This window comes from Serratia sp. FDAARGOS_506 (assembly GCF_003812745.1).
Lineage (GTDB): Bacteria > Pseudomonadota > Gammaproteobacteria > Enterobacterales > Enterobacteriaceae > Serratia.
This window is the reverse complement of sequence record NZ_CP033831.1, coordinates 285,604-343,274: the sequence shown is the minus strand read 5'-3', so window position 1 is coordinate 343,274 and position 57,671 is coordinate 285,604. Positions and strand designations below refer to the sequence as shown.

The following is a 57,671-nucleotide window of genomic DNA, read 5'->3' as shown; positions in this document are numbered from 1 at the left end:
CCTCGTCGATGGCGTCCGGCCAGTCCGATGCCGATCTGGACTTCGCCTCGGTGCAGCGCGACAACCCGGAAATGGAGCGCCGCTGTCAGGAAGTGATCGACCGCTGCTGGCAGCTGGGTGATGAGAACCCGATTCTGTTTATTCATGACGTCGGCGCCGGCGGCCTGTCCAACGCCATGCCGGAACTGGTGAGCGACGGCGGCCGCGGCGGCCGTTTCGAGCTGCGCGATATCCTCAACGACGAGCCGGGCATGAGCCCGCTGGAAGTGTGGTGCAACGAATCGCAGGAACGTTACGTGATGGCGATTGCCCCGGCGCAGATGGCGCAGTTCGATGAGATCTGCCGCCGCGAGCGCGCGCCTTACGCGGTGATCGGCGAAGCGACCGAAGAGCAGCACCTGACGCTGAACGATCGCCACTTCGACAACCAGCCGATTGACATGCCGCTGGACGTGCTGCTCGGCAAGACGCCGAAAATGACCCGCGACGTTACCCGCCTGCAGGCGCATGGCGAGGCGGTGCAGCGTGAGAACATCACGCTGGCCGACGCGGTGAAACGCGTGCTGCACCTGCCGGCCGTTGCGGAGAAAACCTTCCTGATCACCATCGGCGATCGCACCGTTACCGGCATGGTGGCGCGCGACCAAATGGTCGGCCCGTGGCAGATCCCGGTGGCCGACTGCGCGGTGACCACCGCCAGCCTGGACAGCTACTACGGCGAAGCGATGTCGCTCGGCGAACGTGCGCCGGTAGCGCTGCTGGACTTCGCCGCCTCCGGCCGCCTGGCGGTCGGGGAAGCGCTGACCAACCTGGCTGCCACGGAAATCGGCAGCCTGAAACGCGTGAAGCTATCCGCCAACTGGATGGCCGCCGCCGGCCACCCGGGCGAAGATGCCGGCCTGTACGAAGCGGTGAAAGCGGTGGGCGAAGAGCTGTGTCCGGCGCTGGGCATCACCATTCCGGTGGGCAAGGACTCTATGTCGATGAAAACCCGCTGGCAGGAAGGCAACGAACAGCGCGAGATGACGTCGCCGCTGTCGCTGGTTATCACCGCCTTCGCCCGCGTGGAAGACGTGCGCCACACCGTGACGCCGCAATTGCGCACCGATAAGGGCGACAGCGCGCTGCTGTTGATCGACCTGGGCAACGGCCATAACGCACTGGGCGCTACCGCGCTGGCGCAGGTTTATCGCCAACTGGGCGACAAACCGGCCGATGTGCGAGATGTCGCGCAACTGGCGGGCTTCTTCAACGCCATGCAGCAGCTGGTGGCCGATCGCGCGCTGCTGGCTTATCACGACCGCGCCGACGGCGGCCTGCTGGTGACGCTGGCGGAGATGGCCTTCGCCGGTCACTGTGGTGTAGACGTCAATCTCGACGGCCTCGGCGACGACGCGCTGGCGGTGCTGTTCAACGAAGAGCTGGGCGCGGTGATCCAGGTGAGCGCCGAACGTCTCGACGGCGTGAAGCAGGCGTTCGCTCAGCACGGTTTGACCGACAACGTGCATCACATCGGCAGCGTGCAGGCCGGCGATCGTTTCGTCATCACCCAACACGGCAAAGCGCTGTACAGCGAAAGCCGCAATACGCTGCGCACCTGGTGGGCGGAAACTACCTGGCAGATGCAGCGTCTGCGCGACAACCCGGCGTGCGCCGATCAGGAACATCAGGCCAAGCAGGATGAACAAGATCCTGGTCTGAACGTGAAGCTGACCTTCGCACCGGAGGAAGACATCGCCGCGCCGTACATCGCCAAAGGGGCTCGCCCGAAAGTGGCGGTGCTGCGTGAGCAGGGGGTGAACTCCCACGTTGAAATGGCGGCAGCGTTCCACCGCGCCGGCTTTGACGCGGTGGACGTGCATATGAGCGATCTGCTGGCAGGGCGCCGCGATCTGCAGGACTTCCACACGCTGGTGGCCTGCGGCGGCTTCTCTTACGGCGACGTCCTGGGCGCCGGTGAAGGCTGGGCGAAGTCCATCCTGTTCAACGAGCGGGTGCGTGACGAGTTCGAAGCGTTCTTCCACCGTCCGCAGACGCTGGCGCTGGGCGTGTGCAACGGCTGCCAGATGATGTCCAACCTGCGTGAGTTGATCCCGGGCGCAGAACACTGGCCGCGCTTCGTGCGCAACCTGTCGGATCGCTTCGAGGCGCGCTTCAGCCTGGTGGAAGTGGCGGCCAGCCCGTCGCTGTTCCTGCAGGGCATGACCGGTTCGCGTATGCCGATCGCCGTTTCCCACGGTGAAGGGCATGTCGAAGTGCGTGATGCGGCGCATCTGGCGGCGCTGGAAAGCCACGGTTTGGTAGCGCTGCGTTTCGTCAACAACGCCGGCCAGGTAACGGAAGCTTACCCGGCTAACCCGAACGGTTCGCCGAACGGTATTACCGCCGTGACCAGCGCCAGCGGGCGCGCTACGGTAATGATGCCGCACCCGGAACGCGTGTTCCGCACCGTCAGCAACTCCTGGCACCCGGAAGAGTGGGGCGAGGACAGCCCGTGGATGCGCATGTTCCGCAACGCCCGTAAGCAACTGGGCTAAAAACGGCTACTGCCGTATAGAGGGCGCAAGCAATTGCGCCCTTTTTTATGGCCGGCGTTCGCCGTTTGGCGGCAGTGTCTGCATTTTGCGACAAGCGCCATTTTCCCTGTCGCTAAATAGAGACATTTAACTGATTGATTTTATTGATGGTAAACGGGTTTGGCTTTAGTTGTCTGCATTTGGCGACAGCACGGCGTTTTTTTCATCGCTCATCGGGGCGTGATGCGCAAAAAAATCTGCTGATGTAATTTTATTTTTTAATAAAATCATATGGTTATTATTTTTATTGCAAAGTTGGCACGTAAAGTGCATTATTCTCGTCGGTTGCTCATTCACCTTTTTATGACGGCGCCGTAATTAGACGGCAAATCGCCTCATAAGCCTCCGAATGATGCCAAAGAAATGGTGCCTATCGTCCAACCAAACCGATAACAGACCGTGCAAACGGCTTTATCAAGCATCGGGCGACACGTGGAGTGAGGCACCGCCTGTATCCAACTGTGATGAAGGGTTCATCAATCCTGGATACTTACGGATGCTATTCGTCCTGTTCGATGCCAGCCGCTGCGCTACATCACCCTGGGGACGAGACTTAAGGGCATCCACACTTTCCTTGCGGCGGGGCAAACTGCTTGCCCCGGCGTCAATTCTCAACGCTGCGCTTATCCCTGTTTCGTTGCCTATGCCCTCGAACGCAGACGCTATCCCCCCACTCTCGCTTTCGCACCGGTTTATGCTGCCGAGGCCGCATGCCGTCGGCAGGCCAGGCCTATGGGCGCGGGTAACCGAACCCGCGGCTTTTTCCTTGTGCGTTCAGGATTCTCCCTTGCCGGGCTTTTCTCTTTCCGGCGAGTCAGTTAGCATCGTGACAGAGCTGAGAGAATGAGATGATTTCGTTGAAAAAATGGCGTTTATTCCCCCGTTCGCTGCGGCAATTGGTGCTGCTGGCGTTCCTGTTGGTGCTGTTGCCGCTGCTGGTGCTGGCCTACCAGGCTTACCAGAGTCTGGATCACCTCAGTGCGCAGGCGGCGGACATCAACCGCACCACGCTGGTGGACGCGCGGCGCAGCGAGGCGATGACCAGCGTGGCGCTGGAAATGGAGCGCAGCTATCGTCAGTACTGCGTACTGGTCGATCCTACGCTGCAGAAGCTGTACCAGAACCAGCGCAAGCAGTATTCGCAGATGCTGGACGCCCACGCGCCGATCCTGCCGGACGAGCGCTACTACCAAACGCTGCGCCAGTTGCTGACTCAGCTGGCGGCGATCAAATGCCATAACAGCGGGCCGGACCAAGAGGCTTCCGCCTTGCTCGAGTCGTTCTCCCGTTCCAACGCCGAAATGGTGCAGGCCACGCGCGCGGTGGTGTTCTCGCGCGGCCAACAGCTGCAGCAGGCCATTGCTGAGCGCGGCCAGTTCTTCGGCTGGCAGGCGCTGCTGCTGTTCCTGGTCAGCGTGCTGCTGGTGGTGCTGTTCACCCGCATGATCATCGGGCCGGTCAAGGCCGTGGAACGAATGATCAACCGCCTGGGGGAAGGGCGCGCGCTGGGCAGCACCGCGTCGTTCAAAGGGCCGCGCGAGCTGCGTTCGCTGGCGCAACGCATCATCTGGTTGAGCGAGCGGTTGGCGTGGCTGGAGTCGCAGCGCCACGAATTCTTGCGCCATATTTCGCACGAGCTGAAAACGCCGCTGGCCAGCATGCGTGAAGGCACCGAGCTGCTGGCCGACGAGGTGGCGGGGCCGCTGACTTCCGATCAGAAAGAGGTGGTGGCGATCCTCGACAACAGCAGCCGCCATCTGCAGCAGCTAATTGAACAGCTGTTGGATTACAACCGCAAGCTGGCCGACGGCCCGGCGGAACACGAGAACGTTGAGCTGCGCGAAATGGTCGATTTGGTGGTCGCCGCGCACAGTTTGCCGGCGCGGGCGAAGATGATTTCCACCGAAATTACGCTGGAGGCGGAAATCTGCTGGGCAGAGCCTACGCTATTAATGCGCGTGCTGGATAATCTCTACTCCAATGCGGTGCACTACGGCAAGGAATCCGGTAACATTTGGATCCGCAGCCGTCAGGTTGGACAACGGGTGCAAATCGACGTCGCCAATACCGGCACGCCGATCCCCGAGGCTGAAAGAGCCATGATTTTCGAGCCTTTTTTCCAGGGTAGTCACCAGCGAAAAGGGGCGGTAAAAGGAAGCGGACTGGGGTTGAGCATCGCTCAGGACTGTATCCGTCGCATGCGCGGTGAGCTGCAACTGGCGACGGTCGCCGGTGCAGATGTCTGCTTCCGCATTGAACTGCCGTTAACCGCCGAGAATGAATAAATAATGTACACATGGTCTAAACGCCTTCGTCTTTCACAGACCGAACGTTCACCGCGTGCCACGCACAGAGCGCCGCTCGGCAAACGCCCGATCAGCTGGTTGGGCGCCGTCTTCTTTATGCCGCTGTTGCTGGCGGGCTGCGTCGATCGCGCCGTCAGCGGCGGCTTGAACCCTCAGCAGCAAGAGGCGATCCCGGATACCAAGGTGATCGATTACCGCACCGCGGCTTGCGATACCCTGTGGCAGTTGGACGATAAGGACGCGCTGGATAACTCGCTCTACTGGCTGCGCGCGATGGACTGCGCCGATCGCATCGGGTCGACCCAGGCGCGCGCGCTGGCGAAAACGGTGCCTGGCGACAGCTGGTCCGGCGTTTTTAAACAGAGCATCCTGCTGGGCAGCGCACAGCCGACCTCCGGCGAACGCCGTCAGATAATCGATCGAATCAACAGCTATCGAATGGAATTCCCCGGTTCACTGCGTCCGCTGACGCAGCTGTGGCGCCAGCAGCAACTGCTGCAGATCACGCTGTTCGATGAGAAAGCGCGCTATCAGCATTTGCAGGAGAGCAGCGACAGCCAGATCGATTCGCTGCGCCAGAGCCAGGCGCGTTTGCAATCGCAACTGCAGGACACCTCGCGCAAGCTGGAGAACCTGACCGATATCGAGCGCCAGCTCTCTTCGCGTAAGCAGCTGCAAGGGGAAATCCCGGAAAACAGCGCAGGCTCGCAGAAGGGCGAGGCCGCCGGTAAAAACGGCGCGGCTGCCAAAGGGGCCGAATCGCAGGACGAACCGGAAAAGGGCACCGCGCTGCCGGTAGAACCGGAAGACACCTATACGCCGCACCCAGCCAATAAGGAGTCCCACGCGCAATGACTGCACGCAAACCGGCCAATCTGCTCTTGGTTGACGACGATCCCAGCCTGCTGAAGCTGCTGGGCATGCGTCTGACCAGCGAAGGTTTTCACGTCACTACCGCCGAAAGCGGCCAGGAAGCGCTGCGCCTGCTGGCGCGCGAGCAGATCGATCTGGTGATCAGCGATCTGCGGATGGACGAGATGGACGGCATGGCGCTGTTCGCCGAGATCCAAAAGCATCAGCCGGGCATGCCGGTGATCATTCTTACCGCACACGGTTCGATTCCCGATGCGGTGGCCGCCACCCAGCAGGGGGTGTTCAGCTTCCTGACCAAACCGGTGGATCGCGATGCGCTGTACAAGGCCATCGACGAGGCGCTCGCGCTGTCGGCCACCCCGGCCGGCGACGAGGCCTGGCGCGAAGACATCGTCACCCGCAGCCCGCTGATGCTGCGCCTGTTGGAGCAGGTGAAAATGGTGGCTCAGTCCGACGTCAGCGTCTTGATCAACGGCCAGAGCGGCACCGGCAAAGAGGTGGTGGCGCAGGCGATCCACGCGGCCAGCCCGCGTGCCGGCAAGGCGTTCATCGCCATCAACTGCGGCGCGTTGCCGGAGCAGCTGCTGGAGTCCGAACTGTTCGGCCACGCCAAGGGCGCCTTCACCGGTGCGGTCAGCAGCCGCGAAGGGCTGTTCCAGGCGGCGGCGGGCGGCACCCTGTTCCTCGATGAGATCGGCGATATGCCGCTGTCGCTGCAGGTGAAGTTGCTGCGCGTGCTGCAGGAGCGCAAGGTGCGGCCGCTGGGCAGCAACCGCGATCTGGACATTGACGTACGCATTATTTCCGCCACCCACCGCGATCTGCAAAAGGCAATGGCCAAGAACGAGTTCCGTGAGGATCTCTACTATCGCCTCAACGTGGTGAACCTGAAGATCCCGGCGCTCAATGAACGCGCCGAAGATATCCCGCTGCTGGCCAACCACCTGTTGCGCGAAGCGGCCCAGCGGCACAAGCCGTTCGTGCGCAGCTTCTCGACCGACGCCATGAAGCGGCTGATGACCGCCAGCTGGCCGGGCAACGTGCGTCAGCTGGTCAACGTCATCGAGCAGTGCGTGGCGCTGACCTCGGCACCGGTGATTAGCGAAGCGCTGGTGGAGCAGGCGCTGGAAGGGGAAAACACCGCGCTGCCGACCTTTGCCGAAGCGCGCAACCAGTTCGAGTTGCACTACCTGCGCAAGCTGCTGCAGATCACCAAGGGCAACGTGACCCAGGCCGCACGTATGGCGGGCCGCAACCGCACCGAGTTTTACAAATTGCTGTCGCGCCACGAGCTGGACGCCAACGATTTTAAAGAATGACAGTTTCCCGCCGGTGCCTGCCACGCAGGTTCTCAACAAATCCGGCGGAATGATTTACACTCCGTTCTCTTTGCCGCGGCGCGCCCCGGCGTAGAGCACCATGGAACGTATTAAGCGGGATCGTACACAAATGAGCAGATCACTTTCCATCGCCCTGGCCCAGCTGAACCTGCTGGTCGGCGACATTGAAGGCAACACCGAACGCATGTTGCAAATCGTGCAGGAGCAGCAGAAGGCGGGAGCCGATCTGGTCATGTTCAGCGAACTGGCGCTGTCCGGCTACCCGCCGGAAGATCTGCTGTATCGCAATGACTTCTATCAGCGCTGCGACGCGCAGCTGCTGCGCCTGCAGCAGGCCTCTGCCGAGACGGCGATCCTGGTCGGCCACCCGTGGCGCGAAGGCGACAAGCTGTATAACGCGCTGTCGCTGTTTGCCGAAGGCCGCCTGCTGACCCGCTACTTCAAGCAGCAGTTGCCTAACTACGGCGTGTTCGATGAGAAGCGCTATTTCCACGCCGGCAACGACACCTGCGTGGTGGAGCTGAAAGGCTACCGTCTGGGGCTGCTGATTTGCGAAGATCTGTGGTTCCCTGAGCCGCTCGACGCCGCCAAGGCAGCCGGCGCGGAGATTATCCTGTCGATCAACGCCTCGCCGTATAACCGCGAAAAACCGTATATCCGCAAAACGCTGATGGCCGGCCACTGCCAGCGCACCCAGCTGCCGTTGGTGTATCTCAACCAGGTCGGCGGCCAGGATGAGCTGATCTTCGACGGCTGCTCCAAGGTATTCGACGCCGCCGGCACCATGACCCACCGTCTGGCGGCCTTCGACGAGCAGGTGACTCGCCTGGAATTCAACGAGCTGGATGTGGTGCCGATGGCCGATCCGGCCGCTGAGCTGCCGCAGCTGGCGCAGGTATACCAGGCGCTGGTGTTGGCGGTGCGCGACTACGTGACCAAAAACGGCTTTAAAGGCGCGGTGCTGGGCCTGTCCGGCGGCATCGACTCGGCGCTGACGCTGGCGATCGCCGTGGATGCGTTGGGCAAAGACAAGGTGCAGGCGCTGATGATGCCGTTCCGCTATACCGCGGATATCAGCATCGCCGACGCCAAGGAAGAGGCGGAAATCCTCGGCGTGGAGTTCGATATCGTCTCCATCGAACCGATGTTCGACGCCTTTATGGGCCAGCTGTCGCCGATGTTCGCCGGCACCGAGCGCGACACCACCGAAGAAAACCTGCAGGCGCGTTGCCGCGGGGTGGTGCTGATGGCGCTGTCCAACAAACGCCGCAGCATCGTGCTGACCACCGGCAACAAGAGCGAAATGGCGGTGGGTTACGCCACGCTGTACGGCGATATGGCCGGCGGTTTCGACGTGCTGAAGGACGTGCCGAAAACGCTGGTGTTCAAGCTGTCCGAATACCGTAACACCGTCTCCTACGTGATCCCGCAGCGGGTGATCGATCGTCCGCCGTCCGCCGAGCTGGCGCCGGATCAGGTCGATCAGGACAGCCTGCCGCCGTACGATATCCTGGACGCGATCCTGGAAGGCTACGTTGAGCGCGACAAGTCGGTTGCCGATCTGGTGGCCGAAGGGTTCGACGAAGCGATCGTGCGCAAGGTGATCCGCCTGGTGGATATCAACGAATACAAGCGGCGTCAGGCCGCCGTCGGGCCGCGTATCACCGCCCGTAACTTCGGCAAAGACCGCCGCTACCCCATCACATCCGGTTTTGGCCGCAAAAATTGGTAAAAGGAAAGAAGATGAAAAAGATCGACGCGATTATCAAGCCGTTCAAACTGGATGACGTCCGCGAAGCGCTGGCCGAAGTGGGCATCACCGGTATGACGGTCACCGAAGTGAAAGGCTTCGGCCGCCAGAAGGGCCACACCGAGCTGTACCGCGGCGCCGAGTACATGGTCGATTTTCTGCCTAAGGTGAAGATCGAGATCGTGGTTGCCGACGACATTGTCGACACCTGCGTGGAAACCATCATGCAAACGGCGCAGACCGGCAAGATCGGCGACGGCAAAATCTTCGTCTTCGACGTGGCGCGCGTGGTGCGTATCCGTACCGGCGAGCAGGACGAAGAAGCGATCTGATCCTCCGCAAGAACTTCGGCCATCAGGGCGCAGCGTGCTGCGCCCTTGTCATTTTTGTCCCCCACACATCGCACTTCTTCGCCACACTGTTCTCCCCATTTTTGCCTGTAGGCATTCTAAAAAAGCGAACGCTATCGCGTTTTTGATACTTTTCCCGATCGCTTTTCTCGCGGGATCTACAATCAATCTAACTATCTTGATTGAGGTGATCCCCAATGAATTTCAAGTTGCGGCTAGGCGGCAAGGGCGTGCATCCCCAGGAGCTTACTCAAGTAAGTGACTGGGGTAAGCGCACGCAGACAACAACGCAGCGGCTTGAAAGGCGATGGGGATGATGACGTTACGCCAAATCCGCCACTTCATCGCCGTGGCGGAAACCGGGTCGATCTCCGCCGGCGCCCAGGCGGTGTTTGTCTCCCAGTCTTCGCTGACGCTGGCGATCCAGCAGTTGGAAACCGAGATCGGCGTACGGCTGTTCGATCGCCATGCCAAGGGCATGACGCTGACCCATCAGGGGCATCAGTTCCTGCGCCAGTCGTATTTGATCCTGGCGACGGTGGACAACGCCAAGCGCAGCCTGCAGATCGGCACCGAAAGCCTGACCGGCAAGCTGACCGTCGGCGTCACCAGCCTGGTGGCCGGCTACTTTCTGGTGGAGCTGCTCACGCGCTTTAAATCGGCTTATCCCAACGTCACCGTGCAGGTGGTTGAGGACGAGCGCCCGTATATCGAGCATCTGCTGGTCAGCGGCGAGATCGACATCGGCGTGCTGATCCTGTCGAACATCGAAGACCGCGACGCGCTGCAGACCGAGGTGCTGATGCATTCGCCGTATCGCCTGTGGCTGCCGCCGCTGCACCCGCTGCTGGAACACGAGAGCATCAGCCTGGCGGACGTGGCCAAACAGCCGCTGATCCAGCTCAACGCCGATGAAATGGACGTGCACGCGCGGCGCATCTGGTCGCGCGCCGGGCTGAAGCCGGAGATCGCCATGAAGACCGCCTCGACCGAGGCGGTGCGCAGCCTGGTGGCGGCGGGGATGGGGGTCTCCATCCAACCGGACATGGCGTACCGCGCCTGGTCGCTTGAGGGCAACATGATTGAGGCGCGCAAGCTGGACGATCTGCTGGAGCCGCTGGATATCGGGTTGGCGTGGCGGCGCGGCAGCGCACGGCCTGAGCTGGTGACGCCGTTCCTTACCATCGCGCGCGAGAACGGCAGCAAACACGCCGCCGGGCTTAAGCATTCGATTTAATCGAACGCGGCGTTCAGTATTTAGAATTTGTTGCCCGCCAGAGGCTCGCTTAGGCTGATTAAAACTAACTTATTCACATTTAGTTAACGTTTTTGTCACTTAGGGGCGTCAGGCGATGGCAGATGTGCAGGTTCTCTCGGGTTTGTCCTGTCAGCAGTTCATTAACGGTCAGCTTATCGACGGCGAAGGCCAGCAGGAGTGCATCGTCAATCCGGCCAACGGTGAGACGCTGATCGCCCTTACCGAAGCCTCGTCGGCGCAGGTCGGCGGCGCGGTAAAAGCCGCGCAGCAGGCGTTCGGCCACTGGTCGCGCACCACGCCGGCCCAGCGCGCCGCTCTGTTGCTGCGCATCGCCGACGCCATTGAGCGGCAGGCGCCGCAGCTGGCACAGCTGGAAGCCCTCAACTGCGGTAAACCGCTGCATCAGGCGCTCAATGACGATCTGCCGGCGGCGGTCGACGTGTTCCGCTTCTTCGCCGGCGCGGTGCGCACGCAGCAAGGGCAGCTGGCCGGCGAGTATGTGCCGGGCCACACCTCGATGATCCGCCGCGATCCGATCGGCGTGGTGGCCTCGATCGCCCCCTGGAACTATCCGCTGATGATGGCGGCGTGGAAGATTGCGCCGGCGTTGGCGGCGGGCAATACCGTGGTGTTCAAACCGTCCGAGCATACGCCGCTGACCATTCTGGCGCTGGTGCCGGCGCTGCAGGAGATCCTGCCGCCGGGCGTGCTGAATATCGTCTACGGCGGCGGGGAAGGGGTCGGCAGCCAGCTGGTGGGGCACCCGCAGGTGCGGCTGGTGTCGGTCACCGGCGATATCGTCACCGGGCAAAAAATTCTTCAGGCGGCGGCCAAAAGCGTCAAGCGCACCCACCTGGAGCTGGGGGGCAAGGCGCCGGTGATCGTCTGCGACGACGCCGATCTCGACGAGGTGGTTAACGGCATTCGCACCTACGGTTATTACAACGCCGGCCAGGACTGCACCGCCGCCTGCCGTATCTACGCGCAGGCGGGCATCTACCCCAAACTGGTGGATGCGTTGGGTGAGGCGGTTGCCAGCCTGCGCTTCGCCCGCAAGCGCGATCAGGATAACGAGATCGGCCCGTTGATAAGTGCCCGCCAGCGCGATCGCGTCGCCAGCTTTGTCGAGCGGGCGCTCAGCCAACCGCATATCGAATTGATCACCGGCGCCGCGGCCCACTCCGGGCCTGGGTTTTACTACCAGCCGACCCTGCTGGCGGGCTGCCTGCAAAGCGACGAAATCGTGCAGCGCGAGGTGTTTGGCCCGGTGGTCAGCGTCACGCGCTTCGAGCAGTTGGAGCAGGCGGTTGAGTGGGCCAACGACTCGGAATACGGCCTGGCTTCGTCGGTGTGGACGCAAAATATCGACCGGGCGTTGCACATTGCTGCCCATCTGCAGTACGGCAGCACCTGGATCAACACCCATTTCACCTTGGCGAGCGAGATGCCGCACGGCGGCCTGAAACGCTCCGGCTACGGCAAGGATCTGTCCAGCGATTCGCTGCAGGATTACAGCGTTGTCAGGCACGTAATGGCGAAGTTCAAAGCCAGCTTCTAGCGGTTCTATAAAGCAAAATCAGGCGGCAGCCGTTCCCTGCCGCACACAGATACGCAACACAGGGGTAATTACGATGAGAAAAACTACCGCAGTCACCACCACCGTCTCCGCGCTCTGTCTCACCGTGCTGTGCGGCCTGGCCCAGGCGGCCGATCTGCCGCAGTCTCTGGGCAAAGGCGAGGGCCGGTTGGATATCATCGCCTGGCCCGGCTACATCGAACGCGGCCAGTCCGACAAAAACTACGACTGGGTCACCCAGTTTGAAAAGCAAACCGGCTGCGCGGTGAACGTGAAGACCGCCGCGACCTCCGATGAAATGGTCAGCCTGATGGCCAAGGGCGGCTACGATCTGGTGACCGCCTCCGGCGACGCCTCGCTGCGTTTGATCTTCGGCAAGCGGGTGCAGCCGATCAACACCGCGCTGATCCCTAACTGGAAGAACATCGATCCGCGCCTGCTGAACGGTGCCTGGTACACCGTGGACGGCAAAACCTACGGCACGCCGTACCAGTGGGGGCCGAACCTGCTGATGTACAACACCAAAACCTTCCCGACGCCGCCGGACAGCTGGGCGGTGATCTTCCAGCAGCAGAACCTGCCGGACGGCAAGAGTAACCAGGGCCGGGTGCAGGCTTACGACGGCCCGATCTACATCGCCGACGCGGCGCTGTTCTTGAAGGCCACCCAGCCGCAGCTCGGCATCAGCGATCCTTACCAGCTCAACGAAGAGCAGTATCAGGCGGCGCTGAAACTGCTGCGCAGCCAGCACGCGCTGATTCACCGCTACTGGCACGACACCTCGGTGCAGATGAGCGACTTCAAAAACGAAGGCGTGGTGGCCTCCAGCGCTTGGCCGTATCAGGCCAACGCCCTGAAGGGCGAGGGGCAGCCGATCGCCACCGTGTTCCCGAAAGAGGGCGTGACCGGCTGGGCGGACACCACCATGCTGCATACCGACGCCAAGCACCCGAGCTGCGCCTACCAGTGGATGAACTGGTCGCTGGAGCCGAAGGTGCAGGGCGACGTAGCGGCCTGGTTCGGATCGGTGCCGGCTTCACCGGCGGGCTGCAAGGCCAGCGCGCTGTTGGGTGAGAAGGGCTGCGAAACCAACGGTTTCAACCAGTTCGACAAAATCGCCTTCTGGAAAACGCCGCAGGCACAGGCCGGCAAGTTCGTGCCGTACAGCCGCTGGACCCAGGATTACATCGCCATCATGGGCGGCCGCTAAGCCGCGGGGCGCAGCCCGCTGCGCCCGAACTACATCAGTATGGAGCACAGAAAATGACCATTGCCGTGCAATTCATCGATGTTTCGCGGACTTTCGGCGATGTTCGCGCCGTGGATCGGGTATCCATCGACATTCAGGACGGGGAATTTTTCTCCATGCTCGGGCCATCCGGCTCGGGCAAAACCACCTGCCTGCGCCTGATCGCCGGCTTTGAACAGCTCACTTCCGGCTCGATTCGCATCCACGGCCAGGAAGCCGCCAACCTGCCACCGTATCAGCGTGACGTGAATACGGTGTTTCAGGATTACGCGCTGTTCCCGCACATGTCGGTGCTGGAAAACGTCGCCTACGGCCTGATGGTGAAGGGCGTCGCCAAGCGTGAGCGGCTGGCGCGGGCGCAAGAGGCGCTGGAGAGTGTGGCGCTCGGTTTCGTTGCCGAACGCAAGCCGGCGCATCTGTCGGGTGGCCAGCGTCAGCGCGTGGCGTTGGCGCGCGCGCTGGTCAATCGGCCACGGGTGCTGCTGCTGGACGAACCGCTCGGCGCGCTGGATCTCAAGCTGCGCGAGCAGATGCAGGGCGAGCTGAAGAAGCTGCAGCGCCAGTTGGGCATCACCTTTATCTTCGTCACCCACGATCAAAGCGAAGCGCTGTCGATGTCCGATCGGGTGGCGGTGTTCAATAACGGCCGCATAGAACAGGTGGATACGCCGCGCGAGCTTTACATGCGGCCGAAGACGCCGTTCGTCGCCGAGTTCGTCGGCACCTCCAACGTGGTGCGCAGCGAACTGGCGCAGCGTCTGCTCGGTGAAAGCCGGACCTTCTCGATCCGGCCGGAGCATATCCGCCTGTTGGAGCAGGGCGGCGCGGCGCAGGACGAGATCCAGGTGCAGGGCACGCTGCAGGAAATCCATTACCAGGGCGCGGCCACGCGTTATGAAATCGCGCTGAACGGCGGCGAAAAGCTGCTGGTCAGTCAGGCCAATCCGCAGTGGATCGCCGAAGGGCAACAGCGGCAGATCGGCCAGCCGATCGTCGCCTGCTGGCCGCGCGCGGCGATGGTACCGCTGCTGGAGGAGAGGTGAGATGGACATGAGCATCGATTCCCCCTCGACGCGCGGCGGTAGCGTGCGCGCGCTGTCGACCTGGCTCTATCGCCGGCCGACGCTGTATCTGCTTTTGCTGCTGGTGCCGCCGCTGCTGTGGTTCGGCGCGGTGTACCTCGGTTCGCTGCTGACGCTGTTGTGGCAAGGGTTTTACACCTTCGACGATTTCACCATGGCGGTGACGCCGGATCTGACCTTCGCCAACCTTGTGGCGCTGTTCAACCCGGCCAACTACGACATCATCCTGCGCACGCTGACCATGGCGGTGCTGGTGTCGCTGGCCAGCGCGGCGCTGGCGTTCCCGATCGCCTATTACATGGCGCGCTACACCAGCGGCCGCGTTAAAGCGTTCTTTTACATCGCCGTAATGATGCCGATGTGGGCCAGTTATATCGTCAAAGCCTATGCCTGGACCCTGCTGCTGGCGAAAGACGGCGTGGCGCAGTGGTTTCTGCAGCACCTGGGGCTGGAGTCGCTGTTGGCCTCGCTGCTGATGGTGCCAGGCGTGGGCGGCAACACGCTGTCGACCTCGGGACTGGGGCGTTTTTTGGTATTCGTCTATATCTGGCTGCCGTTCATGATCCTGCCGATCCAGGCGGCGCTGGAGCGCCTGCCGCCTTCGTTGCTGCATGCCTCGGCGGATCTGGGCGCGCGACCGGCGCAGACCTTCCGCCACGTCATTTTGCCGCTGGCGGTGCCGGGCATCGCCGCCGGGTCGATCTTCACCTTCTCGCTGACGCTGGGCGACTTTATTGTGCCGCAGCTGGTGGGGCCGCCGGGCTATTTCATCGGCAGCATGGTGTACGCCCAGCAGGGCGCGATCGGCAATATGCCGATGGCCGCGGCCTTTACGCTGGTGCCGATCGTCCTGATCGCCATCTATCTTTCCATCGTCAAACGTCTGGGGGCTTTCGATGCACTCTGAACGCGCGCCCTTAGGGCTGAAGCTGGCCGCCTGGGGCGGACTTGTCTTCCTGCATTTCCCGTTGGCGATCATCGCCATCTACGCCTTCAACACCGAGGATGCCGCCTTCAGCTTCCCGCCGAAGGGCTTCACGCTGCACTGGTTCAACGTCGCCGCCGGGCGGCAGGACATCATCGATGCGGTGCTGCTGTCGGCGCAGATCGCCTGCCTGGCGACCGCCATCGCGCTGGTGCTTGGCACCTTGGCTGCGGCGGCGCTGTATCGGCGCGATTTCTTCGGCAAGGACAGCATTTCTCTGCTGTTGCTGCTGCCGATCGCGCTGCCGGGGATCGTCACCGGTCTGGCGCTGCTGGCGGCGTTCAAGGCGCTGAACATCGAGCCGGGCATCCTGACTATCGTCGTCGGCCATGCGACGTTCTGCGTGGTGATCGTGTTCAACAACGTCATCGCCCGGTTCCGCCGCACCTCGTACAGCCTGATCGAAGCGTCGATGGATCTCGGCGCCGACGGCTGGCAAACCTTCCGTTACGTGATCTTGCCGAACCTCGGCTCGGCGCTGCTGGCCGGGGGCATGCTGGCGTTCGCGCTGTCGTTCGACGAAATCATCGTGACCACCTTTACCGCCGGCCACGAGCGCACGCTGCCGCTGTGGCTGCTGAACCAGCTCGGTCGCCCGCGCGACGTGCCGATCACCAACGTGGTGGCGCTGTCGGTGATGCTGCTGACCATGCTGCCGATACTCGGCGCTTACTACCTGACCAAAGGTGGGGAAAGCGTCGCCGGCAGCGGTAAATAATTTCCTTACCCGATCTCTGATAAAAGGATAACCCTATGCAAAGCCAACTGTTGATTGACGGCCAACTGGTGAACGGCCAGGGCGTGACCCAGCCGGTGTATAACCCGGCGACCGGCGAAGTGATCGCGCAGGTGGCGGAGGCCAGCCCGGAGCAGGTCGACCGCGCGGTGCTGGCGGCGGACGCCGCGTTTGCCGCCTGGGGGCAAACCACGCCGAAGGAGCGCGCCGAACATCTGCTCAAGCTGGCGGATCTGATCGACGAGCATGCCGAGACCTTCGCCAGGCTGGAGTCGCTCAACTGCGGCAAACCTTATCACTGCGTGTTGAACGACGAACTGCCGGCGGTGGCCGACGTGTTTCGCTTCTTCGCCGGGGCCAGCCGCTGCCTGACCGGCATGGCTGCCGGTGAGTATCTGGCCGGGCATACCTCGATGATCCGCCGCGATCCGCTCGGCGTGGTGGCCTCGATCGCGCCGTGGAACTACCCGCTGATGATGGCGGCCTGGAAACTGGCGCCGGCGCTGGCGGCAGGCAACTGCGTGGTGATCAAGCCTTCGGAGCAGACGCCGCTGACCACCTTTAAACTGGCCGAACTGGCTGCCGGACTGTTCCCGCCGGGCGTGCTCAACGTGCTGTTCGGCCGTGGCGCCAGCGTCGGCGATCGGTTGACCGGGCATGACAAGGTGCGCATGGTGTCGCTGACCGGCTCTATCGCCACCGGCGAGCACATCATCGCCCACACCGCCGCCGGCATTAAGCGCACTCATATGGAGCTGGGCGGCAAGGCGCCGGTGCTGGTGTTCGATGATGCCGACCTGCAGCAGGTGGTCGATGGCATTCGCGGCTTCGGTTTCTACAACGCCGGGCAGGATTGCACCGCCGCCTGTCGCATCTACGCGCAGAAAAACATTTATCCCGAGTTGGTGAAACGCCTGGGCGAGGCGGTGGCCAGCCTGAAGATCGGCGCGCCGGACGACGAGAGTACCGAGCTGGGGCCGTTGATTACCGCCCAGCATCTGGAGCGGGTCGCCGGTTTTGTCGAGCGCGCCAAAGCGTTGCCGCACGTGCAAGTGGTGACCGGCGGCGAGAAGGTAAAAGGGCCGGGTTACTATTTCCAGCCGACGCTGCTGGCCGGTGCGCGCCAGGAGGATGAGATCGTGCAGCGCGAAGTGTTCGGCCCGGTGGTGACGGTGACGGCGTTCGACGACGAAGAGCAGGTGCTGGCCTGGGCGAACGAATCCAACTACGGGCTGGCGTCGTCCGTGTGGACCCGCGACGTGGGCCGCGCGCATCGCTTAAGCGCCCGCCTGCAATACGGCTGCACCTGGGTGAACACCCACTTCATGCTGGTGAGCGAAATGCCGCACGGCGGCCAAAAACTGTCCGGCTACGGCAAGGATATGTCGATGTACGGGCTGGAGGATTACACCGCCATTCGTCATGTGATGTTCAAACATTGATTTTACAATAATTATCCGCACAATAGCGCGGCCTTCGGGCCGGCCTCGGCCGGCCGATGATAATAAAAAAGGAAGCCTATATGGGTATCACCAGACGCGATTTTCTCAACGGGGTGGCGATCACCATTGCCGCCGGGTTGACGCCGCTGCAAATCTTGCGCGCGTCGCCGCAAACCGCCAATCAAACCCTGTACTATCCGCCGGCGTTGACCGGGCTGCGGGGCAACCATCCGGGCTCGTTCGAGCATGCGCATCAACTGGGGCGCGACGGTAAAACCTTTGATTTCGGCAGCGTACCCGCCGTTGAAGAGTTCGATCTGGTGGTGGTCGGCGCCGGCATCAGCGGGCTGGCGGCCGCCTGTTTCTGGCAGCAGTTGAAAGGCGAGCAGCAGCGCATTTTGCTGATCGACAACCATGACGACTTCGGCGGCCACGCCAAGCGCAACGAATTCAACACCGACGACGGCATGCTGCTCGGCTACGGCGGCAGCGAATCGCTGCAGTCGCCGCGCTCCAACTTCAGCCCGGTGGCGATGGGGCTGCTGCGCAAGCTCGGCGTCGATATCGACCAACTGGAGCAGGCGTTTGACACCACCTTCTACCCGGATCTGAACCTGAGCCGCGGGGTTTACTTCGATCGCAAGAACTTCGGCGTCGACAAGGTGGTGAGCGGCGATCCGGGCCGCACGGTGGCGGACGACATTCCGCGCGATCGCCTCAACGGCCGCTCTTATGAAGCGTTCATCGGTGATTTTCCGCTGCCGGAAAGCGATCGCCAGGCGCTGATCGCGCTGCATACGGTGGAGAAAGATTATCTGCCGGAGATGACGCTGGAGCAGAAGGTCGAATGGCTCGATACCCACAGCTACACCCAGTTCCTGCGTGAAAAAGTGGGCCTGAGCGAGCTGGCTATCCGTTATTTCCAACAGACCACCAACGACTTCCAGGCGGTGGGCATCGACGGCACGTCGTGCAGCGATGCGCGCATCTGCGATCTGCCGGGCCTCGGCGGCATGAATCTGCCGCCGCTGGACGAAGAGTCGCAGGCGGATCTCGACGATCCTTACGTGTTCCACTTCCCGGACGGCAACGCCACGCTGACGCGCCTGATGGTGCGCAAGCTGATCCCGGCGGTGGCGCCAGCCGGCAAAGACATGAATGACGTGGTGCTGGCCAAATTCGACTACAGCCAGCTCGATCGGCCGGAATCGCCGGTGAAGCTGCGTTTGAACAGCACCGGGCTGCACGCGGCTAACGTCGGCGACAAGGTGGAAGTCACCTACATGACCGGCGAGAAGATGACCAAGGTGCGCGCCGGGCAGGTGGTCATGGCCGGCTACAACATGATGATCCCGTACCTGGTGCCGGAGATGTCGCACGAGCAGCAGGAGGCGCTCAAGCAGAACGTCAAGGCGCCGCTGGTGTACAGCAAGGTGGTGATCCGCAACTGGCAGCCATTCATCAAGCTGGGCGTGCACGAAATTTATTCGCCGGCCGCGCCGTACAGCCGCGTGAAGCTGGACTACCCGGTGAGCATGGGTGGGTATCAGCACCCGCGCGATCCGGAGCGGCCAATCGGCCTGCATATGGTCTATGTGCCGACGCTGCCGGGCAGCGGCCTCAGCCCGCGCGAGCAGTCGCGCAAAGGGCGCGCGCTGCTGCTGGGCACGCCGTTCGAGGTGCATGAGCAGATGATCCGCGAACAGCTGCAGGGCATGCTGGGCGAGGCGGGTTTCGACCATCAGCGCGATATTCAGGCGATCACTGTTAACCGCTGGTCGCACGGTTATTCCTACTTCCTCAACGGGCTGTTTGACGACGAAGAAGAAGCCAAGAAAATCATCGAAACGGCGCGGCAGCCGATCGGCAAGATCGTTATCGCCAACTCCGATTCCGACTGGAGCCCGTACGCCAACTCGGCGATCGATCAGGCGTGGCGTGCGGTGAACGAACTGGCCTACGGCAAGCTTGCCGCCAAGGAGGGAGCATGAGTTTGCGTTCGCTGTACCTGTTGAGCCTGTTGGCGGCCGCTGGTTCGGCCCAGGCGATGTCGGCCGGGGAATACGTCGCCAAAGCCGGCGACTGCACCGCCTGCCATACCGCGCCGGGCGGCGCTGAATTGGCGGGAGGCATGAAGTTCCCGACACCGCTCGGGGCTATCTACGCCACCAACATCACGCCCGACAAGCTGCACGGTATCGGCGCCTACTCGTTCGAGGAGTTTGACCGCGCCATGCGCCAGGGGGTGGCCAAAGACGGCCACCGGCTCTACCCGGCGATGCCGTACACCTCGTACGCCAAAATGAGCGCGGAAGACATGCGCGCGCTGTATGACTATCTGATGAATGAGGTGCCGGCGCAGAACGTCGCCAACCGTGACAGCGACATCAGCTGGCCGCTGTCGATGCGCTGGCCGCTGGCGGTGTGGAACCAGCTGTTCCACGACGACCAGCCGTATCAGGCGGATCCGCAGCAAAGCGCCGAGTGGAACCGCGGCGCCTACCTGGTTCAGGGCGCGGGCCATTGCGGCAGCTGCCACACGCCGCGCGGCTGGGCGATGCAGGAGAAGGGGCTGGACGGTAAGGAGCCGGTGTTCCTGAGCGGCGCCGAGCTGGACGGCTGGTACGCCTCCAATCTGCGCGGCCTGGCGCCGGAAGAGGTGACGGCGCTGCTGAAAACCGGCCGCAGCCGCCATGCGGCGGTCGCCGGGCCGATGAGCGAGGTGGTGACCCACAGCACGCAGTACCTCAGCGACGGCGATCTGAACGCCATCGCGGTGTACCTGCGCAGCCTGGCGCCGGACACCGCCGCCGTAGCCGCAGCGCCTGCCGTGCAGGCGAATAATCCGGGCGGCCAGGCGACCTATGCGATGTACTGCTCGACCTGCCACGGCAACAAGGGCGAAGGCACCGATTTCGCCATTCCGGCGCTGGCGGGCAATGCCACGGTAACGGCGGACAATCCGCTGACCGCGCTGCGGGTGGTGCTGGAAGGGGCGCATACTCCGGCCACGCAGCACGCTATGGCGTTCGATATGCCGGCTTATGGCTGGGCGTTGAACGATCGGCAAGCGGCGGATCTGATGAGTTATCTGCGGGGAAGCTGGGGCAACCAGGCGGCGCCGGTGACGGTGCAGCAGGTGCAGGACGCGCGCAAACTCCAGGAAAAATGAGTATGGAGCGCGGCTTGAGGGCCGCGCTCCGCAAGCATTACAGCACTTTATGCGGGCCGAAGCATTCGTAGTGGATGCGTTCGGCCTCTACGCCCATCTCCAACAGCTGTTTGCCCACGAACTGCATGAAGGCCACCGGGCCGCAGAAGTAATAGTGCATCTGCGGATCGGCCAGGCTGCCTTGCAGCGCGCTCAAATCCATCAATCCGCGGCTGTGGTAATCGCGGCCTTCCACATCATCGGCGCTTGGCTCGCGGTACCACACATGGCGGCTTAGATTCGGCATGCGTTCGGCAATATCCGCCACTTCACCGGCAAAGGCGTGCACGCTGCCGTTTTCTGCCGCGTGCAGCCAGTGGACCTGCGCCTGATGCTGGTTGTCGTGCAGGGTATTGAGCATGCCGAGCATCGGGGTTTGGCCGACGCCGGCGGAGATCAGCGCCACCGGCGTGGTCGGCGCCACGTCGAGGAAGAAGTCGCCGTGCGGCGGGGCGATGTAGATCACGTCGCCTTCCTGCGCCTGCTGGTGCAGGTAGTTGGACACTTTCCCCTGATCTTCACGCTTCACGGCGATACGGTAGAACTCGCCGTTCGGCGAAGTGGTCAGCGAGTACTGGCGAATTTCCTGATGTTCCAGGCTGTCGTGCTTGATGTAGACCGCCAGGTATTGCCCCGGTTTGAAGTCCGCTACCCGGCCGCCGTCCACCGGCGCCAGCACGAAGCTGCAGATCACGTCGCTCTGCGGCTGTTTCTTCAGAATGCGGAACGCGCGCAGATCGCGCCAGCCGCCGTTGTCGGTTTCACTCTGCTGATAAATCTGCTCTTCACGCTGGATAAATACGTTGGCCAGCACACCGTAGGCTTTGCCCCAGGCATCCAGGACTTCCTGGCCCGGGCTGAACATTTCGTCCAGCGTCGCCAGCAGGTGACCGCCGACGATTTGGTACTGCTCCGGCTGGATATTGAAGCTGGTGTGCTTCTGCGCGATGCGCTCCACCGCCGGCAGCAGCGCCGCCAGGTTCTCGATGTTGGCGGCATAGGCGCAGATGGCGTCGAACAACGCCTGACGCTGATCGCCGTTGCGCTGGTTGCTCATGTTGAAAATGTCTTTCAATTCCGGGTTGTGCGCGAACATGCGATCGTAAAAGTGGGCGGTCAGCTTCGGCCCGGTCGCAGCCAACAGGGGAATGGTAGATTTTACGGTGGCGATGGTTTGGCTATCCAGCATGGAAGCGCTCCTTGGGTTAGGCTCTTGACGAGAATTTTAATGATGTATTTTAAATGAATCTTATTGGGTTCTGCGTCGCTTGTAAATACCCTTGTTTTCGTTGCGGTGTTCTCCGGGCGTCGATCGGGTTCACAGAACATGAAAAAAGCGCGGGATTCGCATGAGGAAATGTCCGTTGATAAACGACAGCGTTTCGCGGATCAAAGCCTTGCGCCACCTTATGCCAATCGTTTGCGTAAAAACCTCTGTCAAGACCTATCTTCGGTAGGGCGAAACGGTTTACACTGTGACCCAGACCCCAAACGGGTAGTTATTTGGTGATTTTTTAGTTAGCTGATTTAAGTCAGGAGATGCCGGATGTTAAAGCGTGAAATGAACATTGCCGATTACGATGCGGAACTGTGGCGTGCCATGGAGCAGGAAGTGGTGCGTCAGGAAGAGCACATCGAGCTGATCGCGTCTGAGAACTACACCAGCCCGCGCGTAATGCAGGCTCAGGGTTCCCAGCTGACCAACAAATACGCTGAAGGCTATCCGGGCAAGCGTTACTACGGCGGCTGCGAATACGTGGATATCGTTGAGCAGCTGGCTATCGATCGTGCCAAAGAATTGTTCGGCGCCGATTACGCCAACGTGCAGCCGCACTCCGGCTCCCAGGCTAACTTCGCCGTGTACACCGCGCTGCTGCAGCCGGGCGACACCATTCTGGGCATGAACCTGGCGCACGGCGGCCACCTGACCCACGGTTCCCCGGTCAACCTGTCCGGCAAACTGTATAACGTAGTGCCTTACGGCATCGACGACAAAGGCCAAATCGACTATGACGATCTGGCCAAGCAGGCGCAAACCCACAAGCCGAAAATGATCATCGGCGGCTTCTCCGCTTACTCCGGCGTGGTTGACTGGGCCAAGATGCGCGAAATCGCCGACAGCATCGGCGCTTACCTGTTTGTCGACATGGCGCACGTGGCCGGCCTGATCGCCGCCGGCGTGTACCCGAACCCGGTACCGCACGCACATATCGTCACCACCACCACCCACAAAACCCTGGCGGGCCCGCGCGGCGGCCTGATCCTGGCGAAGGGCGGCGACGAAGAGCTGTACAAAAAACTGAATTCCGCCGTATTCCCTGGCGGCCAGGGCGGCCCGCTGATGCACGTGATCGCCGGCAAGGCGGTGGCGCTGAAAGAAGCGATGGAGCCTGAGTTCAAGGTTTACCAGCAGCAAGTGGCGGTCAACGCCAAGGCGATGGTGGAAGTGTTCCTGCAGCGCGGCTACAAAGTGGTCTCCGGCGGCACCCATAACCACCTGTTCCTGCTGGATCTGGTCGACAAAAATCTGACCGGTAAAGAAGCGGACGCTGCCCTGGGCCGCGCCAACATCACCGTCAACAAAAACAGCGTGCCGAACGATCCGAAGAGCCCGTTCGTCACCTCCGGCGTGCGTATCGGCACCCCGGCCGTGACCCGTCGCGGCTTCAAAGAGGCCGACGTGCGCGAACTGGCCGGTTGGATCTGCGATGTGCTGGACAACATCAACGATGAAGCCACCATCGAACGCACCAAGAAGAAAGTGCTGGATATCTGCGCCCGCCTGCCGGTTTACGCATAATCCCGCTTTTGCCCGACAAAACCCGCTGCGGCGGGTTTTTTTATGCCTGCCAGCAGTAAACTGTGAACTGTCTGGCACTCTAACGCATTGAAGTGGAATGACGATTGCGGGGCGGTGTGAGCTCTGTCAAAGTATTGCCCTCACTCCGGAGGGATCATGGTTCTGCAATCAACGCGTTGGCTCGCTCTCAGTTATTTCACCTACTTCTTTTCCTATGGCATCTTCTTACCGTTCTGGGGCGTGTGGCTGAAAGGCGAGGGCATCGCGCCCGAAACGATCGGCATGTTGCTCGGCGCCGGCTTGGTGGCCCGTTTCCTCGGCAGTTTACTGATTGCACCCCGCGTTAAAGATCCCTCTCATTTAGTCTCCGCCCTGCGCCTGCTGGCGCTGCTGACCCTGGCCTTCGCGGTTGGCTTTTGCTTCGGCAACGGCTGGGGCTGGCTGATGCTGGTGATAGCGGGTTTCAACCTGTTCTTCTCGCCGCTGGTGCCGTTGACCGACGCGCTGGCCGCCACCTGGCAAAAGCAGATCCGCATGGACTACGGCCGGGTGCGGCTGTGGGGCTCGCTGGCGTTCGTCATCGGCTCAGCGCTGACCGGGCAGCTGGTGGCGGTGTGGGGCCATAATGCCATCCTCTACAGCCTGATCTTCAGCGTGCTGGCGATGCTGCTGGGCATGTTGCTGAAGCCGAGCGTCATGCCGCAGGGGGAAGCGCGCACGCGCAGCGATACCGAGCGTTCGCTGTGGGCACTGCTGAAAGAAGGGCCGGTCTGGCGCTTCCTGCTGTGCGTCACGTTGCTGCAGGGCGCGCACGCCGGGTACTACAGCTTCGGTTCCATTTACTGGCAGGAGGCCGGCTATTCGGCCTCGACCATCGGTTATCTGTGGTCGCTGGGCGTGGTGGCGGAAGTGATTATCTTCGCCAGCAGCAACGTGCTGTTCCGCCGCTGGAATGCGCGCAACCTGCTGTTGCTCTCCGCCTGCTGCGGCGTGCTGCGCTGGAGCCTGATGGCCTATAGCACCGAGCTGGGCTGGCTGCTGCTGATCCAGATCCTGCACTGCGGCACCTTCACCGTCTGCCATCTGGCCGCGATGCGCTTTATCGCCGCGCGCCAGGGGCAAGAAGTGATCCGGCTGCAGGCGGTGTATTCGGCGCTGGCGATGGGCGGCGGCATCGCCGTCATGACGGTCATTGCCGGGTTCCTGTTCGAACATTGGCAGGGTGGGGTATTCTGGGTGATGGCGGCGGTCGCGGTGCCGGCCTTGTTCATCCGGCCGCCGGCGGTCAGTGTCAGCCGCTGATTAAGGTGCTTCCAGCAGCGCGCGGATGGCTTGGCGCTGCCGGGGTTCCAGCGGCAGTTCGGTATAGATCAGCGGCGGGTGCGGATCGCTGTGCACCGCCGGATAAGGGGTGATCACCAGCATGACGCCCTGCGGCGCGCCGCCGCGCAGATAGTCGCTCAGCGGCAGGTATTTGATGTTCAGCGGCAAGAGCGTGAGCTCGCGGATCTGATATTCCACTTCCTCTTCCAACTGCGGGTTGTCCAGCGTCAGCAGCAGCACCTGTTTTTCCTGCAGCGCATTGTCCTGCATCAGCCAGGCGCCGAAGCTGATGGCCACCAGGCCCGCCTCCTCGTTGGAAAAATGCACGCCGTACTCCTGCTCCAGCGGTTTCAGCGCCTCCTGCGTGGTGCGCATCAGCCGCGGGTATTTACGCACCACTTCTTCCAGCAGCATATTGTCGATGCCGATGGCGAAACGGCAGCGCTCCAGCGCCGGCGCAAGGTGGGCGAACAGCTGGCTGACCAACTCGGCCTTACTGCTGAAGGCCATGCCGGAAAGTTGCTGGAAGCGCTCAACCATGCTGTCGATAGCCGCCATCAGCCGCTGTTCCTGCGCGGAGTCGTTGCTGTGATAGCTGTGATTTTTCAACATGGTAAACGTCAGCGCCAAAAAATCGCGTTCGTCTGCCTGCGGCGGCTGGTTAAACAGCCGGTTGCAGGCCTGATGCAGCCAGGCGGCGGCTTGCTGCTCCGGTTTTTGCCGCAACCAGTCGCGCTGAACGGTGTCGAAATGCGGATGCTGCTGCAGGCGATTTTGCCAGGCGCAGTAGAGCAGATAATGCTGCAGGAATTGGCGGTCGCGCGCATCGAAGCGGCGGTTAAGCAGCGGCTCGCAGGCATCGATCGCCTCCGCCAGCGCAGACGCCGGAGCGGCATCGGCCGCCAACGCTTGGCGCAGGCGCGGCGCGAAATCGCCTTCGACGAACTGTGGGCTGCAGCGCAGGGCTCGCCGTAGCCAATGGAGCAGGCACAGGCGTTGGTTGAGCGCGCTGCCTCGCAGCTGGTAACCACGATCGGGATCGACGGCGATCTCCAGGTGGTGGAAACGCTGGATTTCACTGGCCACCTCGGCTATATCTTGCCGGGCTATCGGGGGGGGAACGCCATTGATTCGGCTTAGAGTCTCCAGCTGTAACTCGGGCTCCGGCGTGTACAGCATCAGCAGCAGATGGCAGCGCCGTTGTTGTCCGGAGAGCTCAGGCACGGGAGAGGTGTCCAGGCTCATATCACCTTCCGGCATAAAAGGTTGCGATTATGCCTAAGCATAGCAAAAGGCTTTGTGACGGCAGGGTTACCGCGCGGCTTTTACTTCGGCTTACAACTTTCGTCACAAATATCGCCGGGATAGGCGGGCCGTCCGACGCTTATTTGTGTTACGTTATAACAAATGCAGGTATGACAGGATAATGATGAAGTTACGTCGTCTTTTGGCTGCCTTCGGCGTCGTGTTCAGCGCCGGTGCGCTCGCTCATCCGCACAGCTTTATCGACATGAACACCACCTTCGTCGCCAAAGACCAGCGGCTGGTCGGTCTGAAAATGGTGTGGGTGATGGATGAAATCACCTCGGCGGATCTGCTCTACGATGCGAAAAATGCCAAGAGCGATTCGGAAGTGTGGAAAAAGCTGGCGGCGGAAGTGATGGCCAACGTGTTGGGGCAGCACTATTTCACCGATCTTTACCGCGACGGCAAGCCGGTGAAATACCTGAACTTGCCCAGCGAATATCACCTGTCGCGCCAGGGCAATCAGGCGGTGTTGGAGTTCGTGCTGCCGTTGGCCGAACCGCAGCCGCTGGCGGGCAAGCCGTTCGAACTTTCTACTTACGATCCGACTTATTTCGTGGATATGACCTATAAAGACCAAAATGCGCTGCATCTGCCGCCGGAGATGGCGCAGCTGTGCAGCTACAAGCTGATGACGCCGAAGCCGAATGCGTCGCTGCAGGCCTATGCGCTGTCGCTCGACAAGAACGACTCGCCTGGCGAAGACCTGGCGCTGGGGCAACAGTTCGCCCAGCGGGTGACGCTGCAATGTCGTTAAATCTCTCACAACCGACGACGAGCCGGCGCCACTGGGCCTTCGGCCTGTGGCCGCTGCTGCCGTTCACGCTGGCGCTGACGGCCGCCGCGCTGCTGGCGTGGCACTATTGGCCGCAGCTGCTGATGCAGAGCGTAGTATGGCAAAAAGCGCTGCATCAGCAGATGGCGGGGCTGTTGCAACAGGTGAAGGCCGCGCCGCAGCAGGCCGGGCTGGCGCTGATGTTGTTCAGCCTCGGTTATGGCGTTTTGCATGCGCTCGGCCCCGGCCACGGCAAAGTGGTGATCGCCACCTACCTGGCCACCCATCCGGCCCGGCTGAAAAGCAGCCTGAAGCTGACCTTCGCCGCCTCGCTGGTGCAGGGCGGGGTAGCGATCGCACTGGTCACGCTGATGCTGGTGGTATTGCAGCTCTCTTCGCGCCAGCTGCACCAAAGCAGCTTCTGGCTGGAGAAGGGCAGTTTTATTCTGGTGATGCTGCTTGGTGTGCTGCTGAGTTGGCGCGCGCTGAAACGCCTGTTTGCGGCGATCAAGGCGATGCGCCCGGCGCCGGCGCTGCGCATCAACAGCCTGACGCCGCTGGCGGCGGATCATGTGCACAGCGCCCACTGCGGCTGCGGCCACCGCCATCTGCCGAGCGACAGCGAGTTGCAGGCGGGAAGCGATTGGCGCACCCAGACCGCCATCGTGCTGGCTATGGGCATGCGCCCCTGTTCGGGGGCGATTTTGGTGTTGCTGTTCTCCAAGGTGATCGGCGTGTTCGGCTGGGGAGTGATCTCTGCGCTGGCGATGGCGTTCGGCACCTCGTTGACCATCTCGATGCTGGCGCTGCTGGTACATTACAGCCGCCGGTTGGCGGTGCGTCTCAGCCGTTCGCGCACGCCCGCCGCCTGGAGCGCGGTGGCTTGGGGGGCGTTGGCGCTGGCCGGCGGTCTGATCCTGTTGGCCGCCGGGCTGCTGCTGTACGCCAGCGCGCAGCCGGAATTCGGCGGCGGCATCCGCCCCTTCTCCCGCTAGCGGGCATAAAAAAAGCGCTGCATCGGCAGCGCTTTTTTTTCGATTCGCTTCTGGCGATTAACGCTTCAGCGCTTCGCTCAGTTCTTCACGCATGGTGGCCAGCATGGCTTTCACTACGCGCGGGTTGCCTGCAACCACGTTGCCGGAGCTGAAGTGGTTGTGACCACCGACGAAGTCGGTCACCAGGCCGCCGGCTTCACGCACCAGCAGTTCGCCCGCGGCGAAGTCCCACGGCTTCAGGCCGATTTCGAAGAACCCGTCCACGCGGCCGGCGGCCACATAGGCCAGATCCAGCGCTGCAGAACCGGTGCGGCGGAAGTCTGCGCACTGGGTGAACAGCTTGCCGACGATGTTGATGTAAGGCGTTGCGTGCTGCTTGACCTTGAACGGGAAGCCGGTCGCCAAGATGGTGCCATCCAGATCTTTGGCGTTGGTGCCGCGCAGGCGGTAGCCGTTGAGCTGTGCGCCCTGGCCGCGAGTGGCGGTGAACAGTTCGTTGCGCATCGGATCGTAGACCACGGCCACTTCAGTACGGCCTTTGATGCGTACGGCGATGGAAACGGAGAAATGAGGGAAACGTTTGATGAAGTTTGCAGTGCCATCCAGTGGATCGATCACCCATTGCACATCGCGATCTTCGCCGATCAGCTCACCGCGTTCTTCGCTCACGATACTGTGTTGCGGGTAAGACTTGCGGATGACGTCGATGATCAGATGCTCTGCATCGCGATCGACGTTGGTGACGAAGTCATTGGTCCCTTTCTGGCTCGCTTCTACAGCGTCCGGGGTTTCGTAGTTTTTGGCAATCAGGTTACCGGCCTTGCGCGCAGCGCGCACGGCGATAGTCAGCATCGGATGCATGGGTATCTTCCAACTAGGATGTTAAAGAACAGGAAACGGCGCGAAGTATAGCAGCTGTTCGGCAAATTGCCTACGGCTGTGTTAAGATGCTGCGATTTTCCGCCACGCTCAGAGTTTGTATGCTGCACAATATCCGCATTGTTCTGGTAGAGACTTCACATACCGGCAACATGGGCTCGACCGCCAGAGCCATGAAAACCATGGGTTTAACCAACCTTTATCTGGTTAATCCGCTGATCAAACCCGATTCTCAGGCCATCGCCCTGGCTGCCGGCGCCAGCGACGTGATCGGCAACGCCACTATCGTCGATACCCTCGACGACGCCATCGCCGGCTGTAGCCTGGTGGTGGGCACCAGCGCACGTTCCCGCACGTTGCCGTGGCCGATGCTGGAGCCGCGTGAATGCGGGGTGCGCGCGGTGCACGAAGGCGAACACGCGCCGGTGGCGCTGGTGTTCGGCCGCGAACGCGTCGGGCTGACCAACGATGAACTGCAGAAATGCCACTACCACGTCGCCATCCCTGCCAACCCGGACTACAGCTCGCTGAACCTGGCGATGGCGGTGCAGATCCTGGCGTACGAAGTGCGCGTGGCTTACCTCGATCGCCAACAGGCGGGCGCGCCGCAGCTGGAAGAGACGCCGTATCCGCTGGTGGACGACCTCGAGCGTTTCTATCAGCACCTGGAGCAGACGCTGCAGCGTACCGGCTTTATTCGCCCGTCCCATCCGGGCCAGGTGATGAGCCGCCTGCGCCGGCTGTTCACCCGCGCTCGCCCGGAAGGGCAGGAGCTGAATATCCTGCGCGGTATGCTGACGTCGATCGAGAAACAGGATAAACATCAAGGTAATTAATTGATGTGGCATAACGATGGACGACAATAGTATTAGTTATCCAAAGGTTATAACATGTATTTTATATACCTTTGTTCTTGCTAAGTTCAAAACGTGCTAATACTTGAGTTAATTACTGGGTTAAATAGTTGACTGTTTTACTCAGGAATGTCAGACTTTCGGCCATATTTGACCAACAGGTAACCATTGAGCTATGAGACTGACATCCAAAGGCCGTTATGCCGTAACCGCTATGCTCGACGTAGCGCTGCATTCCCAGGAAGGGCCGGTGCCACTGGCGGACATTTCCGAACGCCAGGGTATTTCGCTCTCTTATCTGGAACAATTATTCTCCCGTCTGCGCAAGAATGGCCTGGTGGCCAGCGTGCGTGGACCGGGCGGTGGTTATCTGCTGGGTAAAGACGCGGGTGAGATCGCCGTTGGCGCTGTCATCACTGCCGTCGATGAATCGGTAGATGCAACCCGTTGCCAGGGCAAAGAAGGCTGTCAGGGCGGCGATCGCTGCTTGACCCATGCCCTGTGGCGCGATCTGAGCGAGCGCATCAGCGGGTTCCTGAACAACATTACGCTGGCTGAACTGGTCAACAACCAGGAAGTGCTGATGGTCGCGGATCGTCAAAACAACGATACGCGCCGCACGGCCAACGGTCGTCCGCAAGAAACTATCAACGTTAATCTGCGCGCATAAGCAGCTGGCGAAATTATTTTAGTTTTTGGAAGTGATGTACGGAGCACAAGAGCAATGAAATTACCGATTTATCTGGATTACTCAGCAACGACGCCGGTTGACCCGCGCGTTGCTGAGAAGATGATGCAGTTTTTGACCTTGGACGGCACTTTCGGCAACCCGGCTTCCCGTTCCCACCGTTTCGGTTGGCAGGCGGAAGAGGCGGTAGACATCGCCCGTAACCAAATTGCCGAACTGGTGGGCGCCGATCCACGCGAAATCGTCTTCACCTCCGGGGCGACCGAATCCGACAACCTGGCGATCAAAGGCGCTGCCAATTTCTACCAGAAAAAAGGCAAGCACATCATCACCAGCAAAACCGAACACAAAGCCGTGCTGGACACTTGCCGTCAGCTGGAGCGCGAAGGGTTTGAAGTGACCTACCTGGCGCCGCAGAGCAACGGCATCATCAGCCTGCAGGATCTCGAAGCGGCGATGCGCGATGACACCATTCTGGTCTCCATCATGCACGTCAACAACGAAATCGGCGTGGTGCAGGATATCGAAGCGATCGGCGAAATGTGCCGCGCGCGCGGTATCATTTACCACGTTGACGCCACCCAGAGCGTGGGCAAACTGCCTATCGATCTGAGCAAGCTGAAAGTTGACCTGATGTCGTTCTCCGGCCACAAAATCTATGGCCCGAAAGGCATCGGCGCGCTGTACGTGCGCCGCAAGCCGCGTATCCGCATCGAAGCGCAGGTACACGGCGGCGGTCACGAGCGCGGCATGCGTTCCGGCACCCTGCCAGTCCACCAGATCGTCGGCATGGGCGAAGCTTACCGCATCGCCAAAGAAGAGATGACCGAAGAGATGGCACGTCTGCGCACCCTGCGCGATCGTCTGTGGAACGGCGTGAAAGATATGGAAGAAGTGTATCTGAACGGCGATCTGGAGCACGGCGCACCGAACATCCTGAACGTCAGCTTCAACTACGTTGAAGGCGAGTCGCTGATCATGGCGCTGAAAGACCTGGCCGTTTCCTCCGGTTCAGCCTGTACCTCCGCCAGCCTCGAGCCGTCCTACGTGCTGCGTGCGCTGGGCATGAGCGATGAACTGGCGCACAGCTCGATCCGTTTCTCCTTGGGGCGTTTCACCACGGAAGAAGAGATCGACTACACCATTCAGCTGGTGCGTAAATCCATCGGCCGTCTGCGCGATCTGTCCCCGCTGTGGGAGATGTTCAAGCAGGGCGTGGACATCAACAGCATCGAATGGGCGCATCATTAATTCTCAGGTTTCAGGAGCAAGGTCATGGCTTACAGCGAAAAAGTAATCGATCATTATGAAAACCCGCGTAATGTGGGTTCTTTCGACAACGAAGATCCTACCGTCGGCAGCGGCATGGTAGGGGCGCCGGCCTGCGGCGACGTCATGAAGCTGCAAATCAAGGTTAACGATGAAGGCATCATCGAAGACGCGCGCTTTAAAACCTACGGCTGCGGTTCTGCCATCGCCTCCAGCTCGCTGGTGACCGAATGGATGAAGGGTAAATCGCTGGATCAGGCAGAAGCGATCAAAAACACCCAGATCGCCGAAGAACTGGAATTGCCGCCGGTCAAAATTCACTGCTCGATCCTGGCTGAAGATGCCATCAAAGCAGCGATTGCCGACTATAAGAGCAAGCATAGCGCCAAGTAATTTGTCTGAGTCGGCCCGGCTGCGCCGGGCTTTGATTTGAAGTGTGAGGTTGTGATGTCTATTACCATGAGCGACAGCGCTGCGCAGCGTGTTCAGGCGTTTTTGACGAACCGCGGCAAAGGTCTCGGCCTGCGTCTGGGAGTGCGAACTTCCGGCTGCTCCGGGATGGCGTACGTGCTGGAATTTGTTGACGAAGCCAACGATGACGACATCGTGTTTGAAGACAAAGGCATCAAGGTGATCATCGACGGCAAGAGCCTGGTCTACCTTGACGGCACCGAGCTTGATTTCGTTAAGGAAGGCCTGAACGAAGGCTTCAAGTTCAACAACCCGAACGTCTCAAGCGAATGCGGCTGCGGCGAGAGTTTCAACGTCTGACAGTCCATCGTGCTCCCCCGTTTCGGCGGGGGAACTTCATCCGCTAACGCCCAGAGCACGCTATGGATTACTTTACTTTATTCGGGCTGCCAGTTCGCTACACCGTGGACGGCAGCCTGCTTGCGTCCCGCTTCCAGGATCTGCAGCGCCAATTCCACCCCGATCGTTTCGCCAACCAGCCGGAGCGCGAACGCCTGATGGCGTTGCAGCAGGCGGCGACCATCAATGAAGCCTACCAGGCGCTGAAGCACCCGTTAAAACGCGCGGAGTATATGCTATCTTTGCACGGCTTCGATCTGGGCAACGAACAGCATACGATGCGCGACACCGCGTTCCTGATGGAACAGCTGGAACTGCGCGAAGAGCTCGACGCCATTGAGCGCAAGCCGGAGGCGGAGCGCCTGCTGGCCGATTTCGGCGCGCGGCTGGCCGTCTCCATCAAACAGCGCAGTGCGCTGATGCTGCAGCAGCTGGATGGCGAGCAATGGGCGGACGCCGCCGACACCGTGCGCAAGCTGCGCTTTTTGGACAAACTCCAGCAACAGGTTGAACAACTCGAAGAAAAACTGCTGGGTTTTGAGTAACACCTTCTGATTCTGATTGTGGAAGCTTCAACATGGCCTTATTACAAATTAGTGAGCCTGGCCTCAGCGCCGCGCCGCACCAGCGACGTCTGGCCGCCGGCATCGATTTAGGCACCACCAACTCGCTGGTCGCCACGGTGCGCAGCGGGCAAGCGGAAACGCTGGCCGACGAACAGGGCCGCCATTTGCTGCCTTCGGTGGTGCATTATCAGGCGGACGCGCAGCGCGTCGGTTGGGAGGCGCGCCAACAGGCGGCGCAGGATCCGGCCAATACCGTCAGCTCCATCAAACGCATGATGGGCCGCTCGTTGGCGGACGTGCAGCAACGTTACCCGAACCTGCCTTATCAATTCCAGGCCAGCGACAACGGCCTGCCGCTGATCGTCACCGCCGCCGGCCCGGTTAACCCGGTCGGCGTCTCCGCCGATATCCTGCGGGCCCTGTCCGCGCGCGCGCAAGCGGCGCTGGAAGGCGATCTGGACGGCGTGGTGATCACCGTTCCCGCCTACTTTGACGACGCGCAGCGCCAGGGCACCAAAGACGCGGCGCGTCTGGCCGGCCTGCACGTCCTGCGCCTGCTGAACGAACCGACCGCGGCGGCGATCGCCTACGGGCTGGATTCCGGTCAGGAAGGGGTGATCGCGGTTTACGATCTGGGCGGCGGCACCTTTGATATCTCCATTCTGCGCCTCAGTCGCGGCGTGTTCGAAGTGCTGGCCACCGGCGGCGATTCTGCGCTGGGCGGCGACGACTTCGATCACCTGTTGGCCGACTGGCTGCGCGAGCAGGCCGGCGTGGCCGATCGCAGCGACCATGGCGTGCAGCGCCAACTGCTGGATGCCGCCATCGCCGCTAAAATCGCGTTGAGCGATGCCGACAGCGTACGCGTTGAAGTGGCCGGCTGGCAGGGCGAGGTGACCCGCGCCCAGTTTGAAGCGCTGATCGCTCCACTGGTGAAACGCACGCTGATGGCCTGCCGCCGTGCGCTGAAAGACGCTGGCGTCGCTGCCGACGAGGTGCTGGAAGCGGTGATGGTCGGCGGTTCTACCCGCGTGCCACTGGTGCGTGAGCAGGTGGGGGCCTTCTTCGGCCGCACGCCGCTGACGTCGATCGATCCGGATAAAGTGGTCGCCATCGGCGCCGCGATCCAGGCTGACATTCTGGTGGGCAACAAGCCGGACAGCGACATGCTGCTGCTGGACGTGATCCCGCTGTCGCTGGGTCTCGAAACCATGGGCGGCCTGGTGGAGAAAGTAATCCCGCGCAACACCACCATTCCGGTGGCGCGCGCGCAGGAGTTCACCACCTTTAAAGACGGCCAGAGCGCGATGATGATCCACGTGCTGCAGGGCGAGCGCGAGCTGGTGCAGGACTGCCGTTCGCTGGCGCGCTTCACGCTGCGCGGCCTGCCGCCACTGCCTGCCGGGGGAGCGCATATTCGCGTGACCTTCCAGGTGGATGCCGACGGTCTGCTGAGCGTCACCGCGATGGAGAAATCCACCGGCGTTGAAGCGTCGATCCAGGTCAAGCCGTCGTACGGTCTGTCGGACAGCGAAATCGCCGGCATGATCAAGGATTCGATGGCCAACGCGCAAAGCGACGTGGGCGCGCGCAAGCTGGCGGAGCAACGCGTGGAAGCCGCGCGGGTGCTGGAAAGCCTGCAGGGCGCGCTGGCCACCGACGCCGCGCTGCTGAGCGAGGCGGAAAGCCAGGCGATCGCCGCCGCGACCCAGGCGTTGCAGCAGGCGGTGCAGGGGGAAGATCCCGCCGCTATCGAAGACGCCATCAAAACATTAGATGCACAAACGCAAGATTTTGCCGCGCGCCGCATGGACGCTTCCATTCGCCGCGCGCTGGCTGGCCATTCTGTGGATGAGGTTTAACCATGCCTAAAATTGTTTTCCTGCCCCATCAAGATCTTTGCCCGGAAGGGGCGGTTCTGGAAGCCGAAAAAGGGGAGTCGATCCTCAACGTTGCGCTGCGTAACGGCATTGAAATCGAGCACGCCTGCGAGAAATCCTGCGCCTGCACCACCTGCCACTGCATCGTGCGTGAAGGTTTCGATTCGCTGGAAGAGAGCAGCGAGCTGGAAGACGACATGCTGGACAAAGCGTGGGGGCTGGAGCCGGAAAGCCGTCTGAGCTGCCAGGCGCTGGTCGCCGACGAAGATCTGGTGGTCGAAATGCCGCGCTACACCGTCAACCACGCGCGTGAGCATTAATTGTTAGCCGCAGCGCCAACCCGGAGATCATAATGGGACTGAAGTGGACCGACAGCCGAGAAATCGGCGAAGCCCTGTACGACCAATACCCGGACACCGATCCGAAAACCGTGCGTTTTACCGACATGCATCAGTGGATCTGCGATCTGGAAGAGTTCGACGACGATCCGCAGGCTTCCAACGAAAAAATACTGGAAGCGATCCTGCTGGTCTGGTTAGATGAAGCGGAGTAAATAGCGTAACGGGCTGCCATGGGCGGCCCGTTTATTTTGTATCCGACAAGATTAATAAAAGAATAATCCGGAGTAAGAAGGCTATGACAACAGAATTCATGCAGGTCACGCTGTCGCAACAACCTGCCGACGCCCGTTGGGGCGAAAAAGCGCTGCTCAGCACCAACGGCGAAGGGATGACCATCCACCTGACCGGCGCCGACAAACTGGGCGCGATCCAGCGTGCGGGCCGCAAAATTGACAGTCAGGGCATCAAAAACGTCAAACTCGCCGGCGACGGTTGGGACTTGGAAAACAGCTGGGCGTTCTGGCAGGGTTACCGCGGGCCGAAAGGGCAGCGCAACGTCGAATGGGCCGAGCTGCCGGAAGCCGCACGCCAGGAGCTGGATAAGCGCCTGAAGATCGTAGACTGGGTACGCGACACCATCAACATGCCGGCGGAAGAGCTGGGGCCAGAGCAACTGGCGACCCGCGCCGTCGATCTGATGTGCGACGTCGGCTGCGATGCCGTCAGCTACCGTATCACCAAGGGCGAAGATCTGCGCGAGCAGAACTATGCCGGCATCCACACCGTCGGCCGCGGCTCCGAACGTCCGCCGGTGCTGCTGGCATTGGACTTCAACCCGACCGGTAACCCGGATGCGCCGGTGTTCGCTTGCCTGGTCGGCAAGGGCATCACTTTCGACAGCGGCGGCTACAGCCTGAAGCAGAGCGCCTTCATGGATTCGATGAAATCCGACATGGGCGGTGCGGCCACCATCACCGGCGCATTGGCGCTGGCGGCGGCGCGCGGTCTGAAGCAGCGCGTGAAGCTGTACCTGTGCTGCGCCGACAACATGGTCAGCGGCAACGCCTTTAAACTGGGCGACATCATTCGCTACCGCAACGGCAAAACCGTCGAGGTGATGAACACCGATGCGGAAGGGCGCCTGGTGCTGGCCGACGGCCTGATCGACGCTTCTGAGCAGAACCCGCAGCTGATTATCGACTGCGCCACCCTGACCGGCGCGGCGAAAACCGCGGTAGGCAACGACTACCATGCGCTGTTCAGCTTCGACGACGCGCTGGCGCAGGAGCTGCTGAGCAGCGCCGCCGCCGAGCACGAGCCGTTCTGGCGTCTGCCGCTGGCCGAGTTCCACCGCAGCCAGCTGCCGTCCAACTTCGCCGAGCTGAACAACGTAGCCGGCCCGGCCTACACCGCCGGCGCCAGCACCGCGGCGGCCTTCCTGTCGCACTTCGTCAAGAACTATCAACAAGGCTGGCTGCACATCGACTGTTCCGCCACCTACCGCAAAGGCGCGGTGGAGCAGTGGTCGGCCGGCGCGACCGGTCTGGGTGTGCGCGCCCTGGCCAATCTGCTGCTGAGCAAAGCCAAATAATTGAACGCCCGCCGCATCGGGCGCTAGAATGCGCATTATCTTCGGGGCCCAGCATGCTGGGCCTCGCTATTTGATCCCTGGAGTTTGCCATGAGTGCCCATCATCACGATGCCGCCCCGAGCGAGAACGAACTTGAACGCCTGCTGAAGCTGGCGGTGACGGAGCCGGCCCACCGCCCGGCGTTCTTCCGTGAACTGCTCGACGCCACGGTGCTGATCCTCGGCGACAGCGAGCAGGTGCAGCAGGACGGCGATATCACGCTGAACGCGGATACGCCGGTTAACATCCAGCATTGGGAAAAGCAGGACGGCGGCAGCATCATTCCGTTCTTCACTTCGCTGGAGGCGCTGCAGAAGGCCGTTGAGGACGAACAGCCGTTCATCGCCATGCCGGCGCGGGTGCTGTTCGAAATCACCCAGGGCGCGGATCTGTTCCTCAACCCGAAGGCGGAGTACGGCAAGGAGTTCTACCCGGAAGAGGTGGCGATGCTGCTGGCGACCGGCGGCGTCGTCAAACCGGTGGAGCATTACGTCGATAAAGAGACCCAAATCCTGCTGGGACAACCCGAAGAGTATCCGTCGGCGATGGTGGATGCGTTGACCACGCTGTTCAGCCAGCGCAAACCGGTGCGCCGCGCGTTTCTGGCGCTGATGCACGACCAGGCGGCGGACGAGAAGCCGAATCTGCTGATCGGGCTGGAAGTGGATGCCGAACCGGCGGAGATCGAGGCGTTGATCAACGAGGCCGGCAGCGTCGCCAGCGAAACGGCGCCGAACGACGAACCGGTGGATTTCTGCCTGGTGTCAGAGAACGAGCGCGGCATCAGCCACTACCTGATCGCCCATACGCAGCCGTTTTATCAGCGCCGCTGGGGCAGCTGGCTGCGCAATTTGATCCCGTCTACCGACAAGACCCAGTAGCGCCGCCGCGTTGTCGAAAATGACCCATGAAGATCATATTTTTTTAATGAAATGTTGATTTTCCCGTAGGCAAGCGTTAACGGCGCACATATAATCTGCGCCACTTGAGAAGGCCGGCAACATTGCAGACCGGCCTGTTTTGGAAGTCATACAGAGGCCATCATGACCGTAGAACGTACCTTTTCCATCGTTAAACCAAACGCTGTAGCTAACAACGACATCGGCGCTATCTACGCGCGTTTCGAGCGCGCCGGTTTCAAAATCATCGCCGCTAAAATGCTGCGTCTGACTCGCGAGCAAGCTGAAGGCTTCTACGCTGAGCATAAAGGCCGTCCATTCTTCGACGGTCTGGTTGAGTTCATGACCTCCGGCCCAATCATGGTGCAGGTTCTGGAATCTGAAAACGCCGTGCAGCGCAACCGCGACATCATGGGTGCAACCAACCCGGACAACGCCCTGGCCGGTACCCTGCGCGCCGACTACGCGGACAGCTTCACCGCTAACGCCGTTCACGGTTCCGACTCCGTTGAATCCGCACAGCGCGAAATCGCTTACTTCTTCAACGAAAGCGAAATCTGCGCACGTTAATCGTGCCGTTTCTGAGCTGATATCCAGGCATTCACCGGCTGAAACAATAAAAATGCCCTGAATGCCTTTCAGCCGTAGCCACCCGCTACTAAAATTTGTACAATGCCGCGCCCCTGATAAGACGACTTGTCAGGGGCGTGTTTTTAGTGCCGCCACCCGAATCATGCGGGCTGAAATGCACAACTTACTGTCCATTCTTTAGCGCCATAACGTGTAATAACGAGGCCAGAGATCATTATGTTAGAACCCATCACGTCCGAGCACACCGTGTCTGAAAATAATTCGCTGACTACTCCCTCCGTTAACGTGGAGCAACCGGCTGCGGCCAAAATCAACCTGCTGGACCTGAACCGCCAGCAAATGCGCGAGTTCTTCGCCGAAATGGGCGAGAAACCGTTCCGCGCCGATCAGGTGATGAAGTGGATTTACCACTACTGCTGCGACGATTTCGAGCAGATGACCGACATCAACAAAGTCCTGCGTGGCAAGCTGCAGCGCGTGGCGGAAATCCGCGCGCCGGAAGTGGCGGAAGAACAGCGTTCGGCCGACGGCACCATCAAGTGGGCGATTAAAGTCGGCGATCAGCAGGTCGAAACCGTGTACATCCCGGAAGCCGACCGCGCGACGCTGTGCGTCTCTTCGCAGGTAGGCTGCGCGCTGGAGTGCAAATTCTGTTCGACGGCGCAGCAGGGCTTCAACCGCAACCTGCGCGTGTCGGAAATCATCGGGCAGGTGTGGCGCGCGGCGAAAATCATCGGCGCGCTGAAGGTGACCGGTCAACGTCCGATCACCAACGTGGTGATGATGGGCATGGGCGAGCCGCTGCTCAACCTGAACAATGTGGTGCCGGCGATGGAAATCATGCTGGACGACTTCGGCTTTGGCCTGTCCAAACGCCGCGTAACCCTGTCCACCTCCGGCGTAGTGCCGGCGCTGGACAAGCTGGGCGACATGATCGACGTGGCGCTGGCGATCTCGCTGCACGCGCCGAACGACACCATCCGCGATGAGATCGTGCCGATCAACCGCAAGTACAACATCGAGACCTTCCTGTCCGCGGTGCGCCGCTACCTGGAGAAATCCAACGCCAACCAGGGCCGCGTTACCGTCGAGTACGTGATGCTGGATCATATCAACGACAGCACCGACGATGCGCATCAGCTGGCGGAAGTGCTGAAAGACACGCCGTGCAAGATCAACCTGATCCCATGGAACCCGTTCCCGGGCGCTCCGTACGGCCGCAGCTCCAACAGCCGGGTGGATCGTTTCTCCAAGGTGTTGATGGAATACGGCTTTACGACTATTGTTCGTAAAACCCGTGGTGACGATATCGACGCCGCCTGCGGGCAACTGGCGGGTGAAGTGATCGACCGTACCAAGCGTACCCTGAAGAAGAAAATGGCCGGGGAACCTATCAACGTACGGGCGGTCTGAATCCTATAGCACCATTTTTTGTTATCTAACAGCCTGTTATGCGAAAGCGTGGCACTGACGGGCTTTAGGTGGCGGCCGATAAGGAAATGAATGCGGGCATGAAGCTGAAACTGTGGGGTGTGTGGCTGGCGGCCGGATTGTTGGCCGGGTGTTCCGGTTCAGCGCCGGAAAAGGAAGCACAAGTCTCTGAGGCGGGCCAGACGCGGTTGCAACTGGGCCTGGAGTACCTGCAGCAAGGCGATATGGACGCCGCGCGCCAGAACCTGGAAAAGGCGCTGGACGCGGCCCCGCAGGATTACCGCACGCAGTTGGGCATGGCGCTCTATGAGCAGCGGATCGGTGAAAATGCCGCGGCCGAACAGCGTTATCGGCAAGCGCTCAAACTTGCGCCAGGCAATGGCACCGTATTGAATAATTACGGTGCGTTTCTTTGCGGTTTAGGGCAGTATGTACCGGCGCAACAGCAGTTTAGCGCTGCGGCGCTGGCGCCCGATTATGGCCAGGTCGCCGACAGCCTGGAAAACGCAGGTTACTGTTTTCTCAAGGCCGGACAAAACGATGAGGCGCGCACGCTGTTGAGCCGCGCGTTGAAGGTCGATCCGGACAAAGGCACTCCGCTGTTGGCGGAGGCCGAAAAGCAATTTGGAGAAGGGAAGCGCGCCCAGTCGCAACTTTTATTGGATGTTTATCAGCATGTTCTGCCGGCCAGCGCCAGCAGCTTATGGTTACAGATTCGTTTCGCCGCGTTAGCCGGCCGTCAGGATAGCGTTCAACGCTATGGCAAGCAGCTAGCGCGAAGTTTTCCACAATCCAAACAGTACCAGCAGTTCTTAGCTAATGAATACTGAAGCCTCCCAAGATAAAACCGTATCCATGACGACGGGCCAGCGCCTGCGTCAGGCCCGTGAGCAACTCGGGCTGAGCCAACAGACCGTTGCAGAACGCCTGTGTCTCAAAATGTCCACCGTGCGCGATATCGAGGAAGACAGCGTTTCCGCTGACCTCGCGTCCACCTTCGTGCGCGGTTACATCCGTTCCTACGCCAAGCTGGTGCATTTGCCGGAAGACGAACTGCTGCCGATGATGGCCAAGCAGGCGCCGTTGAAGATGGCGAAAGTGGCGCCGATGCAAAGCTTCTCGCTGGGCAAGCGCCGCAAGAAACGCGACGGCTGGCTGATGAGCTTCACCTGGCTTATCGTGTTCGTGGTGATCGGCCTGACCGGCGCCTGGTGGTGGCAAAACCACAAGGCCCAGCAGGAAGAGATCGCCACCATGGCCGATCAGTCCTCCGCGCAGCTTTCACAGAATAACGAAGGGCAGTCCGTGCCGCTGACCGACGGCAATGCCGACGCCGGCACCAACGTGCCGTTGACCGACAACAGCACTGCGCCGGCCGATACCGGCGCGGCGGCTCAGGCACCGGCGGCTACCGCTCAGGTGCCGGGTACGGCCCAGCAGCAGCCTGCCGTGGTGTCGCCAAGCCAGACTACCCTGCCGGAAACCACCCCGGCGGCACAAGCGCCGCTGCCGACCGCCGATGCGGGCGTGGCTGCACCGGCGGCCGATCCGAACGCGCTAGTGATGGACTTCTCCGCCGACTGCTGGCTGCAGGTGAGCGACGCAAGCGGTAAAACGCTGTTCAGCGGCACCCAGAAGAAGGGCGGCAAGCTGAACCTGGCCGGCACTGCGCCGTATAAACTGACCATCGGCGCGCCGGCGGCAGTACAGATCCAGTATCAGGGTAAACCGGTTGATTTAAGCCGGTTCGTTAAGTCAAACCGTGTTGCTCGCCTGACCGTCGCCGCGCAGTAATCGCGCGGCCCCGGTCGTGATGTCAGAGCAGCAATGGAGAGTAAGTAATGCATAACCAAGCGCCCATCAACCGTCGAAAATCTACACGCATTTACGTCGGCAAGGTGCCTATTGGTGATGGCGCGCCGATTGCCGTGCAGTCGATGACCAACACCCGTACCACCGATGTTGAAGCAACGGTTAATCAGATCAAAGCGCTGGAGCGCGTGGGCGTCGATATCGTCCGCGTTTCTGTTCCTACCATGGATGCTGCCGAGGCGTTCAAGCTGATCAAGCAGCAGGTCAACGTGCCGCTGGTCGCCGATATCCACTTCGATTACCGCATCGCGCTGCAGGTTGCCGAATACGGCGTAGACTGCCTGCGCATCAATCCGGGCAACATCGGCAACGAATCGCGTATTCGCTCGGTGGTGGACTGCGCCCGCGACAAGAACATCCCGATTCGCATCGGCGTCAATGGCGGCTCGCTGGAGAAAGATCTGCAGGAAAAGTACGGCGAACCTACGCCGGAAGCGCTGCTGGAATCCGCCATGCGCCACGTGGACATCCTCGATCGCCTCAACTTCGACCAGTTTAAGGTCAGCGTCAAGGCGTCGGACGTGTTCCTGGCGGTGCAATCCTACCGTCTGCTGGCGTCGCGCATCGATCAGCCGCTGCACCTGGGCATCACCGAAGCCGGCGGCGCGCGCAGCGGGTCGGTCAAATCGGCCATCGGCCTGGGCATGCTGTTGTCTGAAGGCATCGGCGACACCCTGCGCATTTCGCTGGCGGCGGATCCGGTCGAAGAAGTGAAGGTCGGTTTCGATATCCTGAAGTCGCTGCGCATCCGCGCGCGCGGCATCAACTTCATCGCTTGCCCGACCTGTTCGCGCCAGGAATTCGACGTGATCGGCACGGTGAACGCGCTGGAGCAGCGCCTGGAAGACATCATCACGCCGATGGACGTTTCGATCATCGGCTGCGTGGTGAACGGCCCGGGCGAAGCGCTGGTGTCCACCATGGGCGTGACCGGCGGCCACAAGAAGAGTGGCTTCTATGAAGACGGCGTGCGCCAGAAAGAGCGTTTCGACAACGAACAGATGATCGATCAGCTGGAAGCGAAAATTCGCGCCAAGGCCGCGATGATGGACGAAAGCAACCGCATCACGGTCAATCTGCTGGAAAAATAAGCGTTATCGCTACACGGCGGGCCTGTTGGCCCGCTTGTTTATGAACCTGAAGGGCAGAAAACCGCATCCGCGTTGAATACCGGGCGGCAAAGTCCCTATAATCGGGTTCATTTTTACAGACAACGGACAGAGAACTCACGTGGCAAAGAACATTCAAGCCATTCGCGGCATGAACGACTACCTGCCGGAAGAAACGGCATTATGGCAGCGTATTGAAGGCACCCTCAAGCAGGTGCTGGGCAGCTACGGGTACAGCGAAATCCGGTTGCCGATTGTAGAGCAGACCCCGTTATTCAAACGCGCGATCGGCGAAGTGACCGACGTCGTAGAAAAAGAGATGTATACCTTCGAGGATCGCAACGGCGAAAGCCTGACGCTGCGTCCGGAAGGGACGGCCGGCTGCGTGCGCGCCGGCATCGAACATGGTCTGCTGTACAATCAGGAACAGCGTCTGTGGTACATCGGCCCGATGTTCCGCTACGAGCGCCCGCAGAAAGGCCGCTACCGTCAGTTCCATCAGCTGGGCGCGGAAGTGTTCGGCCTGCAAGGCCCGGACATCGACGCCGAGCTGATCCTGCTGACCGCCCGTTGGTGGAAAGCGCTGGGCATCGCCGAGCACGTCAAGCTGGAGCTGAACTCCATCGGTTCGCTGGAGGCGCGCGCCAACTACCGCGACGCGCTGGTGGCGTTCCTGGAGCAGCATGTCGACGTGCTGGACGAAGACTGCAAACGCCGCATGTACAGCAACCCGCTGCGCGTGCTGGACTCCAAAAATCCTGAGGTGCAGGCGCTGTTGAACGACGCGCCGCGCCTGTCCGAGTACCTGGACGAAGAATCCCGTGCTCACTTCGCCGGTCTGTGTGAACTTTTGGCGCAGGCAGGTATCCCATATACCGTTAACGAGCGCCTGGTGCGCGGTCTGGATTACTACAACCGCACCGTGTTTGAGTGGGTGACCACCAGCCTGGGCGCGCAGGGCACCGTCTGCGCGGGCGGCCGTTACGACGGCCTGGTCGAGCAGCTGGGCGGCCGTGCCACTCCGGCGGTCGGTTTCGCCATGGGCCTCGAGCGCCTGGTGTTGCTGGTGCAGGCGGTTAACCCGGAATTCAAGGCGCCGTCGGCTATCGACGTGTATGTGATCTCTTCCGGTGCGGGCACCCAGAGCGCGGCGATGCAGCTGGCTGAACAGGTGCGCGACGCGGCGCCGCAGCTGAAGCTGATGACCAATTACGGCGGCGGCAACTTCAAGAAGCAGATCACCCGTGCGGACAAATGGGGCGCGCGCATCGCGCTGATCCTGGGTGAGAGCGAAGTGGCGGCGCAGCAGGTGGTGGTGAAAGATCTGCGCAGTGGTGAACAAGAAACGCTGGCGCAAAGCGAAGTCGCTGCGCGTCTGGCTTTGATGTTAGGTTAAGGAGAAGGACACCGTGGAAGTCTATACCACTGAAAACGAACAAGTCGACGCACTGCGTCGGTTCTTTGCCGAGAACGGCAAAGCGCTGGCGGTGGGCGTGGTGCTCGGAATTGGTGCCCTGGTTGGCTGGCGTTACTGGCAGAGCCATGAAAACTCCAACATGATGGCTGCATCGCAATCCTACCAGGAAGCCAGCGATCGTCTGGCGGCCGGCAAGCCGGATGACGTGGCCGCCGCAGAGAAATTTGTCCAGGCTAACAGCAACAGCTACGGCGTATTGGCCGCGCTGCAGTTGGCCAAGCACTTTGTCGAACAGAATGATTTCGCCAAGGCGGAACAACAATTGGCGCTGGCGCAGGGCCAGACCAAAGACGACAACCTGTTGGCGATGATCGACCTGCGTCTGGCGCGCGTCCAGCTGCAGGAGAAAAAGCTGGATGAAGCGCTGAAAACGCTGGATGGCGTGAAAGGCGAAGGCTGGGCGGCGATGATGCAGGATGTGCGCGGCGATGTATTGCTGGCCAAGGGCGACGCCAAAGGCGCGCGCGAAGCTTACAGCAAAGGCATTGAGTCCAACGCTTCTCAGGCGCTGCAGGTTCTGCTGCGCATGAAATTGAATAACTTGTCCAGCTAAGGGGAATTCCCATGCAATTGCGTAAAACACTCTTGGTCGGACTGGTTTCCGCTGCCTTGCTGAGTGGTTGCTCGCTGTTTAACAGCGAAGAAGACGTGGTTACCATGTCGCCGTTGCCGAAAGTTGAAAATCAGTTTACGCCGAGCAAGGCGTGGAGCACCTCGGTGGGCGACGGTATCGGTGAGTATTACTCCCACCTGCGTCCAGCCTATCAGGACAGCACCATTTACGCCGCCGATCGCTTTGGCATCGTGAAAGCGATGGACGCCGACAGCGGCAACGAGAAGTGGAAGGTCAATCTCTCCGAGAAGACCGGCTTCTTCTCCAGCAACCTGTCTGCGCTGCTGTCGGGCGGCCTGACTGTCGCGGGTGACAAGGTTTACGTCGGCAGCGAAAAAGCGGTGGTTTACGCATTGAACACCGCCGACGGCGCTATCGCCTGGCAGACCAAAGTGGCCGGCGAAGCGATCTCTCGTCCGGTTGTCAGCGACGGCATGGTGTTGGTGCACACCTCCAACGGTATGCTGCAGGCTCTGAACGAAGCCGACGGCGCAGTGAAGTGGACGGTTAACCTGGATATGCCTTCGCTGTCGCTGCGCGGTGAGTCCGCGCCGGCCATCGCCTTTGGCGCCGCTATCGTCGGCGGTGACAACGGCCGCGTCAGCGCCGTGCTGATGCAGCAGGGCCAGATTATCTGGCAACAGCGTATTTCTCAGCCGAGCGGCGCAACTGAAATCGATCGCCTGAACGACGTGGACACCACGCCGGTGATCGTTGACGGCGTGGTCTACGCGCTGGGTTACAACGGTAACCTGACGGCGCTGGATCTGCGTTCCGGCCAGATCATCTGGAAACGCGAGCTGGGGTCGGTGAATGATTTCATCGTCGACGCGGGCCGCATCTACCTGATCGACCAGAACGATCGCGTAGTCGCGCTGAGCACCGAAGGCGGCGTGACCGTGTGGACGCAGAGCGATCTGCTGCACCGTAACCTGACGCCGCCGGTGATGTATAATGGTTATCTGGTGACCGGTGACGCCGAAGGCTATCTGCACTGGATCAACACCACCGATGGTCGTTTTGTCGCCCAGCAGGAAGTGGATAGCTCCGGCTTCCTGTCTGCGCCGATGGTGGCCGGCGACAAGCTGATCATCCAGGCCCGCGGCGGGAAAGTTTACGCTTTCACCCGCTAACGCCGCTCGTCGTGACCCTTCTTGCACCCGAAAGCTTTCGGGTTGCAGCCAGGCGGCAAGCGCATGAGTCCTCGGGAGCTTAGCGAATTAAGTGACCGGGGATAAGGCGCGCAGACAACGCCGCTGTGGCGAGAAAGATGAAGGGGAAAACGGCTCCTGAGTGTTCAGGGGCCGTTTCGTATTTTATAAGCTGCACCGCTGGTGTCTATCCACAGTGCAGTAACGCATTGATTATTAAGTAATGAGGCTTCAACAATGATACCTGTCGTCGCGCTGGTCGGGCGCCCGAATGTGGGTAAATCCACCTTGTTCAACCGTTTAACCCATACGCGCGATGCGCTGGTGGCGGATTTCCCGGGGCTGACGCGTGACCGCAAGTATGGTCGTGCTGAAATCGAAGGCAATGAGTTCATCATCGTCGATACCGGCGGTATCGACGGCACCGAAGACGGCGTCGAAACGCGCATGGCCGGTCAGTCTCTGCTGGCGATCGAAGAAGCGGACATCGTGCTGTTCATGGTCGACGCCCGCGCCGGCCTGATGCCGGCGGATCAGGGCATCGCCCAGCACCTGCGCAGCCGCCAGAAGGCGACCTTCCTGGTGGCTAACAAGACCGACGGTCTGGATCCGGACACCGCTACCGCCGATTTCTACTCGCTCGGCCTGGGTGAAGTGTTCGCTATCGCCGCTTCCCACGGCCGTGGTGTCACCCAGTTGATCGAACACGTGCTGGTGCCGTTCGTGCCGGAAAAACCGGAAGACGTCGAACTGACCGAGGAAGAGGCCAACGCCGCTTACTGGGCCGAGCAAAACGGTGAAACGCTGGAAGGCGAAGAAGACGAAGAGCCGGAAGAAGAGTTCAACCCGCAGGATCTGCCGATTAAGCTGGCGATCGTCGGCCGCCCTAACGTCGGTAAGTCTACGCTCACTAACCGCATCCTCGGCGAGGAGCGCGTGGTGGTGTACGACATGCCGGGCACCACCCGCGACAGCATCTACATTCCGATGGTGCGCGACGAACGCGAATATGTGCTGATCGACACCGCCGGGGTGCGTAAACGCGGCAAGGTGACCGAAACCGTCGAGAAGTTCTCGGTGATCAAGACCCTGCAGGCGATTGAAGACGCCAACGTGGTGCTGCTGGTGATTGACGCGCGTGAAGGCATCTCCGATCAGGATCTTTCGCTGCTCGGCTTTATCCTCAATAGTGGGCGCTCACTGGTGATTGCGGTCAACAAGTGGGACGGCATGAGCGAAGAAGATCGCGAGCACGTGAAAGAGATGCTCGACCTGCGTCTGGGCTTCGTCGACTTCGCGCGCGTGCACTTCATCTCCGCGCTGCACGGCAGCGGCGTCGGTAACCTGTTCGAATCGGTGCAGGAAGCCTACGAGTGCGCAACCCGTCGCGTAAATACCTCGATGCTGACCAAAATCATGCAGATGGCGGTTGACGATCACCAGCCGCCGTTGGTGCGCGGCCGCCGCGTGAAGCTGAAATACGCCCACGCCGGCGGTTACAACCCGCCGATCGTGGTGATCCACGGCAACCAGGTTAGCGATCTGGCCGATTCGTACAAGCGCTACCTGATGAACTACTTCCGCCGCTCGCTGAACGTGATGGGGACGCCGATCCGCATCCAGTTCAAAGAGGGGGACAACCCGTTCGCCGGCAAACGCAACCTGCTGACGCCGACCCAGATGCGTAAGCGCAAACGCCTGATGAGCCACCTGAAAAAGAGCAAGTAATCGCTCATGAGGGGCGCGGCAGTGATGCCGCGCCCCTTTTTTATTGGCCCGAAATCGTTTTATTATCTGAAGATTACCTCGCCTGCCTGAAGGAACACCATGTCCTGGGAAACCTGGAGTTTTGCGTTCAACGTCACCGTACCGAATCTGTTGATGATGCTGCTGGGGATCCTGCTGCGCCATTGGCGCCTGATGGATGACCGCTTTGTCGACGGCGCGACCCGCCTGGTGTTCAATCTGGCGCTGCCGTGCCTGCTGTTTTTCAGCATCGCCACCAACCACCCGCAGCTGCTCGGCAACCTGCCGCTGGTGCTGTTTGGCGCGGTCGGCACGCTGGCGACCTTCCTGCTCTTGGAGCTGGCCGCCAAGTGGCTGGTGAAAGAGCCGCGTGAGCGCGGGGTGTTCGTGCAGGGCGGTTTCCGCGCCAATACCGCCATCGTCGGCCTGGCCTACGCCATGACCGCCTACGGCAGCGAAGGCATTGCGCTCGCCTCGCTGTACCTGACGGTGACGGTGATCCTGTTCAACGTGCTGTCGGTCATCACCCTCACGCGCAGCCTGCAGGGCGGGCAAGGCAAGAAAATCAGCCACCTGTCGCTGCTGCGCAGCATCGTTACCAACCCGCTGATCCTCGGCCTGGTGTGCGGGCTGCTGTATGCGCAAACTGGGCTGGGCATCCCGACCGTGATCCGCCAGACCGGCAGCTATATCTCCGCACTGTCGCTGCCGCTGGCGCTGCTGTGCACCGGCGCCAGCCTGGATTTTCGCGCCATGTTCCGTTCGTCCAACGTGGCCGCGCTATCGTCGGCGGCCAAGCTGTTTCTGGTGCCGTGCCTGATGACGCTGGCCGGCTGGCTGTGCGGGTTTCAGGGGGCGGCGCTGGGCATTATCTTCCTGTTTTCCGCCACGCCGACCGCTTCGGGCAGCTATGTCATGACGCGCGCCATGGGCGGTAACGCCACGCTGGCGGCCAACATTATCGCCATCACCACCGTCGGTTCGTTCTTCACCACCGCGTTGGGGATCTATTTCTTGCGCTCATGGGGCGCGATTTAACCTGGAGTCGTTATGGAAGCGCACTGTCCGCAATGCAGTCAGACCATGAATTGGGTAGCGGGTCACTACCATTGTGAAGCCTGTCAGCGCGACTATCGGCAGCTGGCGAGCTGCCCGGAGTGCGGGCAGCCGCTGCAAGAATTGAAAGCCTGCGGGGCGGTGGATTACCTGTGCCAGAACGGGCACGGGCTGATCTCCAAAAAACGGGTTCATTTCAGCTATCAGCCGCTGTAAGCCCTCACTCATCCACCTGGCCGGTTTTCCACAGATCCACCAGCGCCTGCGGCGCACTGCTTTCCGGGATCAACAGCACGATCTCGCTGCTCAGGGTGGGGCTGGTGTAGTTGATTTGCACGCGGTAGTAACGCTGGTCGCCGCAGCCGGGGGAGGTGGGCTGACCCTCTTCCTGCGCATAGGGCAGCGTCTGGTTCAGCAACTGATTCAGGCGCTGCCGCTGCTCCGGCGTGATATCGGCCAGCGCGATGCGGCGCTGGCCCGCCAGTTTGGGAATGTAGGCGAAGCCTCCCTCGCGCGCCAGCTCAATGACCGTATCCTGATTGAGCGTCGGCAGCGGTTTCATTATTCCACCCCCACCTGATGCCAGGCTTGCTGCACCTTGTCCGCCACGCTCTGGTCGAAACGCGCTAGCGCATGTTTCACCGTGGTGCGGGCGAAGGTGGCGAAGTCGGCGTTTTGCGGCAGCGCTTTATCGCACACCGTGTCATACCAGACGTAGCCGGCTTTCTCCCAGGCGAAGCCGCCCAGCGCCGTCGCCGCCAGGTAGAAGGCGCGGTTGGGAATGCCGGAATTGAGGTGCACGCCGCCGTTGTCTTCCTTGGTCTGGATATAATCCTTCATGCTGGCGGGCTGCGGGTCTTTGCCCAGCAGCGGATCGTCGTAGGCGGTGCCGGGGGCCGACATCGAGCGCAGCCCTTTGCCTTTGATGCCCTTGGCGAGCAGCCCGGCGCCGATCAGCCAGTCGGCTTTATCGGCGGTTTGCTGCAGGTGGAACTGCTTGACCAACGAGCCGAATACGTCGGACAGCGACTCGTTGAGCGCCCCGGACTGCTGGTAGTAGATCAACCCGGCTTCACTCTCGGTTACGCCGTGCGCCAGCTCGTGGCCGACCACGTCGATGGCGATGGTGAAACGGTTGAAGATCTCGCCGTCGCCGTCGCCGAACACCATTTGCTGGCCGTTCCAGAAGGCGTTCTGGTACTCCTTGCCGTAGTGCACGCTGCCAACCAGCGGCAGCCCTTTATTATCCAGAGAATTGCGCCGGTAGGCCTGCCAGAAGAAATCGTAGGTGACGCCGAGATAGTCGTAGGCCTCGTCCACCGCCACGTCGTGGTTGCTGGGCTGGCCCTCTTTGCGCACCTGTTTGCCGGGCAGCTGGGTGCCGTTCTGGGCGTCGTAGATATCGCGGAGCGCTTCACCGGCTCGGGCGTTTTTCTCGGTCGGAGAACGCAGCGGCTTGTTGCCGAGCAGGCTTTGCACGTGGTTCAGGGTGTGCAGCGCGCAGTCGCGCTGCGGGGCGTTGCCGTGTTCAATGATGCGGCGCAGCATGTAGGGAGGAATGACGGAACGCATGCGCTGGGCTGGCATAGTGGCTCTCCTTAGGCAAAAATTTTACCTCATCGAATGAATGCACTGTGCCTAAGTGTAGCCTACTCGTCATAAAGCCTGTGGTCATGCGTGCTCACCGCCGGCGCGGTCTTGTGCGGGCTGATGCGCCGCACCGAGGCGCGCACCGCCAGCCGGCCGTGCAGCAGCAGGTTGCACGGCGGCGCGTCGGCGCGCAGCATGCGCCGTTGCAGCAGTTGGATCGCCTCGTAGCCCAGCTCGTCGCGCGGAACCTGCACCGAGGTCAGCGGCACGTCGTGGATTTCCGCCAGGTTGAAACCGTCGGTGCTCATCACCGACACATCGCCCGGCACGTTCAGCCCCCGCTTGTTCAGCGCCTTGACCGCCCCGACCGCCATGTAGTCGCCGCCGGCCAGGATCGCCGTCGGCAGCGGGGAGTGGCCGAGGATGCCGTCGAGATAGGTGGTCAGCGCCTGCTCGGCCTCTTCGCTACCGAAGCCGGAGGTGGTGACCAAATGGCGGCCGTCGTCGAACGGCAGATGATGCCGGGCGTAGGCCTGCCGGATGCCCGCCAGCCGCAGCTCCATGGTGTGGCGGCGCAGACACTGCAGATTGAGGATATGGCTGTGCCCCTGCTGGAACAGGTAGCTGGCGGAGTAGTCGCCGATCAGCTGATGATCCGGCGAGACGCTGTCCAGCCGCATCTGCCGATCGCTGCAGTTGATCAGCACGCAGGGCTTGGGCAGATCGGCGGCCAGGGTGTGGATGTGTTCGTCGTCGATGCCGATGATCAGCGCCGCTTCGGTGTGCGGGTCGCTCATCTTTTCCAGAAACAGCGCGCCGTCGCTGTGCTGCTCTTCCAGCCCACAGTAGCGGATGCGCACCTCGTGCTGCATCAGCGCGGCGGCGATGCCCTGAATGACCTTGTAGTAGAAGATGTCGGTGCGCACGTCGAACGCGCGCTGCGGTGCGAACACCATCACGTTGTTCAGCATCAGCCGGCCGCTGGAAATGCCCTGCAGAATGCCGTTTTGTTGCGCGCAGTCCAGCACCTTGCGGCGCGCCTCGGCGCTGGTGTTGGCTTTGCCCGCCAGCACGCGGGAAACGGTGCTGATCGACAACCCGGTTTGGCGAGCGATCTCCTGAATTTTCAGCTTTCCGTTCATTCTGTGATCTCCTTCAAATTCGTCCATGAGAATATTTTCACTACAGATTTTCAGCGTCTTGACAGGATTTTTTGGTCATTATGACTATTTTTTCACCCGCCTGTGAAAATCTTTGCAAAAAACACCGTTTCGCTGCGCGCTTTCGCTGAGTAGTCTGCATTGGTACACCAATTTTAGCGACCTGTCAGTCCAATTTTAACGGTGTGCGAAAAAGAAAACAAAAAATAAATCATGGGGTTGTGATTGTCTGTCGGCCAATGATACGGCGCCGACCTGTTTTCACCGTCCCTTTTTTGATAGCACAACGTACCCTACCAAAACGCGCGTCGCCGTCGCCGGCGGCCGCGGGGAGAGAACCGATGAGTGTGGAGATCAATCAGGCGGTCGCGCAGAGCGGCCGGCGCAAGTTCAAATCGCTGCGCTGGTGGATGTTGGCGCTGTTCTTGTTGGGTGTCACGGTCAACTACATCACCCGCAACTCGCTGGGCATTCTGGCGCCGGAGCTGAAAACCAGCCTGAACATGAGCACCGAGCAATATGCCTGGGTGGTGGCGTCGTTCCAGCTGGCCTACACGGTGTTTCAGCCGATCTGCGGCTGGCTGATCGACGTTATCGGCCTGAAGATGGGCTTTCTGATCTGCGCCGGCATTTGGGCGGTGGTATGCATGCTGCACGCCGGCGCCGGCAGCTGGCTGCAACTGGCGATTCTGCGCTTCTTCATGGGGGGCGCGGAGGCGGCGGCCACCCCGGCCAACGCCAAGGCGATCTCCGACTGGTTCCCGAAAAAGGAGCGGCCGATCGCCGCCGGCTGGGCGGGCGTCGGTTTCTCCATCGGCGCCATGCTGGCCCCGCCGATCATCGTCATCGCTCACGTCTCCTTCGGCTGGCAGGGCGCCTTCCTGTTCTCCGGCGGGCTGGCGCTGATCTGGGTGGTGCTGTGGTGGCTGTTCTACCACTCGCCGCAGCAGCACCCGAACCTCAGCCAGCAAGAGCTGGATCTGATCCGCGAAGACAACGAGCCGGTGCTGCCGAAGCTGCCGTTCTTCACCTCGCTGGCCAGCCTGTGCAAGAACAAGAAATTCTACGGCATCGCCATCCCGGCTTTTCTCGCCGAGCCGGCCTGGGCGGTCTTCAGCTTCTGGGTGCCGCTGTACCTGGCCACCGAACGCGGCATGGATCTGAAGCAGATCGCGATGTTCGCCTGGCTGCCGTTCCTGGCGGCGGATATCGGCAGCGTTGCCAGCGGCTATCTCACCACCCTGTACCGCAAATGGTTCGGCTGCAGCCGCGTCAACGCGGTGGTCGCCAGCTCGGTGACCGGCGCTTTCCTGATGGTGTCGCTGGCGTTCGTGGCGATCACCCAAGATCCCTATGTGGCGATCGCGCTGATCTCGATCGGCGGGTTCGGCCATCAGGTGATCTCCTGCATGCTCAGCGCCCTGGTGGTGGAATCGTTCGATAAAAACCAGATGGCGACGGTCAACGGTATGCGCGGCTCCAGCGCCTGGATCGCCAGCTTCCTGTTCACGCTCCTGATCGGCGCGGTATCCGACACCATCGGCTTCAACCCGCTGTTCATCGCCATGGGCTTCTTCGATCTGATCGGCGCCCTGTTCCTGATTGCCCTGATCGCCGAGCGCGGCGGTAAGAAAACACCTTCACACAGCTAAGTGGAATGCTTATGAAAACCTTGAAAAACTGGACGCTGGCGGCGCAGCATGTCGACCACGTTGAGCTGCTGGTCGATGAACGCCACCGTTTCTGCCTGTACGTGCTGGAAGACGATCTGTTCCGTGTGCTGATTAAACGCAACGGCGAGCTGGCGCTGGATCGCACCTGGAGCATTGCGCCGCAGGAAGATGTGCCCTGGGAGGGGCGCGATCGGCTCAGCGTGGCCGGTTTCAGCATGCCGGGCTATCAGCTGCGTCAGGAGGAAGAGCGGCTGGTGGTCAGCACGCCGCGGCTGCGCGTGACGGTGCATCAGCCGCTGTGGCTGGAATGGGCGTACTGCAACGCCGCCGGCGAATGGCGGCCGCTGGCGGCGGACCGGCCGACCAGCGCCTACCTGCTTAATGCGCACGGCGACGGCGTGGCGCACTATCAACGCCGTTTCGCCGATGAGCGCTATTACGGCCTGGGGGAGAAAGCCGGCGATCTGGAACGCACCGGCCGCCGCTTCGAGATGCGCAATCTGGACGCGATGGGCTACAACGCCGCCAGCACCGATCCGCTGTACAAGCACATTCCGTTCACCATCACCCGCGGGCCGGAGGCCAGCTTCGGCCTGTTTTACGATAACCTGAGCAGCTGCTGGCTGGATCTGGGCAATGAGATCGATAACTACCACGTGGCCTATCGCCGCTATCAGGCCGAAGCGGGCGATCTGGATTACTACCTGTTCCTCGGGCCGAAGGTATTGGACGTCACCAAGGCCTTCGTGCGCTTGACCGGCCGCACCCACTTCGGGCCGAAGTGGAGCCTGGGCTACAGCGGCTCGACCATGCACTACACCGACGCGCCGGACGCCCAGCAGCAGCTGCAGCAGTTCATCGCGCTGTGCCGCCAACACGCCATCCCCTGCGACTCCTTCCAGCTGTCGTCGGGCTACACCTCGATCAACAACAAGCGCTATGTGTTCAACTGGAACTACGACAAGGTGCCGCAGCCCAAACAATTGAGCCAGGCGTTTCACGACGCCGGCCTCAGGCTGGCGGCCAACATTAAGCCGTGCCTGCTGCAGGATCACCCGCAGTATCAGGCGGTGGCGGCGCAGGGGCTGTTTATCCGCGATTCGCAAAGCGACGCGCCCGAGCGCTCCAGCTTCTGGGATGACGAGGGATCGCACCTCGACTTCACCAACCCGGCGGCGGTGCGCTGGTGGCAGCAGGGCGTCACGCAGCAGCTGCTGGAGATGGGCATCGACTCTACCTGGAACGACAACAACGAGTACGAAGTGTGGGACGGCGAAGCGCGCTGCCATGGCTTCGGGCGGCCGATCGCCATCAAGCATATCCGCCCGGTGATGCCATTGCTGATGATGCGCGCCTCGATGGAGGCCCAGCAGCGCTTCGCGCCGCAGAAGCGGCCGTACCTGATCTCGCGCTCCGGCTGCGCCGGCATGCAGCGCTATGTGCAGACCTGGAGCGGCGACAACCGCACCAGCTGGCAGACGCTGCGCTACAACATCCGCATGGGGCTGGGCATGAGCCTGTCCGGGCTGTATAACCTCGGCCACGACGTCGGCGGCTTCTCCGGCGACAAGCCGGACGCGGAGCTGCTGGTGCGCTGGGTGCAAAACGGCGTGATGCATCCGCGTTTCACCATTCATTCCTGGAACGACGACGCCACGGTCAACGAGCCCTGGATGTACCCGGCCGCCACCCCGGCGGTGCGTGAGGCGATCAACCTGCGTTACCGGCTGCTGCCGTATTTCTACACCCTGTTGTGGCAGGCTTGCGCCGACGACGAGCCGATGCTGCGCCCGACTTTCCTCGATCATGAACAGGATGCGCGCACCTTCGGCGAAAACGACGATTTTCTGATCGGCCGCGATCTGCTGGTGGCCAGCGTGGTGGAGCCGGGGCAACGTCGGCGTTCGGTGTATCTGCCGGACAACGGCGAAGGCTGGTACTGCTTCTACAGCGGCCAGTGGTTTGGCGGCGGCCAGACGGTGACGCTGGCGGCGCCGCTGGAGCGTCTGCCGCTGCTGGTGCGCGCCGGGGCGGCGCTGCCGCTGTCGCAGCGGCTGGCACATGTGGACGTGGCCGCCGACGATCGGCGCGAGCTGCGGCTGTTTCCGCTCAAGGGCTGCGGCGCAAGCAGCGGGCTGCTGTTTGAGGACGACGGTGAAAGCGACGGCTGGCGGCAGGGCGATGCGCTGTGGCTGCGCTGGGATATGCGCTGCGACCATCAGCGCATCATGCTGGATATCACGACGGAAGGGCGTTTCCGCCCGGCCTGGCGCACGTTGGCGCTCAGCCTGCCGGAAGGCGAGACGCGCGCGCTGTGGGTAAACGGCGAACCGGGCGAGCGTTTTACGCTGGAGTAGGGGTTACTCGGCTGCGCGTTTCTTGCGCGGCTTCTTGGCGACGGTGATGGTTTTCACCTCGCTTTCCACCCAGCCGTCCTGCAGGCGGGTTTTCAGCAGTTCGCCGACCTGCGCCTGTTTGGTGGTTTTCAACAGCTCGCCGCGCGGGGTTTGCGTCACGCTGTAGCCGCGCGCCAGCGTCGCCAGCGGGCTGACGGTTTCCAGCTGGCTGCAGGCCACGCCGAAGCGCTGGCGGTAGGCGTTGAGCTGCCGCTCCATCGCCTGCTGCAGGCGGTATTCCTGCTGCTGCACGCGCTGTTGGTAGCGGTGAATGCGGCCTTGCGGCTGCACCTGCGCCAGCCGCTGTTGGGCGCGTTCGCTGCGGCGGGCGGCCAGGCGCAGCTGTTGCTGCATGCCGTCTTCCATCCGGCGCTGCAGCTTGAACAGCAGCGTCTGCTGGCGCGCCAGGCGCAGATGCGGATGCTGCTGCTGTAAACGGTGGTGAATGCGGGTGAACTGCTGCTGGCGCTGCGCCAGGTAGTAATCCATCGCCATCTCCAACCGCTGCTGCTGCGACTGCAGCTGGCGCAACAGCTCAAGCTGATTGCGGCTGACCAGTTCGGCGGCGGCGGAAGGGGTCGGCGCGCGCAGGTCGGCGACGAAATCGGCGATGGTGACGTCGGTTTCATGGCCGACGGCGCTGACGATCGGAATGCGGCTGGCGAAGATCGCCCGCGCCACGCGTTCGTCGTTGAAGCTCCACAAATCCTCCAGCGAACCGCCGCCGCGGCCGACGATCAATACGTCACATTCATCGCGGCGGTTGGCGGTCTCGATGGCGCGCACGATCTGCATCGGCGCTTCCGCGCCCTGCACCGAGGTGGGGTAGATGACGATCGGCAGCGACGGATCGCGCCGTTGCAATACCTGCAAAATATCGTGCAGCGCCGCGCCGCTGGCAGAGGTGATCACCCCGACGCGTTTGGCCGGGGCGGGCAGAGGCTGCTTGAATTGCTGATCGAACAGCCCTTCGGCGCTCAGGCGCTGTTTCAACTGCTCGAACTGTTGCTGCAACAGGCCGTCGCCGGCGGGCTGCATGCTCTCGGCGATCAGCTGGTAGTCGCCGCGCGGTTCATACAGCGTGATGCTGGCGCGCACCAAAACCTGCTGGCCGTTTTGCGGCCGGAAGGTGACGCGGCGGTTGCTGTTGCGGAACATCGCGCAGCGCACCTGGGCGCGGTCGTCTTTCAGCGTGAAATACCAGTGGCCGGAGGCGGGCTGGGAGAGGTTGGAGATCTCGGCGGAGAGCCAAATCTGCCCCATTTCCATTTCCAGCAGTTGGCGAACCGTCTGATTGAGGCGGCTTACGGTAAAAATGGAAGGCGAAACAGGTAGCGTCATGTGACCCAGATCAAATTTCAAAACAATCACTTAATTGGTCGATACTACATGGCTGAAAAAGGTAATCAAGACTTTTTGTAAGAAAGTGCTGGAGGCAACCGATTCCGCTCTGTATAATGCCGCGGCAATATTTTATCTTTTTCACAGCCCACCCTGGTGAGATATTGCCCATGCTACGTATCGCTAAAGAAGCTCTGACGTTTGACGACGTCCTCCTGGTTCCAGCCCACTCCACGGTTCTGCCTAACACTGCAGAGCTCGGCACCCAACTGACCAAAACCATCCGCCTGAATATCCCTATGCTGTCCGCAGCCATGGATACCGTTACCGAATCCGGCTTGGCCATCGCGCTGGCGCAGGAAGGCGGCCTGGGCTTCATCCACAAAAACATGTCCATCGAGCGCCAGGCTGAAGAAGTCAGCCGCGTGAAGAAACATGAAAGCGGCGTAGTCACCGACCCGCAGACTGTTACCCCAACCACCACGCTGCAGGAAGTGAAAGAGCTGACCGCGCGCAACGGCTTCGCCGGCTATCCGGTCGTTACCGAAGACAACGAATTGGTCGGTATCATCACCGGCCGCGACGTGCGCTTCGTGACCGATCTGACCCAGCCGGTCACCGCGGTCATGACGCCGAAAGATCGCCTGGTCACCGTGAAAGAAGGTGAAGCGCGCGACGTCGTGCTGCAGAAGATGCACGAAAAGCGCGTAGAGAAAG

The 57,671-nt window shown here is 61.4% G+C and carries 51 protein-coding genes (2 of these 51 only partly in view); 44 read left to right on the top strand and 7 right to left on the bottom strand.

Features of this window, described 5'->3' with window-relative positions; translation table 11 throughout:
* The 15 genes from purL to EGY12_RS01855 form a co-directional block, all read left to right on the top strand.
* A protein-coding gene (gene purL / locus EGY12_RS01925) for a phosphoribosylformylglycinamidine synthase (RefSeq protein ID WP_172962952.1) crosses the window boundary here: on the top strand, positions 1-2,537 show its 3' portion. Its footprint begins 1,357 nt before the window's first position; 2,537 of the gene's 3,894 nt are visible here — the last part of the coding sequence; its start codon lies beyond the left edge, outside the window; it ends in the stop codon at positions 2,535-2,537.
* A gap of 887 nt (positions 2,538-3,424) precedes the next feature.
* Entirely contained in the window at positions 3,425-4,861 is a 1,437-nt protein-coding gene (locus EGY12_RS01920) for a HAMP domain-containing sensor histidine kinase (RefSeq protein ID WP_049200747.1), read from the top strand.
* A gap of 3 nt (positions 4,862-4,864) precedes the next feature.
* Positions 4,865-5,737 (top strand): two-component system QseEF-associated lipoprotein QseG, encoded by an 873-nt coding sequence (qseG, locus tag EGY12_RS01915; protein WP_123892399.1) that lies wholly within the window; start codon positions 4,865-4,867, stop codon positions 5,735-5,737.
* Positions 5,734-7,074 carry a two-component system response regulator GlrR gene (glrR, locus tag EGY12_RS01910; RefSeq protein ID WP_025303931.1) on the top strand — a complete coding sequence of 447 codons (1,341 nt, stop codon included), beginning with the start codon at positions 5,734-5,736 and terminating at the stop codon, positions 7,072-7,074. Before qseG ends, glrR begins: the two co-directional genes overlap by 4 nt.
* Before the next feature lie 130 nt (positions 7,075-7,204).
* Positions 7,205-8,827: an NAD+ synthase gene (locus EGY12_RS01905; RefSeq protein ID WP_123892398.1), complete on the top strand. Its 1,623-nt coding sequence runs from the start codon at positions 7,205-7,207 to the stop codon at positions 8,825-8,827.
* 11 nt (positions 8,828-8,838) lie between these two features.
* Positions 8,839-9,177, top strand: coding sequence for a nitrogen regulatory protein P-II (gene glnB / locus EGY12_RS01900; RefSeq protein ID WP_004847623.1), 339 nt, complete (start codon positions 8,839-8,841; stop codon positions 9,175-9,177).
* A gap of 331 nt (positions 9,178-9,508) precedes the next feature.
* Positions 9,509-10,432 (top strand): LysR substrate-binding domain-containing protein, encoded by a 924-nt coding sequence (locus EGY12_RS01895; RefSeq protein WP_038874511.1) that lies wholly within the window; start codon positions 9,509-9,511, stop codon positions 10,430-10,432.
* A 115-nt stretch (positions 10,433-10,547) separates the two neighbouring features.
* Positions 10,548-12,011, top strand: a complete 1,464-nt coding sequence (locus EGY12_RS01890) for a gamma-aminobutyraldehyde dehydrogenase (protein WP_123892397.1) — start codon at positions 10,548-10,550, stop codon at positions 12,009-12,011.
* Positions 12,012-12,084: 73 nt separating this feature from the next.
* Positions 12,085-13,239, top strand: a complete 1,155-nt coding sequence (gene ydcS / locus EGY12_RS01885; protein WP_123892396.1) for a putative ABC transporter substrate-binding protein YdcS — start codon at positions 12,085-12,087, stop codon at positions 13,237-13,239.
* Between the two features lie 53 nt (positions 13,240-13,292).
* Positions 13,293-14,321, top strand: a complete 1,029-nt coding sequence (locus EGY12_RS01880) for an ABC transporter ATP-binding protein (protein ID WP_015378790.1) — start codon at positions 13,293-13,295, stop codon at positions 14,319-14,321.
* A gap of 1 nt (position 14,322) precedes the next feature.
* Positions 14,323-15,267: an ABC transporter permease gene (locus EGY12_RS01875; RefSeq protein WP_123892395.1), complete on the top strand. Its 945-nt coding sequence runs from the start codon at positions 14,323-14,325 to the stop codon at positions 15,265-15,267.
* On the top strand, positions 15,257-16,063 hold the full coding sequence (locus EGY12_RS01870; RefSeq protein WP_016929774.1) for an ABC transporter permease: 807 nt from the start codon (positions 15,257-15,259) through the stop codon (positions 16,061-16,063). The genes EGY12_RS01875 and EGY12_RS01870 overlap by 11 nt, the downstream gene beginning before the upstream one ends.
* Before the next feature lie 35 nt (positions 16,064-16,098).
* On the top strand, positions 16,099-17,523 hold the full coding sequence (gene patD / locus EGY12_RS01865; RefSeq protein WP_123892394.1) for an aminobutyraldehyde dehydrogenase: 1,425 nt from the start codon (positions 16,099-16,101) through the stop codon (positions 17,521-17,523).
* Between the two features lie 80 nt (positions 17,524-17,603).
* Positions 17,604-19,514, top strand: a complete 1,911-nt coding sequence (locus tag EGY12_RS01860; RefSeq protein WP_123892393.1) for an FAD/NAD(P)-binding protein — start codon at positions 17,604-17,606, stop codon at positions 19,512-19,514.
* On the top strand, positions 19,511-20,695 hold the full coding sequence (locus EGY12_RS01855) for a cytochrome c (RefSeq protein ID WP_123892392.1): 1,185 nt from the start codon (positions 19,511-19,513) through the stop codon (positions 20,693-20,695). The genes EGY12_RS01860 and EGY12_RS01855 overlap by 4 nt, the downstream gene beginning before the upstream one ends.
* Positions 20,696-20,732: 37 nt before the next feature.
* On the opposite strand, the gene hmpA is transcribed toward EGY12_RS01855, so the two are convergent.
* Positions 20,733-21,923, bottom strand: a complete 1,191-nt coding sequence (gene hmpA / locus EGY12_RS01850) for an NO-inducible flavohemoprotein (RefSeq protein WP_123892391.1) — start codon at positions 21,921-21,923, stop codon at positions 20,733-20,735.
* 357 nt (positions 21,924-22,280) lie between these two features.
* On the opposite strand from hmpA, the gene glyA reads away from it, so the two are divergent.
* Entirely contained in the window at positions 22,281-23,534 is a 1,254-nt protein-coding gene (gene glyA, locus EGY12_RS01845) for a serine hydroxymethyltransferase (protein ID WP_004941389.1), read from the top strand.
* Between the two features lie 156 nt (positions 23,535-23,690).
* Positions 23,691-24,836 (top strand): 3-phenylpropionate MFS transporter, encoded by a 1,146-nt coding sequence (locus tag EGY12_RS01840; protein ID WP_049200716.1) that lies wholly within the window; start codon positions 23,691-23,693, stop codon positions 24,834-24,836.
* On the opposite strand, the gene csiE is transcribed toward EGY12_RS01840, so the two are convergent.
* On the bottom strand, positions 24,837-26,102 hold the full coding sequence (gene csiE, locus EGY12_RS01835) for a stationary phase inducible protein CsiE (RefSeq protein ID WP_123892390.1): 1,266 nt from the start codon (positions 26,100-26,102) through the stop codon (positions 24,837-24,839). It lies immediately after the preceding gene.
* 181 nt (positions 26,103-26,283) lie between these two features.
* Here csiE and EGY12_RS01830 point away from each other — a divergent pair, with 181 nt between their 5' ends.
* Together EGY12_RS01830 and EGY12_RS01825 are read left to right on the top strand one after the other, a co-directional pair.
* Positions 26,284-26,919 (top strand): DUF1007 family protein, encoded by a 636-nt coding sequence (locus EGY12_RS01830; RefSeq protein WP_371415411.1) that lies wholly within the window; start codon positions 26,284-26,286, stop codon positions 26,917-26,919.
* A complete protein-coding gene (locus tag EGY12_RS01825; RefSeq protein ID WP_123892388.1) occupies positions 26,910-27,932 on the top strand; it encodes a nickel/cobalt transporter in 1,023 nt (340 codons plus the stop codon). Before EGY12_RS01830 ends, EGY12_RS01825 begins: the two co-directional genes overlap by 10 nt.
* 57 nt (positions 27,933-27,989) lie before the next feature.
* Here EGY12_RS01825 and suhB read toward each other — a convergent pair whose 3' ends face one another.
* On the bottom strand, positions 27,990-28,793 hold the full coding sequence (gene suhB, locus EGY12_RS01820) for an inositol-1-monophosphatase (RefSeq protein WP_004941400.1): 804 nt from the start codon (positions 28,791-28,793) through the stop codon (positions 27,990-27,992).
* A gap of 119 nt (positions 28,794-28,912) precedes the next feature.
* Here suhB and trmJ point away from each other — a divergent pair, with 119 nt between their 5' ends.
* From trmJ to EGY12_RS01710, 22 genes are all read left to right on the top strand, one after another.
* The gene (gene trmJ / locus EGY12_RS01815; protein ID WP_025303916.1) at positions 28,913-29,647 is read left to right on the top strand and encodes a tRNA (cytosine(32)/uridine(32)-2'-O)-methyltransferase TrmJ; all 735 of its coding nucleotides are present in this window, start codon (positions 28,913-28,915) and stop codon (positions 29,645-29,647) included.
* A gap of 193 nt (positions 29,648-29,840) precedes the next feature.
* Positions 29,841-30,335: a Fe-S cluster assembly transcriptional regulator IscR gene (iscR, locus tag EGY12_RS01810; RefSeq protein ID WP_025159551.1), complete on the top strand. Its 495-nt coding sequence runs from the start codon at positions 29,841-29,843 to the stop codon at positions 30,333-30,335.
* 54 nt (positions 30,336-30,389) lie between these two features.
* The gene (gene iscS, locus EGY12_RS01805) at positions 30,390-31,604 is read left to right on the top strand and encodes a cysteine desulfurase (RefSeq protein WP_015378780.1); all 1,215 of its coding nucleotides are present in this window, start codon (positions 30,390-30,392) and stop codon (positions 31,602-31,604) included.
* Between the two features lie 24 nt (positions 31,605-31,628).
* Positions 31,629-32,015: a Fe-S cluster assembly scaffold IscU gene (iscU, locus tag EGY12_RS01800; RefSeq protein ID WP_004941408.1), complete on the top strand. Its 387-nt coding sequence runs from the start codon at positions 31,629-31,631 to the stop codon at positions 32,013-32,015.
* Between the two features lie 54 nt (positions 32,016-32,069).
* Positions 32,070-32,393, top strand: a complete 324-nt coding sequence (gene iscA / locus EGY12_RS01795) for an iron-sulfur cluster assembly protein IscA (protein WP_004941410.1) — start codon at positions 32,070-32,072, stop codon at positions 32,391-32,393.
* A gap of 62 nt (positions 32,394-32,455) precedes the next feature.
* Entirely contained in the window at positions 32,456-32,977 is a 522-nt protein-coding gene (hscB, locus tag EGY12_RS01790) for a co-chaperone HscB (RefSeq protein WP_038874529.1), read from the top strand.
* Positions 32,978-33,009: 32 nt separating this feature from the next.
* Positions 33,010-34,860: a Fe-S protein assembly chaperone HscA gene (gene hscA, locus EGY12_RS01785; RefSeq protein ID WP_123892387.1), complete on the top strand. Its 1,851-nt coding sequence runs from the start codon at positions 33,010-33,012 to the stop codon at positions 34,858-34,860.
* Positions 34,861-34,862: 2 nt separating this feature from the next.
* Positions 34,863-35,198 carry an ISC system 2Fe-2S type ferredoxin gene (fdx, locus tag EGY12_RS01780; protein WP_004941417.1) on the top strand — a complete coding sequence of 112 codons (336 nt, stop codon included), beginning with the start codon at positions 34,863-34,865 and terminating at the stop codon, positions 35,196-35,198.
* Positions 35,199-35,230: 32 nt separating this feature from the next.
* Positions 35,231-35,431: a Fe-S cluster assembly protein IscX gene (gene iscX, locus EGY12_RS01775; RefSeq protein ID WP_006327336.1), complete on the top strand. Its 201-nt coding sequence runs from the start codon at positions 35,231-35,233 to the stop codon at positions 35,429-35,431.
* Between the two features lie 83 nt (positions 35,432-35,514).
* Complete coding sequence (gene pepB / locus EGY12_RS01770) at positions 35,515-36,810, top strand: aminopeptidase PepB (protein ID WP_172962890.1); 1,296 nt, start codon at positions 35,515-35,517, stop codon at positions 36,808-36,810.
* Positions 36,811-36,899: 89 nt separating this feature from the next.
* Positions 36,900-37,730 (top strand): enhanced serine sensitivity protein SseB, encoded by an 831-nt coding sequence (gene sseB / locus EGY12_RS01765; protein ID WP_123892386.1) that lies wholly within the window; start codon positions 36,900-36,902, stop codon positions 37,728-37,730.
* A gap of 162 nt (positions 37,731-37,892) precedes the next feature.
* Positions 37,893-38,318, top strand: a complete 426-nt coding sequence (gene ndk / locus EGY12_RS01760; RefSeq protein WP_004941424.1) for a nucleoside-diphosphate kinase — start codon at positions 37,893-37,895, stop codon at positions 38,316-38,318.
* A 237-nt stretch (positions 38,319-38,555) separates the two neighbouring features.
* On the top strand, positions 38,556-39,752 hold the full coding sequence (locus tag EGY12_RS01755; RefSeq protein WP_004941426.1) for a bifunctional tRNA (adenosine(37)-C2)-methyltransferase TrmG/ribosomal RNA large subunit methyltransferase RlmN: 1,197 nt from the start codon (positions 38,556-38,558) through the stop codon (positions 39,750-39,752).
* Positions 39,753-39,850: 98 nt separating this feature from the next.
* Positions 39,851-40,600 carry a type IV pilus biogenesis/stability protein PilW gene (gene pilW, locus EGY12_RS01750; protein WP_033638557.1) on the top strand — a complete coding sequence of 250 codons (750 nt, stop codon included), beginning with the start codon at positions 39,851-39,853 and terminating at the stop codon, positions 40,598-40,600.
* The gene (gene rodZ / locus EGY12_RS01745) at positions 40,590-41,564 is read left to right on the top strand and encodes a cytoskeleton protein RodZ (protein WP_123892385.1); all 975 of its coding nucleotides are present in this window, start codon (positions 40,590-40,592) and stop codon (positions 41,562-41,564) included. The genes pilW and rodZ overlap by 11 nt, the downstream gene beginning before the upstream one ends.
* Positions 41,565-41,611: 47 nt before the next feature.
* The gene (gene ispG / locus EGY12_RS01740; RefSeq protein WP_016929756.1) at positions 41,612-42,733 is read left to right on the top strand and encodes a flavodoxin-dependent (E)-4-hydroxy-3-methylbut-2-enyl-diphosphate synthase; all 1,122 of its coding nucleotides are present in this window, start codon (positions 41,612-41,614) and stop codon (positions 42,731-42,733) included.
* A gap of 139 nt (positions 42,734-42,872) precedes the next feature.
* Positions 42,873-44,147 carry a histidine--tRNA ligase gene (gene hisS / locus EGY12_RS01735; RefSeq protein WP_123892384.1) on the top strand — a complete coding sequence of 425 codons (1,275 nt, stop codon included), beginning with the start codon at positions 42,873-42,875 and terminating at the stop codon, positions 44,145-44,147.
* A gap of 13 nt (positions 44,148-44,160) precedes the next feature.
* Positions 44,161-44,781 carry a YfgM family protein gene (locus EGY12_RS01730; RefSeq protein WP_019452355.1) on the top strand — a complete coding sequence of 207 codons (621 nt, stop codon included), beginning with the start codon at positions 44,161-44,163 and terminating at the stop codon, positions 44,779-44,781.
* 11 nt (positions 44,782-44,792) lie between these two features.
* A complete protein-coding gene (gene bamB / locus EGY12_RS01725) occupies positions 44,793-45,974 on the top strand; it encodes an outer membrane protein assembly factor BamB (protein ID WP_123892383.1) in 1,182 nt (393 codons plus the stop codon).
* A gap of 255 nt (positions 45,975-46,229) precedes the next feature.
* Positions 46,230-47,720, top strand: coding sequence for a ribosome biogenesis GTPase Der (gene der, locus EGY12_RS01720; RefSeq protein ID WP_019452357.1), 1,491 nt, complete (start codon positions 46,230-46,232; stop codon positions 47,718-47,720).
* Between the two features lie 99 nt (positions 47,721-47,819).
* A complete protein-coding gene (locus EGY12_RS01715; protein WP_123892382.1) occupies positions 47,820-48,776 on the top strand; it encodes an AEC family transporter in 957 nt (318 codons plus the stop codon).
* A 12-nt stretch (positions 48,777-48,788) separates the two neighbouring features.
* Entirely contained in the window at positions 48,789-49,010 is a 222-nt protein-coding gene (locus EGY12_RS01710) for a zinc ribbon domain-containing protein (protein ID WP_123892381.1), read from the top strand.
* A 4-nt stretch (positions 49,011-49,014) separates the two neighbouring features.
* Here the strand turns inward: EGY12_RS01710 and EGY12_RS01705 are convergent, their stop codons facing one another.
* The 3 genes from EGY12_RS01705 to EGY12_RS01695 all read right to left on the bottom strand — a co-directional run bounded on the left by EGY12_RS01705 (position 49,015) and on the right by EGY12_RS01695 (position 51,526).
* Positions 49,015-49,356 carry a protealysin inhibitor emfourin gene (locus tag EGY12_RS01705; protein ID WP_123892380.1) on the bottom strand — a complete coding sequence of 114 codons (342 nt, stop codon included), beginning with the start codon at positions 49,354-49,356 and terminating at the stop codon, positions 49,015-49,017.
* A complete protein-coding gene (locus tag EGY12_RS01700; RefSeq protein WP_123892379.1) occupies positions 49,356-50,381 on the bottom strand; it encodes a M4 family metallopeptidase in 1,026 nt (341 codons plus the stop codon). Before EGY12_RS01700 ends, EGY12_RS01705 begins: the two co-directional genes overlap by 1 nt.
* Positions 50,382-50,443: 62 nt before the next feature.
* Complete coding sequence (locus EGY12_RS01695) at positions 50,444-51,526, bottom strand: LacI family DNA-binding transcriptional regulator (RefSeq protein WP_123892378.1); 1,083 nt, start codon at positions 51,524-51,526, stop codon at positions 50,444-50,446.
* A gap of 359 nt (positions 51,527-51,885) precedes the next feature.
* On the opposite strand from EGY12_RS01695, the gene EGY12_RS01690 reads away from it, so the two are divergent.
* Positions 51,886-53,196 carry an MFS transporter gene (locus EGY12_RS01690; RefSeq protein ID WP_123892377.1) on the top strand — a complete coding sequence of 437 codons (1,311 nt, stop codon included), beginning with the start codon at positions 51,886-51,888 and terminating at the stop codon, positions 53,194-53,196.
* 11 nt (positions 53,197-53,207) lie between these two features.
* Positions 53,208-55,574 carry a TIM-barrel domain-containing protein gene (locus EGY12_RS01685; RefSeq protein WP_123892376.1) on the top strand — a complete coding sequence of 789 codons (2,367 nt, stop codon included), beginning with the start codon at positions 53,208-53,210 and terminating at the stop codon, positions 55,572-55,574.
* A 3-nt stretch (positions 55,575-55,577) separates the two neighbouring features.
* Here EGY12_RS01685 and xseA read toward each other — a convergent pair whose 3' ends face one another.
* Positions 55,578-56,954 carry an exodeoxyribonuclease VII large subunit gene (gene xseA, locus EGY12_RS01680; protein ID WP_038872505.1) on the bottom strand — a complete coding sequence of 459 codons (1,377 nt, stop codon included), beginning with the start codon at positions 56,952-56,954 and terminating at the stop codon, positions 55,578-55,580.
* A gap of 170 nt (positions 56,955-57,124) precedes the next feature.
* Here xseA and guaB point away from each other — a divergent pair, with 170 nt between their 5' ends.
* Positions 57,125-57,671 carry the 5' end (the start) of an IMP dehydrogenase gene (gene guaB / locus EGY12_RS01670; protein WP_123892375.1) on the top strand. It continues 917 nt past the right edge of the window, so 547 of the gene's 1,464 nt are visible here — the first part of the coding sequence; it begins with the start codon at positions 57,125-57,127; its stop codon lies beyond the right edge, outside the window.

Bases quoted from the DNA above. Each gene is read 5' to 3' on its own strand.
- glnB (WP_004847623.1), top strand. From the start codon at position 8,839: ATGAAAAAGATCGACGCGATTATCAAGCCGTTCAAACTGGATGACGTC.
- EGY12_RS01905 (WP_123892398.1), top strand. From the start codon at position 7,205: ATGAGCAGATCACTTTCCATCGCCCTGGCCCAGCTGAACCTGCTGGTC.
- bamB (WP_123892383.1), top strand. From the start codon at position 44,793: ATGCAATTGCGTAAAACACTCTTGGTCGGACTGGTTTCCGCTGCCTTG.
- hscA (WP_123892387.1), top strand. From the start codon at position 33,010: ATGGCCTTATTACAAATTAGTGAGCCTGGCCTCAGCGCCGCGCCGCAC.
- EGY12_RS01825 (WP_123892388.1), top strand. From the start codon at position 26,910: ATGTCGTTAAATCTCTCACAACCGACGACGAGCCGGCGCCACTGGGCC.
- EGY12_RS01890 (WP_123892397.1), top strand. From the start codon at position 10,548: ATGGCAGATGTGCAGGTTCTCTCGGGTTTGTCCTGTCAGCAGTTCATT.
- pilW (WP_033638557.1), top strand. From the start codon at position 39,851: ATGAAGCTGAAACTGTGGGGTGTGTGGCTGGCGGCCGGATTGTTGGCC.
- csiE (WP_123892390.1), bottom strand. From the start codon at position 26,102: ATGAGCCTGGACACCTCTCCCGTGCCTGAGCTCTCCGGACAACAACGG.
- iscU (WP_004941408.1), top strand. From the start codon at position 31,629: ATGGCTTACAGCGAAAAAGTAATCGATCATTATGAAAACCCGCGTAAT.
- trmJ (WP_025303916.1), top strand. From the start codon at position 28,913: ATGCTGCACAATATCCGCATTGTTCTGGTAGAGACTTCACATACCGGC.
- sseB (WP_123892386.1), top strand. From the start codon at position 36,900: ATGAGTGCCCATCATCACGATGCCGCCCCGAGCGAGAACGAACTTGAA.
- EGY12_RS01875 (WP_123892395.1), top strand. From the start codon at position 14,323: ATGGACATGAGCATCGATTCCCCCTCGACGCGCGGCGGTAGCGTGCGC.
- EGY12_RS01700 (WP_123892379.1), bottom strand. From the start codon at position 50,381: ATGCCAGCCCAGCGCATGCGTTCCGTCATTCCTCCCTACATGCTGCGC.
- glrR (WP_025303931.1), top strand. From the start codon at position 5,734: ATGACTGCACGCAAACCGGCCAATCTGCTCTTGGTTGACGACGATCCC.
- glyA (WP_004941389.1), top strand. From the start codon at position 22,281: ATGTTAAAGCGTGAAATGAACATTGCCGATTACGATGCGGAACTGTGG.
- EGY12_RS01710 (WP_123892381.1), top strand. From the start codon at position 48,789: ATGGAAGCGCACTGTCCGCAATGCAGTCAGACCATGAATTGGGTAGCG.
- EGY12_RS01695 (WP_123892378.1), bottom strand. From the start codon at position 51,526: ATGAACGGAAAGCTGAAAATTCAGGAGATCGCTCGCCAAACCGGGTTG.
- EGY12_RS01830 (WP_371415411.1), top strand. From the start codon at position 26,284: ATGATGAAGTTACGTCGTCTTTTGGCTGCCTTCGGCGTCGTGTTCAGC.
- suhB (WP_004941400.1), bottom strand. From the start codon at position 28,793: ATGCATCCGATGCTGACTATCGCCGTGCGCGCTGCGCGCAAGGCCGGT.
- EGY12_RS01880 (WP_015378790.1), top strand. From the start codon at position 13,293: ATGACCATTGCCGTGCAATTCATCGATGTTTCGCGGACTTTCGGCGAT.
- EGY12_RS01685 (WP_123892376.1), top strand. From the start codon at position 53,208: ATGAAAACCTTGAAAAACTGGACGCTGGCGGCGCAGCATGTCGACCAC.
- patD (WP_123892394.1), top strand. From the start codon at position 16,099: ATGCAAAGCCAACTGTTGATTGACGGCCAACTGGTGAACGGCCAGGGC.
- xseA (WP_038872505.1), bottom strand. From the start codon at position 56,954: ATGACGCTACCTGTTTCGCCTTCCATTTTTACCGTAAGCCGCCTCAAT.
- EGY12_RS01755 (WP_004941426.1), top strand. From the start codon at position 38,556: ATGTTAGAACCCATCACGTCCGAGCACACCGTGTCTGAAAATAATTCG.
- iscA (WP_004941410.1), top strand. From the start codon at position 32,070: ATGTCTATTACCATGAGCGACAGCGCTGCGCAGCGTGTTCAGGCGTTT.
- ydcS (WP_123892396.1), top strand. From the start codon at position 12,085: ATGAGAAAAACTACCGCAGTCACCACCACCGTCTCCGCGCTCTGTCTC.
- EGY12_RS01855 (WP_123892392.1), top strand. From the start codon at position 19,511: ATGAGTTTGCGTTCGCTGTACCTGTTGAGCCTGTTGGCGGCCGCTGGT.
- pepB (WP_172962890.1), top strand. From the start codon at position 35,515: ATGACAACAGAATTCATGCAGGTCACGCTGTCGCAACAACCTGCCGAC.
- EGY12_RS01690 (WP_123892377.1), top strand. From the start codon at position 51,886: ATGAGTGTGGAGATCAATCAGGCGGTCGCGCAGAGCGGCCGGCGCAAG.
- EGY12_RS01715 (WP_123892382.1), top strand. From the start codon at position 47,820: ATGTCCTGGGAAACCTGGAGTTTTGCGTTCAACGTCACCGTACCGAAT.
- EGY12_RS01895 (WP_038874511.1), top strand. From the start codon at position 9,509: ATGATGACGTTACGCCAAATCCGCCACTTCATCGCCGTGGCGGAAACC.
- EGY12_RS01860 (WP_123892393.1), top strand. From the start codon at position 17,604: ATGGGTATCACCAGACGCGATTTTCTCAACGGGGTGGCGATCACCATT.
- EGY12_RS01920 (WP_049200747.1), top strand. From the start codon at position 3,425: ATGATTTCGTTGAAAAAATGGCGTTTATTCCCCCGTTCGCTGCGGCAA.
- EGY12_RS01840 (WP_049200716.1), top strand. From the start codon at position 23,691: ATGGTTCTGCAATCAACGCGTTGGCTCGCTCTCAGTTATTTCACCTAC.
- ndk (WP_004941424.1), top strand. From the start codon at position 37,893: ATGACCGTAGAACGTACCTTTTCCATCGTTAAACCAAACGCTGTAGCT.
- hmpA (WP_123892391.1), bottom strand. From the start codon at position 21,923: ATGCTGGATAGCCAAACCATCGCCACCGTAAAATCTACCATTCCCCTG.
- rodZ (WP_123892385.1), top strand. From the start codon at position 40,590: ATGAATACTGAAGCCTCCCAAGATAAAACCGTATCCATGACGACGGGC.
- qseG (WP_123892399.1), top strand. From the start codon at position 4,865: ATGTACACATGGTCTAAACGCCTTCGTCTTTCACAGACCGAACGTTCA.
- iscS (WP_015378780.1), top strand. From the start codon at position 30,390: ATGAAATTACCGATTTATCTGGATTACTCAGCAACGACGCCGGTTGAC.
- der (WP_019452357.1), top strand. From the start codon at position 46,230: ATGATACCTGTCGTCGCGCTGGTCGGGCGCCCGAATGTGGGTAAATCC.
- EGY12_RS01705 (WP_123892380.1), bottom strand. From the start codon at position 49,356: ATGAAACCGCTGCCGACGCTCAATCAGGATACGGTCATTGAGCTGGCG.
- EGY12_RS01870 (WP_016929774.1), top strand. From the start codon at position 15,257: ATGCACTCTGAACGCGCGCCCTTAGGGCTGAAGCTGGCCGCCTGGGGC.
- hscB (WP_038874529.1), top strand. From the start codon at position 32,456: ATGGATTACTTTACTTTATTCGGGCTGCCAGTTCGCTACACCGTGGAC.
- ispG (WP_016929756.1), top strand. From the start codon at position 41,612: ATGCATAACCAAGCGCCCATCAACCGTCGAAAATCTACACGCATTTAC.
- iscX (WP_006327336.1), top strand. From the start codon at position 35,231: ATGGGACTGAAGTGGACCGACAGCCGAGAAATCGGCGAAGCCCTGTAC.
- iscR (WP_025159551.1), top strand. From the start codon at position 29,841: ATGAGACTGACATCCAAAGGCCGTTATGCCGTAACCGCTATGCTCGAC.
- fdx (WP_004941417.1), top strand. From the start codon at position 34,863: ATGCCTAAAATTGTTTTCCTGCCCCATCAAGATCTTTGCCCGGAAGGG.